This is a genomic window from Ensifer sp. Root1252 (assembly GCF_001425885.1).
GTDB classification, from domain to species: domain Bacteria; phylum Pseudomonadota; class Alphaproteobacteria; order Rhizobiales; family Rhizobiaceae; genus Ensifer; species Ensifer canadensis.
Genome location: NZ_LMDT01000013.1, coordinates 56,082 through 106,969 on the forward strand (window position 1 = coordinate 56,082; position 50,888 = coordinate 106,969).

Annotated in this window: 45 protein-coding genes and 3 pseudogenes (1 of these 48 only partly in view); 23 read left to right on the plus strand and 25 right to left on the minus strand. The window is 63.1% G+C overall.

Annotation, left to right across the window (positions count from 1 at the left end; all coding sequences use genetic code 11):
* The 8 genes from ASD02_RS16990 to ASD02_RS17025 all read right to left on the minus strand — a co-directional run.
* On the minus strand, positions 1-562 hold the 5' portion of the coding sequence (locus tag ASD02_RS16990; protein ID WP_057213146.1) for an RraA family protein. The gene continues 116 nt to the left of window position 1, outside the view; 562 of the gene's 678 nt are visible here — the first part of the coding sequence; the start codon lies at positions 560-562; its stop codon lies beyond the left edge, outside the window.
* A gap of 119 nt (positions 563-681) precedes the next feature.
* Complete coding sequence (locus tag ASD02_RS16995) at positions 682-1,710, minus strand: hydroxyacid dehydrogenase (RefSeq protein ID WP_057220917.1); 1,029 nt, start codon at positions 1,708-1,710, stop codon at positions 682-684.
* Between the two features lie 41 nt (positions 1,711-1,751).
* Complete coding sequence (locus tag ASD02_RS17000) at positions 1,752-2,600, minus strand: CoA ester lyase (protein ID WP_063978398.1); 849 nt, start codon at positions 2,598-2,600, stop codon at positions 1,752-1,754.
* The gene (locus tag ASD02_RS17005) at positions 2,597-3,811 is read right to left on the minus strand and encodes a CoA transferase (RefSeq protein ID WP_025429507.1); all 1,215 of its coding nucleotides are present in this window, start codon (positions 3,809-3,811) and stop codon (positions 2,597-2,599) included. Before ASD02_RS17005 ends, ASD02_RS17000 begins: the two co-directional genes overlap by 4 nt.
* 22 nt (positions 3,812-3,833) lie before the next feature.
* Positions 3,834-4,913, minus strand: coding sequence for an ABC transporter ATP-binding protein (locus tag ASD02_RS17010; RefSeq protein WP_057213150.1), 1,080 nt, complete (start codon positions 4,911-4,913; stop codon positions 3,834-3,836).
* Positions 4,906-6,624 (minus strand): iron ABC transporter permease, encoded by a 1,719-nt coding sequence (locus tag ASD02_RS17015; protein WP_057213152.1) that lies wholly within the window; start codon positions 6,622-6,624, stop codon positions 4,906-4,908. Before ASD02_RS17015 ends, ASD02_RS17010 begins: the two co-directional genes overlap by 8 nt.
* 127 nt (positions 6,625-6,751) lie before the next feature.
* Complete coding sequence (locus ASD02_RS17020) at positions 6,752-7,864, minus strand: extracellular solute-binding protein (RefSeq protein ID WP_057207611.1); 1,113 nt, start codon at positions 7,862-7,864, stop codon at positions 6,752-6,754.
* A complete protein-coding gene (locus ASD02_RS17025) occupies positions 7,864-8,628 on the minus strand; it encodes an IclR family transcriptional regulator C-terminal domain-containing protein (protein WP_057207610.1) in 765 nt (254 codons plus the stop codon). Before ASD02_RS17025 ends, ASD02_RS17020 begins: the two co-directional genes overlap by 1 nt.
* 354 nt (positions 8,629-8,982) lie before the next feature.
* On the opposite strand from ASD02_RS17025, the gene ASD02_RS17030 reads away from it, so the two are divergent.
* The gene (locus ASD02_RS17030) at positions 8,983-9,168 is read left to right on the plus strand and encodes a hypothetical protein (protein WP_025429502.1); all 186 of its coding nucleotides are present in this window, start codon (positions 8,983-8,985) and stop codon (positions 9,166-9,168) included.
* A gap of 376 nt (positions 9,169-9,544) precedes the next feature.
* On the opposite strand, the gene ASD02_RS17035 is transcribed toward ASD02_RS17030, so the two are convergent.
* From ASD02_RS17035 to mtnK, 5 genes are read right to left on the minus strand one after another with little or no spacing between them, the layout of a single operon-like run.
* Positions 9,545-10,663: a RuBisCO large subunit C-terminal-like domain-containing protein gene (locus ASD02_RS17035; protein WP_057213154.1), complete on the minus strand. Its 1,119-nt coding sequence runs from the start codon at positions 10,661-10,663 to the stop codon at positions 9,545-9,547.
* Complete coding sequence (locus tag ASD02_RS17040) at positions 10,663-11,664, minus strand: transketolase C-terminal domain-containing protein (RefSeq protein ID WP_057207607.1); 1,002 nt, start codon at positions 11,662-11,664, stop codon at positions 10,663-10,665. Before ASD02_RS17040 ends, ASD02_RS17035 begins: the two co-directional genes overlap by 1 nt.
* A 2-nt stretch (positions 11,665-11,666) precedes the next feature.
* Complete coding sequence (locus ASD02_RS17045; protein WP_057213155.1) at positions 11,667-12,602, minus strand: 1-deoxy-D-xylulose-5-phosphate synthase N-terminal domain-containing protein; 936 nt, start codon at positions 12,600-12,602, stop codon at positions 11,667-11,669.
* A gap of 3 nt (positions 12,603-12,605) precedes the next feature.
* A complete protein-coding gene (mtnA, locus tag ASD02_RS17050; protein ID WP_057213157.1) occupies positions 12,606-13,700 on the minus strand; it encodes an S-methyl-5-thioribose-1-phosphate isomerase in 1,095 nt (364 codons plus the stop codon).
* Entirely contained in the window at positions 13,697-14,968 is a 1,272-nt protein-coding gene (gene mtnK / locus ASD02_RS17055) for an S-methyl-5-thioribose kinase (protein WP_057213159.1), read from the minus strand. Before mtnK ends, mtnA begins: the two co-directional genes overlap by 4 nt.
* Positions 14,969-15,113: 145 nt before the next feature.
* Here mtnK and ASD02_RS17060 point away from each other — a divergent pair, with 145 nt between their 5' ends.
* Genes ASD02_RS17060 through ASD02_RS17070 form a run of 3 tightly spaced genes read left to right on the plus strand, consistent with a single transcriptional unit; the run spans position 15,114 to position 18,790 of the window.
* Complete coding sequence (locus ASD02_RS17060; protein WP_057213161.1) at positions 15,114-16,637, plus strand: sugar ABC transporter ATP-binding protein; 1,524 nt, start codon at positions 15,114-15,116, stop codon at positions 16,635-16,637.
* The gene (locus tag ASD02_RS17065; RefSeq protein WP_107028122.1) at positions 16,627-17,694 is read left to right on the plus strand and encodes an ABC transporter permease; all 1,068 of its coding nucleotides are present in this window, start codon (positions 16,627-16,629) and stop codon (positions 17,692-17,694) included. Before ASD02_RS17060 ends, ASD02_RS17065 begins: the two co-directional genes overlap by 11 nt.
* 52 nt (positions 17,695-17,746) lie before the next feature.
* On the plus strand, positions 17,747-18,790 hold the full coding sequence (locus ASD02_RS17070; protein WP_057213162.1) for a substrate-binding domain-containing protein: 1,044 nt from the start codon (positions 17,747-17,749) through the stop codon (positions 18,788-18,790).
* A gap of 82 nt (positions 18,791-18,872) precedes the next feature.
* Here ASD02_RS17070 and ASD02_RS17075 read toward each other — a convergent pair whose 3' ends face one another.
* The 6 genes from ASD02_RS17075 to ASD02_RS17095 form a co-directional block, all read right to left on the minus strand.
* Positions 18,873-19,853: a sugar-binding transcriptional regulator gene (locus ASD02_RS17075; protein ID WP_057220918.1), complete on the minus strand. Its 981-nt coding sequence runs from the start codon at positions 19,851-19,853 to the stop codon at positions 18,873-18,875.
* Positions 19,854-19,945: 92 nt separating this feature from the next.
* Positions 19,946-20,221 carry a LysR substrate-binding domain-containing protein gene (locus ASD02_RS17080; protein ID WP_057220919.1) on the minus strand — a complete coding sequence of 92 codons (276 nt, stop codon included), beginning with the start codon at positions 20,219-20,221 and terminating at the stop codon, positions 19,946-19,948.
* Between the two features lie 284 nt (positions 20,222-20,505).
* On the minus strand, positions 20,506-21,732 hold the full coding sequence (locus ASD02_RS17085; protein WP_057220920.1) for an alanine racemase: 1,227 nt from the start codon (positions 21,730-21,732) through the stop codon (positions 20,506-20,508).
* Positions 21,733-21,773: 41 nt separating this feature from the next.
* Complete coding sequence (locus tag ASD02_RS37105; RefSeq protein WP_082555556.1) at positions 21,774-22,730, minus strand: ATP-binding cassette domain-containing protein; 957 nt, start codon at positions 22,728-22,730, stop codon at positions 21,774-21,776.
* Positions 22,727-23,653 (minus strand): ABC transporter ATP-binding protein, encoded by a 927-nt coding sequence (locus tag ASD02_RS37110; RefSeq protein ID WP_082523601.1) that lies wholly within the window; start codon positions 23,651-23,653, stop codon positions 22,727-22,729. The genes ASD02_RS37105 and ASD02_RS37110 overlap by 4 nt, the downstream gene beginning before the upstream one ends.
* 267 nt (positions 23,654-23,920) lie before the next feature.
* On the minus strand, positions 23,921-24,874 hold the full coding sequence (locus ASD02_RS17095; protein WP_025429490.1) for a LysR family transcriptional regulator: 954 nt from the start codon (positions 24,872-24,874) through the stop codon (positions 23,921-23,923).
* Between the two features lie 123 nt (positions 24,875-24,997).
* Here ASD02_RS17095 and ASD02_RS17100 point away from each other — a divergent pair, with 123 nt between their 5' ends.
* The 6 genes from ASD02_RS17100 to ASD02_RS17125 all read left to right on the plus strand — a co-directional run bounded on the left by ASD02_RS17100 (position 24,998) and on the right by ASD02_RS17125 (position 32,593).
* Positions 24,998-26,926, plus strand: coding sequence for an ABC transporter substrate-binding protein (locus tag ASD02_RS17100; protein ID WP_057207598.1), 1,929 nt, complete (start codon positions 24,998-25,000; stop codon positions 26,924-26,926).
* Between the two features lie 131 nt (positions 26,927-27,057).
* Positions 27,058-28,095: an ABC transporter permease gene (locus ASD02_RS17105; RefSeq protein WP_244494232.1), complete on the plus strand. Its 1,038-nt coding sequence runs from the start codon at positions 27,058-27,060 to the stop codon at positions 28,093-28,095.
* On the plus strand, positions 28,092-28,964 hold the full coding sequence (locus ASD02_RS17110; protein ID WP_025429487.1) for an ABC transporter permease: 873 nt from the start codon (positions 28,092-28,094) through the stop codon (positions 28,962-28,964). Before ASD02_RS17105 ends, ASD02_RS17110 begins: the two co-directional genes overlap by 4 nt.
* Before the next feature lie 34 nt (positions 28,965-28,998).
* On the plus strand, positions 28,999-30,675 hold the full coding sequence (locus tag ASD02_RS17115) for a serine hydrolase domain-containing protein (RefSeq protein WP_057220921.1): 1,677 nt from the start codon (positions 28,999-29,001) through the stop codon (positions 30,673-30,675).
* Entirely contained in the window at positions 30,672-31,778 is a 1,107-nt protein-coding gene (locus ASD02_RS17120) for a pyridoxal phosphate-dependent aminotransferase family protein (protein ID WP_244494233.1), read from the plus strand. Before ASD02_RS17115 ends, ASD02_RS17120 begins: the two co-directional genes overlap by 4 nt.
* Positions 31,779-31,795: 17 nt before the next feature.
* A complete protein-coding gene (locus tag ASD02_RS17125; protein ID WP_057213172.1) occupies positions 31,796-32,593 on the plus strand; it encodes a M55 family metallopeptidase in 798 nt (265 codons plus the stop codon).
* A gap of 124 nt (positions 32,594-32,717) precedes the next feature.
* Here the strand turns inward: ASD02_RS17125 and ASD02_RS17130 are convergent, their stop codons facing one another.
* From ASD02_RS17130 to ASD02_RS17150, 5 genes are all read right to left on the minus strand, one after another.
* On the minus strand, positions 32,718-33,155 hold the full coding sequence (locus ASD02_RS17130) for a DUF1801 domain-containing protein (protein WP_057213174.1): 438 nt from the start codon (positions 33,153-33,155) through the stop codon (positions 32,718-32,720).
* A complete protein-coding gene (locus tag ASD02_RS17135; protein WP_057213176.1) occupies positions 33,152-34,012 on the minus strand; it encodes an AraC family transcriptional regulator in 861 nt (286 codons plus the stop codon). The genes ASD02_RS17130 and ASD02_RS17135 overlap by 4 nt, the downstream gene beginning before the upstream one ends.
* 169 nt (positions 34,013-34,181) lie before the next feature.
* Entirely contained in the window at positions 34,182-34,886 is a 705-nt protein-coding gene (locus tag ASD02_RS17140; RefSeq protein WP_057213178.1) for a DUF899 family protein, read from the minus strand.
* A gap of 155 nt (positions 34,887-35,041) precedes the next feature.
* Positions 35,042-35,797 (minus strand): alpha/beta hydrolase, encoded by a 756-nt coding sequence (locus ASD02_RS17145; protein WP_057213180.1) that lies wholly within the window; start codon positions 35,795-35,797, stop codon positions 35,042-35,044.
* A gap of 58 nt (positions 35,798-35,855) precedes the next feature.
* On the minus strand, positions 35,856-37,631 hold the full coding sequence (locus ASD02_RS17150) for a cytochrome c biogenesis protein DipZ (protein ID WP_057213182.1): 1,776 nt from the start codon (positions 37,629-37,631) through the stop codon (positions 35,856-35,858).
* A 356-nt stretch (positions 37,632-37,987) separates the two neighbouring features.
* On the opposite strand from ASD02_RS17150, the gene ASD02_RS17155 reads away from it, so the two are divergent.
* The 5 genes from ASD02_RS17155 to ASD02_RS39215 all read left to right on the plus strand — a co-directional run bounded on the left by ASD02_RS17155 (position 37,988) and on the right by ASD02_RS39215 (position 42,149).
* Complete coding sequence (locus tag ASD02_RS17155) at positions 37,988-39,040, plus strand: alpha/beta hydrolase (RefSeq protein WP_057213184.1); 1,053 nt, start codon at positions 37,988-37,990, stop codon at positions 39,038-39,040.
* A gap of 119 nt (positions 39,041-39,159) precedes the next feature.
* Complete coding sequence (locus ASD02_RS17160) at positions 39,160-39,900, plus strand: response regulator (protein WP_057207589.1); 741 nt, start codon at positions 39,160-39,162, stop codon at positions 39,898-39,900.
* The gene (locus ASD02_RS17165) at positions 39,897-41,219 is read left to right on the plus strand and encodes a HAMP domain-containing sensor histidine kinase (protein ID WP_057213186.1); all 1,323 of its coding nucleotides are present in this window, start codon (positions 39,897-39,899) and stop codon (positions 41,217-41,219) included. The genes ASD02_RS17160 and ASD02_RS17165 overlap by 4 nt, the downstream gene beginning before the upstream one ends.
* 272 nt (positions 41,220-41,491) lie before the next feature.
* Positions 41,492-41,908 (plus strand): organic hydroperoxide resistance protein, encoded by a 417-nt coding sequence (locus tag ASD02_RS17170; RefSeq protein ID WP_057213188.1) that lies wholly within the window; start codon positions 41,492-41,494, stop codon positions 41,906-41,908.
* Between the two features lie 82 nt (positions 41,909-41,990).
* Positions 41,991-42,149, plus strand: coding sequence for a hypothetical protein (locus ASD02_RS39215; protein WP_164474920.1), 159 nt, complete (start codon positions 41,991-41,993; stop codon positions 42,147-42,149).
* 71 nt (positions 42,150-42,220) lie between these two features.
* On the opposite strand, the gene ASD02_RS17175 is transcribed toward ASD02_RS39215, so the two are convergent.
* Positions 42,221-43,603 carry a nucleobase:cation symporter-2 family protein gene (locus ASD02_RS17175; protein WP_057220922.1) on the minus strand — a complete coding sequence of 461 codons (1,383 nt, stop codon included), beginning with the start codon at positions 43,601-43,603 and terminating at the stop codon, positions 42,221-42,223.
* A 371-nt stretch (positions 43,604-43,974) separates the two neighbouring features.
* On the opposite strand from ASD02_RS17175, the gene ASD02_RS17180 reads away from it, so the two are divergent.
* From ASD02_RS17180 to ASD02_RS17210, 8 genes and pseudogenes are all read left to right on the plus strand, one after another.
* Positions 43,975-44,343, plus strand: coding sequence for a hypothetical protein (locus ASD02_RS17180; protein WP_057213192.1), 369 nt, complete (start codon positions 43,975-43,977; stop codon positions 44,341-44,343).
* Positions 44,344-44,804: 461 nt separating this feature from the next.
* Positions 44,805-46,328, plus strand: a complete 1,524-nt coding sequence (locus tag ASD02_RS17185; RefSeq protein WP_057213194.1) for a sugar ABC transporter ATP-binding protein — start codon at positions 44,805-44,807, stop codon at positions 46,326-46,328.
* Positions 46,329-46,343: 15 nt separating this feature from the next.
* Positions 46,344-47,348 carry an ABC transporter permease gene (locus tag ASD02_RS17190; protein WP_057213217.1) on the plus strand — a complete coding sequence of 335 codons (1,005 nt, stop codon included), beginning with the start codon at positions 46,344-46,346 and terminating at the stop codon, positions 47,346-47,348.
* A gap of 73 nt (positions 47,349-47,421) precedes the next feature.
* A complete protein-coding gene (locus ASD02_RS17195) occupies positions 47,422-48,381 on the plus strand; it encodes a substrate-binding domain-containing protein (protein ID WP_025429470.1) in 960 nt (319 codons plus the stop codon).
* Positions 48,382-48,526: 145 nt separating this feature from the next.
* Positions 48,527-48,707: pseudogene (locus ASD02_RS17200) on the plus strand (sugar phosphate isomerase/epimerase); the annotation flags it as partial.
* Between the two features lie 60 nt (positions 48,708-48,767).
* Positions 48,768-49,543 (plus strand): sugar phosphate isomerase/epimerase (locus tag ASD02_RS17205; protein ID WP_162255909.1); only part of this gene is annotated, 776 nt, incomplete at its 3' end.
* A 1-nt stretch (position 49,544) separates the two neighbouring features.
* Positions 49,545-49,920: pseudogene (locus ASD02_RS39795) on the plus strand (sugar phosphate isomerase/epimerase); the annotation flags it as partial.
* Between the two features lie 501 nt (positions 49,921-50,421).
* A pseudogene (locus tag ASD02_RS17210) lies at positions 50,422-50,888 on the plus strand (Gfo/Idh/MocA family oxidoreductase); the annotation flags it as partial.

Below are 50,888 nucleotides of genomic sequence, written 5' to 3' on the forward strand. Positions count from 1 at the left end.
TTGCCTTGAGGACCGCTTCGGCATCCGCCTTCGGCACGCAGACGATACCATCGATGTCGCCGAGCATCAGGTCCCCCGGATTGATGACCATTCCGGCGATGGAAATCTGGAAGCCGATCTCGCCCGGTCCCGTACGATAAGGGCCGCGATGGGTGACGCCAAGCGCATAGAGCGGCAAGGGCTGGGCGCGGATGGCTTCGGCGTCGCGGATCGCGCCGTTGAGGACGAAGCCGGCGACGCCCCGCTTGACCGCATGCGCCAGCATCAGTTCACCCATCAGCGCATTGGTCGTGTCGCCGCCGGCATCGACGACGATCACGTCGCCCGGTGCCGCCATGTCGATCGCCTTGTGCAGCATCAGGTTGTCGCCCGGGCAGGTCTTGACCGTCAGCGCCGGGCCGGCGAGCATGCCGCCGCTATGCATCGGGCGTAGCCGATCACCGCCGGCGACAAGCCGCGACATGCTGTCGGACACGTTGGCGACGGGCAGGACGCGGAAGGCCTCGACATAGGAAGCGTCGATACGCTTCATGCTGTTCTTTACTCTGAAACCGATGGGCATGTGGTCTTCCTTCTGGAACTCTCGAGCGTTTCCGGTTTAGGCGGGTCGTAGAAACACTCTATCTCGTTGTTTTCATGCATTTCCCGGCGGAAATCCGCCTCGCGTTTCCCGGGAAAGCTTCAGGCGGTCGCCTTGCGCAGGCCGAGGCTCTGCGGAGCCGCAAGGCTGAAGGCATCAGGCGCTTGGCCGTTGAGGACGCTGATGATGTGGCGCGCGGCAATTTCGGCCATCGCTTTCGATGAGCCGTGGGTGACGCCACCGATGTGGGGCGTCGCCAGCACCAGCGGCGAGGCCCAGAGCGGGTTGTCGGCAGCCGGCGGTTCGGCTGCGAAGCTGTCGAGCGCGGCACCCGCTATACGCCTGTCGCGCAGGGCGACGGCGAGCGCCGCCTCGTCGATGATGCCGCCGCGGGCGGTGTTGACGATGAAGGACGTCGGCTTCATCAGCGCCAGGCGACGGGCATCGATCAGGTGGCGAGTCTCCGCCGTCAAAGGGCAATGCAGGCTGACGATGTCGGCGCGGGCGACAAGCTCGTCGACGTCGTCGATGGCGGTTATGTTCCCCTGAGCGAGTGTCGCTGCGGCATGCGGATCGTAGACGATAACGTCCATGCCGAGTGCGTGCGCCATGGCCGCTGTCTCGCGGCCGATCGAGCCATAGCCGATGAGGCCCATGAGGGTGCCGGCGATGTCGCGCCCCATGAAGGTCGGTTTCGGCCATTGGCCGCCTTTGACCGCCGCGGTCAGCGGTGCGATCTCCTTGATCAGCGCCAGCGAAAGCGCGATCGTGTGTTCGGCGACTGCGCGCGCGTTCGAGCCCATCGAGCGCAACACGGGTATGCCGCGATCGGCGGCGGCCTGGATATCGACATTGTCGACGCCGACGCCATGTTTGACGATGACCTTCAGCTTCGGCGACGCGGCAATGACAGCCTTGTTGATCTGGCCCTGCCGCACCATGATCGCGTCGACGCCGAGATCGGCGGCGCGTGCGGCGACGACTTCCGAGGCGTCATAGGGTGGAGAAAAGAAGACATCGCAGTCATGGGCGTTGAGCAGCGCGACGGCGCTCTCGGCAATCCTGTTGTGGGTTACAAGGACGCGCCATTTGCGGCTTGTATGGTTCTCGGCAGCTGGAAAGTCGGACACTCTGTTCTCCAGGATAGATGCGGGGTCGCCGGGCGGTTGGATCAGCCCGCGGTGCGCGCCAGCAATCCGCGGGCGCGCGTGACGATCGGCAGGTCGACGAATTTGCCCTCGAAGGTGAAGGCACCGATCCCGGCCTGCGCGGCGGCATCAGCAGCGGCAATCAGGCGGCGGGCGCGGTCGAGCTCTTCCGCGGAAGGCGAGAAGCCGTCATTCAGCAGCGAGATCACGCTCGGGTGAATGCAGGTGGCGCCGTCGAAACCGAAGTCCTTGGCTTCCCTTATGGCTGCAGCCAATCCCTCCTTGTCGGCATAGTCGGCCGTGCTGCGCAGCAGCCCGAAGGAGAGGACGCCAGCGGCCTTCGCGGCGTAGTGGATCATCAGCTTCGGTATGCGCAAAACCTCAGGCGTCGGCTGGGCGCCCATGGATGTCGCAAGGTCCTCGCCACCAGCCGACAAGGCGAAGACCCGCGGGCCTGTGGCGATCGACGTGGCGTTGAGCAATCCCGCGGGATCTTCGATCAGCGGCGCAAACCGCATCGGCGGCCGGTTCGCGGCCGATTCCAGCGGCTCCAGGTGCCGATCGAGTTGATGCAGGACTTGAGGCGAAGACACCTTGGGAATGTAGAGCGCCAGTGCGCCGGCCTCGCAGGCCGCACTGGCGTCGGCCAGCATCGTCGTTTCGTCATGGGTGTTGATCCGCACGATCACCGCAGCGCCGCGCTGGCCAACCATCGGCACGGTTCGAGCAAGAGCGACCCTTGCCGCGTCCTTCTCGTTGGCGGCGACCGCGTCCTCGAGGTCGATGATAATGGCATCGGCGCCGCGTTCGTGGGCCTTTTCCAGAAAGCGGGGCGAACTGCCGGGAACATAAAGTAGCGAGCGCAGCATCATTCGGTTCTTCCCCCCATGATCAGGTCGATTTCGTCGGTCGACAGGCCGACTTCGTTGAGGACGTCGCGGGTGTTTTCGCCAAGCGCCGGTGCCGGGTTGCGCCAGACGCCGGGGGTCGCCGACATCCGCGGCAGGATGTTGTGCATGGGCAGCGACCCGTGCTCACGATCCTCCACTTCGGTAAAAACCTCGCGCTCGATGAAATGCGCGTCGCTGAAGGCATCGGCGATGTTGTAGACCGGCCCGACCGTTGCACCGGCCCGGCGCATGACGTCGAGTGCGTCGTCGCGCTCCCTCGTCGCAAACCAGGCACTGACGGCCTCGTCGACCAGCGGCCGGTTGCGGACCCGGTCGGTATTGGTGGCAAAGCGCGGATCGGTGATCATTTCGGGACGGCCGATGATCTCGAAGATACGTTTGGCAACCGCCTGGGTGGAGCCGGACAGCGCGACGTATTTGCCGTCGGCGCATCGATAGACGTTGCGTGGCGATGTCGTGTTGGAGCCACTGCCGACCCGTTCCTTGATCTTGCCGGTCGTCTTGTAGATCGCGGCCTCCGGTCCGAGCACCGAGAACATCGGCTCCAGCAGCGACAGGTCGATGACCTGCCCGCGCGCCGTGCCGCGCTGGCGCGCCAGCAGCGCCATGCTGACAGCCGAAGATCCGTAGATGCCGGCGATCATGTCGGCGAGTGCCAACGGCGGCAGTACCGGTTCCCGATCGGGAAAGCCGGTGCGGGCGGCAAATCCGCTCATCGCTTCCACCAGCGTGCCGAACCCCGGCAGGGTGGCGTAAGGACCGGTCTGACCGAAACCGGAAATGCGCACGACGATCAGGTCGGGATTGCGGGCAAGCAGCGTCTCCGGCGCCATGCCCATCTCCTCGAGCGTGCCCGGGCGGAAGTTCTCGATGAACACATCCGCCGTGTCGAGCAGCTTGAGCATGGCACCCATCGCAGCCGGTTCGCGAAGGTTGAGCATGACCGAGCGCTTGTTGCGGCCATAGGTCTTCCAATAGAGCGAGCTTCCGCCGTCGCGCCAGTCGCGCAAGGGGTCGCCGACCGGCGGCTCCACCTTGATGACGTCGGCACCGAAATCGCCGAGCTGCAGCGACAGCATGTTGCCCGCGACCAGCCGCGACAGATCGACGACGCGAATGCCGTCAAGCGGGCCTTTGGCGGCGGCGTCGAAGCTTTTGGGTTCCTTGGTCATGAGGTGCTCCGCGTTTAAGGGCTCAGGCCTGCGGCCGGGATTGCGCGGCAAACAGCGTCGAGGCTTCCGGCGGCACATAGACGAAGACATGCTTGTCGGCGACCTCGCGCGCGGTCTGGACGCGGAAGGTGCTGCCGGCGCCTGTCAGCTCGTACTGATAGACGGAGCCGAGATAGGAGCCGCCCTGAACGGTTGCCTGTACGACGTTTTCACCGGCGCTGCCGACGATCTGCAGCCGCTCCGGACGCACGGCAATCACGACTTTTTCGTCAGCACCGTTCCGGCCGGTGTTCGCCTTGATCATCGTTCCGTCTTCGAGGCGAACATTGGCGATGCCGGCGGCGCGATCGACCACGGTACCTGTCAGGAAGTTCGAGGAGCCGATGAAGTCGGCGACGAAGGCATCGGCCGGCGTCTCGTAGATTTCCTTCGGGGTGCCGAGTTGGCGGATACGCCCCGTGTCCATCACCGCGATGCGGTCGGAAACCGCAAGCGCTTCCGCCTGATCGTGGGTCACGTAGACGGTCGTGACGCCGAGACGTTCCTGAAGCTCGCGCAACCAGACACGGGCGCGCTCGCGCAGCTTCGCATCGAGGTTGGACAGCGGTTCGTCAAGCAAAAGCAGGCCCGGTCGATAGACGAGTGCGCGCGCGAGCGCCACGCGCTGCTGCTGGCCGCCGGAAAGCTCGAAGGGGTAACGCTCGGCGAATTTGGCCATCTCGACCAGTTCAAGCGCTTCCTTTATGCGCTTGAACTGGTCGGCGCGGCCGATCTTGCGCAGTTTCAGCGGGAAGGCGAGGTTTTCCGCCACCGACATATGCGGCCAAAGCGCGTAGCTTTGAAAGACGAGCCCGATGTTGCGCTGTTCCGGCGGCACCACCGTTTTGGTCTTGCCGTCGAAGAGCACGCGATTGCCCATGCGGATTGCGCCCGATGTCGCGTGGTTCAGTCCGGAAATTGCAAAAAGCGTCGTCGACTTGCCGCAGCCGGAGGGGCCGAGCAGCGTCAGGAACTCGCCCTTCGGAATGGTCAGCGAGACTTCGCTGACGGCCTTGTAGGAGCCGTAGTTGATGGAGAGGTTGTCGAGGATGAGATCAGCCATAGATCTTGGCTCCCAGCAGACGGCGCGCCATGAAGACGAACAAGGCCGTGATGATGACTTGGATGGTGGCAAGGGCGGAGACGGGTCCGTTGTCGCCCTGGGCATAGAGCTGCAGCATGGTCGAGCCGATGATTTCGGAGCCCGGCTGATAGAGGAAGACCGCCGTCACATACTCCTTGAAGAAGTGGATGAAGAGCAGCGCGAAGCTGGAAAACAGCGCCGGCTTCAACAGCGGCAGGACGATGCGCGTCACCGTCGTCCACCAGTCGGCGCCGGAAATGCGCGAGGCGCGGTCAAGCTCCTCACCGATCTGCGACAGCGCCGGTGCGATCGCACCGAAGCCGATCGGAATGTAGCGCACGACAAAGGCGGCGATCAGGATCCAGATCGTGCCGCGGATCATGTCGAGGCCCGGGACCCAGACCACGGCATAGAAGAAGCCGAGGCCGGCGATGATGCCGGGCAGCGAGCGCGGGAACAGCGCGACATATTCCAGCGCGCGGCGGAAGCGGAATTCGGAACGCTTGGCGACAAGCGCGATGAGCACGACGCAGGCGGTGCCGATGATGCCGCCGAGGAAGGAGATGACGACGGAATTGAGGATCGCCCTGACATATCCTGGCTGATTGAAGATCAGCTCGAAGTTGGCAAGGGTCAGTAGCTTCCAGAACGGGACCAGCGGCGTCAGGAAGCTGACGCTGGCGCGCATGAAGATGCCCGCAAAGACGGCGACGATGGTGAAGAGCACATAGGCCGCGACGGCGGCGAATGCGACCCAGCGCCAGTGTCCGAGGTCGACGAGCGAGGGGCGGGAGGCCTTGCCGCGCACGGTGACGAAGCGACCGCTGTCCTTCATCAACTGGCCCTGGAGCCAGACGAGCAGACCGACGATCACAAGCAACATGACCGCGCCGGCGCCGACGATGCCGTAGTCGGATTGCACCGCGGCGTTGATGCCCTGGTCATAGAGGAAGGTCGTGACGGTATGAATGCCGCTCGGGCCGCCGAAAACCAACGGGATTGCCAGCATCTCGATGCCGATGACGAAGTTCAGAACAGCGGAATAGACCATGGCCGGCCGCATCATCGGTACGGTGATGCTGATTAGCGCTCGCATCGGGCTGGCGCCGGCCGAGCGGGCAGCATCTTCCAGCTGGGCATCGGCCTTGGTGACGGCGCCGATGCACATGAGATAGGCGAGCGGCGCCTGGCTCAAGCCCGCAACGATGCTCATGCCGGTCAGGCTGTAGAGGTTCCACGGGCTGAGTCCGGTGCTCGCCTTGAAGGCGAGGGTGATATAGCCCGACGGTCCGTACATGGTGAACCAGCCGAAGGCCATGACGAGGTTGCTGACGAAAAGCGGCCAGATCAGGATCTCGCCGATCCATTTGCGTCCAGGCAGATTGGTGCGGCCGACGATGACGGCCATAACCGAGCCGAACAGCTGGGCAACGACCATCGTGACGACGGCGAAGAACAGCGTGTTGAGCACGATCTTGCCCATGCCCGCCTCGGTGAACAGGCGAACGAAGTTGCCGGCGGTGACGACGGCGTCGGGCTTGTAGAGCGGCCGGTCGAGAAAGGCCTGGAGAATAATGGGCGCAATCGGCCCGATCACCAGGATCGTGGTCAAGATGCTTACGGCCCAGAAGGTGATGGTCGACCGGTCACGCGTGGCGCTCGGTGCCGACCCTGCTGTGAGCTCGGTCATGGCAATAGTCCTCGAAAGCCGTCCGCGAACGCGAAAGACGGTCGTCAGGCTTCGTAGAGTTGAAAATGAGGGCAGAGGAACCGCCGGCCGACCGTATCGCGGCCGACGGTTGCTGAGTCGAGGCCCGTTAGTTGCCGGCCATCGCGGCGGTCCACTTGGTGGCAAAGCCCGCAGCGTCATCGATGATCGCCTTGTCGAAGCCGACGGCGATCAGGTTTTCCATGCCTACCTTGGCAGCGATCGCCTGATAGGTGTAGCGAACCTCGGCTTCTTCGACGTCCTCGCGATAAGGCGTCAGTCCGCCCTTGCCGACCTGCGTCTGGCCCTTCTGGCTGAGCAGATAGTCGACGAACAGTTTTGCCGAGTTCGGGTTGGCCGCCTCGCTCGGGATGCCGAGGCCGCGAAGCATGACCGGCGTTCCGTCATCGGGGAAGGCAAAGCCGAGGATCTCGCCGCCGGGCTGCTCCAGGCGGGGGAAGATGGTGATGCCGGAGACGGCGATGCCGACGAGATATTCGCCGGTGGCGATCTTCTCGTTCATCGGGCCGCCTGAGACTTCACCGCGGATCATCGGGCCGATTTCGCGCAAGCCCTTCCAGCCGTCGTCGCCCTTGACCTGCAGCGTCTTCCACCAGGCAGCAAGCCCAAAGGAGTTGCGGGCGGCGTCATAGGTGGTGATCTTGCCGTCGAACGTCGCCTTGTCGGCGGCTGCCGCCTTGACGAGCGAGGCGAAACCGGTCGGGCGCTGGCCCTCCGGCAGCAGCGCGGCATTGTAGGTGATGACGAGCGGGTCCGCCGACATCACGTAGATGCCGGGATAGGGATTGGCGAAGCCCGGCAGGCGTTCGGTTTCCGGGCTGGCATAATCGAGCATGCGGCTCTCGCTGCCATAACGTGCCCAGCGGTCGTTTGCGCCGGAGACCAGGATGTCGGCGGTGCGCGCACCGCTGCCAGCTTCCGCTTCCCAACGGGTGTGCACGGTGCCGGAGCCGAGGTCGAGCGTCTCGATCTTGATCCAGGGATAGAGTTCGTTGAAGCCCTTGATGACAGGCTGCCAGTTGTTGTCGGCCATGTTGGAGTAGACGACGAGGCCAGCTTCCTTGCGCGAGGCTTCGACGATCTGGCCGTAATCGGCCGGATAGTACTCAGGCAGCTTCGGCTCCTGGGCAAAGGCGCTGGTCGAGACCATCGCCGATGCGGCCAGCAGCCAACCGGCGAGCTCTCTCTTCAAATAGGACATCAATTCCTCCCGTGGGTTTTCCCATTTTTGAAAATGCGTCGCGAGAGCTCCTCACTTGCGCGACGCGCGGCTTCGACCGTCGCCTCGGTGACGCGATCGAGATTGTTGGCGATCCGCTCGCGTGGACCGGAAATATTGACGACGGCTACGATGCGGCCATCAGGATCGCGAATGGGCGCCGCGACGCCGGCGGCACCCTCGACCCGGCCGTAGAGGTTGGCGACATAGCCTTCTCGGCGGCCGGCGCTCACGCGCTCGGCGATGGCATGCGGATCGTCTTCGGTCGGGACGGATCGGCCGAGATAGGTTTCGAGCTCCTGGTCCGTCAGGCCGGACAGTAGCATCAGTCCGCTTGCGACGTAGTGGGCGACACGCTGTGTGGCGATATCGCGGTCATAGCGGATCTCGCGAATGGGCAGGATCTTGTTGAGATAGCGGACCTGCCGGTCGTCCGTCAGCACGGCGATGAAGCCGGTCTCCTCGATCGCCGCCACCGTTTCGCGAAGGATCGGCTCAGCCACCCGCAGGATCGTGCCCCAGCCGCTGTTTGCCTCCGACGGCTCACCCGGGAGCCGGATCAACAGGTAGCGTCCGTCGGTCTGGCGGGTGACGTACCGGGCTTCAACTAGGGTGCGCAGCAGAAGCAGCGTGCTGCTCTTCGGCAGGGCAAGGGCCTGGACGACCTCGGCGAGCGAGACGGCTTCGCTGCGCGACGCCAGCCACTCGATCAGGTCCAAAATTCTTTCCGCGCCCCGGCCGCTCATCGCGATTTTTTCCTTGTTCAATATGTTGAACATGTGCTATATAGTGAACTTACCGAGCGTGGCCGCCCTTGTCAAGGTGCGGCCAGTGCTTTCGTTTCCTGTGCCCCTTGCCGTTCGCCAAAGAGTGCCAGCAGGCAAAGGATAAGTGCCGGTTCCTCGACACGATTGGGGAGTTGGGAGGTTCCGGTTCATCCGGTCGAACCCGAAACGTCATTTCAGACCGCAACAAATCTTGAATCGTCTGATCAAACGCTCGCCTCCATTGGCGGGCACGCTCCCGTCGTGTCCGGTCTCAGATCGCGCCTCGTCAAGGTGCATGAACGACCTGGGCAGTGTTCGACTGAGGAGTGAACTATGCGTAAGCCAAAGCTTAATTCCACGGCCCATCCCGTAATCGAGCCCGGCTACAAGCCGGTGGCGCTGCCGGCGGTGCGTGCCGCTCACCTGATGCTGAAAAGCAGGAACGATGCCGACGTGCGTCACGCCCAGAGGAAGGCGACCATGCGCATCGTCAACCAGTTCGATCGCGACACCGACTGACGAACAGGCGCCCGCTTCGCACGGACGTTTCCCGAAGGCGGGATGCGCATCGTCGCAGGAGCGGTAAGTTATCCGGCGATATCTGAGCGTGGGGGCCGACGGCCGTCGAGCGACGGCAGTCGCTCAGTTCGCGGATACGGGCGAAACCACCTGCCAGTTTCCAAACAGCGTCAAGCCAGCGGCCTTGGCAAGAGCCACGGAGGATCATTGTCGAGCTGGCATCTGCGGGGGGATGGACACCCGGAAAGCGCTTTGCGCCGCGTAGGGCGGGCCGTCCTTGCCGCGTCTTTGCTGCGACGGCGATCAAACCTGCCGGGCGCACCATCGCGCCCGGCAGAGCCTTGGGAGGCTATCTCGTAGCTGAACCGTCGTACGCTTAGCGTGCAACCGCTTCGACGATCCGGCGGCTGGCCGAAACGATGTCCGTGTCCTGAAGCAGCGCGCCGCCGATCAGATACATTACGTCGTTTCCGTAGGCCTCGCGCATCTCCGGCACACGGCTAAGATTCATGCCGCCACCTGGCGCCGGCACGATCGCCTTCGGGCCGCCCATGTCGTCGGCGCAGGCCTTGGCGATCGACTGGCACTCCTCGCGGGTAAAGCCGAAACGGCCGCCGAAATTCGGATAGATCGCCGCATCGGCACCCATCAGCCGCTGCAAGGCGCCGTAGAAGCACCGATGGGAAAAGCCGGTATCCGGCGAGACGACGTTGGCGCCCGAAAATGCGGGGTGTGAAACGATCGGCAACGTGAAATCCGGGTCGGACGCCAGCGTGTGAATGACGTGATAGCCGGCCAGCGCCGGGGATATCATGACCGCGCCGGCGCCGGCCTCTTCCGCCATCTTCGCCCGCTCGAACAGCTCTTTTGACGACGCTGTAATGTTCGGCACGAAACTGGCTCGCCCGCCGCCCTTCGCATTGGCTTCGCCGACGGCGTCGACGCAAGCTGCCAAGCGTGCGGCAAATGGTGACGTCCTTTGATCGACCAATCCGTGGTCGTCCTTGACGAAATGCATGCCGCCGAGCGCGAAGTCGTGCGCGCGGCGCGCCAGTTCGGACGTAGACAATCCGACCGGCTTGATGGCCGACATCAACAGCGGTTGCGCGCCGATGCCGGCTTTTTGCCGCAGCCCGGCAATGCCATGTCGCGGACCATGGCAGAGAGCAAGGATGCCCTTGGACAGGCCGATGCCCTCGACCTTCAATCCCGGTTTGATCGAACTGTTGCCGAAGACGATGTTGAGGAATTGTAGGAAGTCGCCGCCGACATCGTCCTCGCTATAGGAAATGGTGGCGAGGTAGCCGGGGCGCCCGACCGGGTCCTGCGCGAGGGCTTCGAGCTTGCCGAGGATTTCATCCTCGACATAACCTTTGGGCACGACATCGCGCGGGATTTCGACCGTCTGTTCCAGGGCGATATCCAGCGCCCGTGCGCGCGCCTCGGCTTCATCTGCGGCCCTGACGTAATAGCTGACGGTAAACCGGGGCGCCATCAGAGCGCCTCCGCCTTCTGTGCCGAATGCACGTGGTCGAGACGAACCTCGGTCAGTTCGTCCTCGCCGATTTCGAGCGATCTGCCGGTAAGCTCCTCGATTGCCGACACCAGCGCGCCGGCATCAAGGCCGTACTTCTTCATCAGGTAAGGCTTCGAGGCGCCATGGGCAAAAGTGTCCTTCAGACCGAGGCGCTTCAGACGGACGCCAAGCCCCTCTTCGGCGAGGATCTCGGCCACCAACGATCCGAGCCCGCCGACGATGGTGTGGTTCTCGAGCGTGACGATGCCCTTCTTGCCGCGCGCAGCCTTGATCAACCCGTCGCGGTCGAACGGCTTGAGCGTCGAGGCGTGCAGGTGATGCAGCCCGATCCCGCGGGCTTCGATCGGCCGTGTCGCCCGCAGGGCCTCTTCGGTGCAGACGCCCGAGCTGACGACGAGGATGTCGTCGCCTTCCGAGAGCGTGCGCAGTTTGTTGAAGGCGAACGGCGTAGAAAAAAGCCGTGGAACTTCGCCGCGAAGGACGCGGACATAGACCGGGCCGTCGATCGCATCGGCAACCTCGAGCACGGTCTCGACCTCGGTCGCGTCGCCGGTCTCGAAGATCGTCATGTTCGGCACGGCGCGCATGACGGCGATGTCTTCGATGGCCTGGTGGGTGATACCGCCCGGCGTGGTGATGCCCGGCAGGAAGCCCATCAGCCGGACCTTGCGATTGGAATAGGCGATCGAATTGATCAACTGATCGTACGGGCGGCGGTAGAGAAAGACCGAGAAGGTGTGGATGAACGGCCGATAACCCTGCATGGCAAGCCCGCCGGCGAAGGAGAGCATGTTCTGCTCAGCCATCCCCAGCGACAGGAACTGCTCCGGATGCCGATCACGGAAACCGTCGACCTCGCAGGAAGAGGTGAGGTCAGCCGAAAGGCAAAGCACTTCCGGGCGCGCTGTCGCGAAAGCCTCGAATGCTCTCGCATAAGGGCGGTTGACGATTTCGACCATGGTCAGGCCCCTTCCATTTCGTTCGGGCTCACGCCCAGTTCGACAGCCAGTGCCGCCTGCATCTCAAGCCGCTCCTCGGCGCTCTTGAAGCGCACGTAATGAAGGCGGGGGAAGCGTTTCTGCAAGAAGTTCATTCCCTGGAACGGCGACGTATTGGCGAGGGTGATCAGCGGCTTGCCGGGTTCTGCGCTGTTGGCAGCAATGCGCATGGCCTGCAGATCGTGACCGTCGATCGAGCGGCAGGTTGCCCCGAAGGCTTCGACCCGACCGGCGAGGTCGCTCAGATCGAGAACCGAGGACATGGCGCCGTCGCATTGCTGGCGGTTGACGTCGACGATGACGCGGATGTTGTCGACCCCGTGATGGGCCATGGCGGCAAGGCACTCCCAGGTTTGTCCCTCCTGGAATTCCCCGTCGGACATGTAGACCCAGACCTTGCCTGGTTCGTTGCGCTTCTTGCGAGCGAAGGCGACGCCGGAGGCCATGGAAAGCCCCTGTGCCAGCGAGCCGGTCGTAACCTCCATGCCCGGGCTGTGTTCGGCGCCGATCATCTCGACCGAGCTTCCGTCCTTGTTGAAATGGTCGAGCGCGCTATCGTCCATACGGCCGACTTCGATGAGCGCGCTATAAATCACCAGCGCATAGTGCGCCGGCGAGATGAAGAAGCGGTCGTACTCGGGTGCTGCCGGGCCGTGATAGCCCGCGCCGGTGAAGGCCTCCGGGTTATCGGCAGAGGGCACGCCGCGAAACGGCAGCGGTACTTTGGGCAAGGTCGGCTCGCCGAGCGTCAGGATCTCGTTGTAGAGCAAGGCAAGGCTTTCGGCGGCCGAGCAGGCCTGGCTCAGATAGCCGCCGTTGTTCTTCATCGTGTGGAAGAAGACGCGGCGGCGAATGCCGAGCGCGATTTCTTCGGTGGTCTTCTGGTTTGTAAGGCTCATCGGTCAGCTCCTTTCCGGAAACAGCGCTTTGAGGCCTTCGGGCGAGGGCACGGCGACGCCGCGCTCGGTGATGAGGCCAGTGATGAGCCGGGCCGGCGTCACGTCGAAGGCCGGGTTTGCCGAAGGGCTGCCTTCTGGCGAAACGCGAACCGAGATGATCGAACCGTCGGGGCCGCGGCCCTGGACGAAGCTCACCTCGTCGCCGGTGCGCTCCTCGATCGGAATCTCCTTCACGCCGTCCTTGACCGTCCAGTCGATGGTCGGCGAAGGCAGCGCGACATAGAAGGGGACGTCGTTGTCGCTGGCGGCAAGCGCCTTCAGATAGGTGCCGATCTTGTTGCAGACATCGCCATTGGCGGTGGTGCGGTCGGTGCCGACGATCACCATGTCGACTTCGCCGTGCTGCATCAGGTGGCCGCCGGCATTGTCGACGATCAGCGTGTGCGGGACACCATGGCCGTTCAATTCCCAGGCTGTCAGCTGCGCACCCTGGTTTCGCGGCCGGGTCTCGTCGACATAGACGTGGACGGGGATGCCCGCCTCCGTCGCCATATAGATCGGCGCGGTCGCCGTTCCGTAGTCGACCGTTGCGAGCCAGCCGGCATTGCAGTGGGTGAGGATGTTGACCGGCTCGCCCGACTTCTTGGTTGCGGCGATCTCGCGGATGATCTTGAGGCCGTTGGCGCCGATCGCACGATTGAGTTCAACATCCTCCTCGGCGATTTCGGCGGCGCGCTGGTAGGCGGCCACGGCACGCTCTTCCACCGGCAGCGGACGGAGGAACTGGCGCATGGCGTCGAGCGCCCAGCGCAGGTTGATCGCCGTCGGCCGGGTCTCGTTGAGTTCCTCCCAGACCGCGTCGAGATGGCGGTCGGACGGGTCGTCGGCCACTGCGATGGCGATGCCGTAGGCGGCGGTGACGCCGATCAGCGGTGCGCCGCGCACCCACATGTCGCGGATGGCAACGGCGACGTCGGCGACGGTTTTCAACGTCACGATCCGGAACTCGTGCGGCAGCCAGCGCTGGTCGATGATGTCGACCGAACGGCCGTCGGCGTTGAGCCAGATCGTATGGTAGTGCTTTTCTCCGACTTTCACGAAAGTGTCTCCTGCTGAAGCCGTTCCGCAGTGGCGCGAATATCCCAGAGGCTCGCAATGCGATCCCGGTTGACGGCAAGATGGCGCCCGAGCTTCAGCGCCTTGCTTTCGCATTTGGCGCGGCGGCTGAGGTCGGCGATGGTTTCGAAATCGGCATTGTGGGCAAGGCCGAGGATGCGGCGCAGGATCTCCACCCCGGCAAAGCCGAGCATTTCGCGGTAGATCTCATCAAGAACGATGGTCAGCGCCTGTTCGGCGCCGAACGGGTCGGCGCGGTCTTCGAAAAGGCTCGCCTGATAGAGGATACCCTTGCGCTCGCTGCGCCAGAGCGCGGTAAACTCGTCGCAGAAGGTTTGCCAGATCGTCTCTGCCGTATCCAGCAGGTAGGCGCGCATCTGATCGCGTTCGCCGGCAGCGCTCTCGTGGCCACCTTGAGAGAAGTAGCTCATCCAGAAATTCGCCAAGAGCATGCCGACATCGAAGCTGATCGGTCCGTAGAAGGCGAATTCCGGATCGATGACGCGCGTCTCGTCGTCGGTGACCATGACCGAACCCGTATGTAGATCGCCGTGGCAGAGGGTTTCGGCCTTGGCGGAGAAGATGTGTTTCAGCCGCTGGGCCTCGACCTTCAGGTCGCGGTCGCGACGCAATTCCTCGACCAGGCTGTCGAGGTGCGGGGTGGTGTGGCGGTTCATTTCCGCCTCGAAGTAGGGATCGGAAAAGACCAGGTTTTCGGTGATGTCGCAGAGTTCGACATTGTCCGCGAAAAGGGCGAGATCGGCCTTCTTGTCGCGCGTCGGCATCGAAAGATCCGAGCCGCGGAAAAGCGTGCGGGCCGCGAAAAGGCCGAGATCGCGACCGATCTTCGGCAGCTTACGCCCCTCGATCAGCGCACGCCGCAGGATCACGTGCGGCGCCAGATATTCCATAATGATCATCGCCTGCTCGGCGTCGAAGAACAGGATTTCCGGCACCATGCCCGGGTCGCGCGCCGCCTGGCGGGTAAGGGCGTGGTATTCGAAGAACGAGCGCTTCAACGGCAAGGGCCAGCGCTCACCGACGAGCCTGACATAGGGGAGCGCCTGCTTGACGATAGCTGCACCCATCTCGCCCGTGACGATGAAGACGAGATTGAGGTTGCCGTCGCCGACCTCCTTGACCTGCCAGCGGCGATGATCGCCGCCGATCCTGTCACATAGCGCAGCATTGCCGCTCAGCCTTAATGGCAGCGTTTCGGCGCTGAGCGCCTCGAAAACGTGCTTGTCCATATGGTCCTCCCTATGGGCATGGCCGGCCTCGGCCGCTCCTCGCCATGCTGTCATGGGCCATAGCTAAATCGGCATTCTGTCAAATGTCAATCGCCTTGACATTTGATGGATAGCCATCCTAACCTGACTTCATTGGGAGGAGAGCATGAGCGAACAAGCAGTGTTTCGCGTCGAGGGCGTGCGCAAATCCTTCGGGCCGATACCGGTTCTGAAGGGCGTCGATCTCGAATTGCGCAAGGGTGCCGTGACGGTGCTGATGGGCGCCAACGGCGCTGGAAAGTCGACACTGGTGCGCATCCTCTGCGGCGTCTACGTCGGAGACGCCGGAGCCATGCAGCTGGATGATCTCCCTTTTTCGCCGACAACACCGGCGGAGGCGATCCGTGCTGGTGTGGTGACGGTTCACCAGAACATCAATGATGGCGTCGTTGCCGACCTCGACGTCGCGACCAACCTCACGCTCGACCGGCTGAACGGCCGCGGTGCGCGCCTGTTCTTCAACCCGCGCCGGGTAAGGCGCGAGGCAGCCGTCGTTGCCGCCCGCATGGGCCTCGCCATAAATCTTTCCGCTGATATCAACGATCTGACGCTCGCCGACCGGCAGATGGTGGCGATCGCCCGCGCCATGGCGCACGAGCCGCAGGTGCTGATCCTCGACGAGCCGACGTCGTCGCTCTCGAGTGCCGAGGCCGATCGGCTGTTCGAGCTTCTCGACCGGCTGAAAGCCCGTGGGGTCGCGATCCTTTATATCTCGCACCGGATGTCCGACATCCGCAGGCTCGCCGACAGCATCGTCACCCTGCGCGACGGGCGCATAACCGGCCGCTTCGAAGGCGCGGATCTGGACTATGAGGGTGCCGTCAATGCGATGCTCGGACAGAAAGTCTCGGCAGGCGACGTGACCGTGCGCGAAGGGCTCGGTTGCGTCTTTTCTGCCCAGGGACTGAAACTTACCGACACGTCGCGTCCGTTCGATCTCAAACTGGGCGATGGAGAAATCGTCGCGGTCACGGGCCTCGTAGGCGTCGGCAAGACGGCGCTGGCCGAGACGCTCTTCGGAGCCCGCCCGCCCGCCGCCGGCCAGATGACGCTCGACGGCGCTTCCTATCGCCCGCAATCGACCGGCCAGGCGATTGCCAAGGGCGTGTTTCTGGTGGCGAAGGATCGATCCGACAGCGGCATCGTTCCCGATTTCAACATCTACGAGAATATCAGCCTGCCGTTCCTCAAGCGGCTGTCGCGCTTCGGCATAGCGAACCGCCGGTCCGAACGGGCGAAATCGCGGGCGCAGATCGCCGCCCTCGGCGTCGTCTGCCGCAGCGAGCGCGACGAAATGCAGACGCTTTCCGGCGGCAATCAGCAGAAGGTGATGGTCGGGCGGTGGCTTTCCGAGCCGTCGCGTCTCCTGATCCTCGACGAGCCTTTCCAGGGCGTCGACATCGCCGCACGCCGCGATATCGGCGCCAAACTGCGCGCCTCGGCGGCGGGTCGCGCCACTATCGTCTTCCTGACCGAACTCGACGAAGCTTTCGAGGTCGCCGACCGCATTCTGGTGATGTCGGAACACACTGTGGTCGGCGAGCATCGCAACGCTTCGGTCGACGTCGAGCGCCTGCTGCAGGAGATCGCCGGTCAACATCATCAGCAGGGACAGCCCCATGAGCAGTGAACAGATGAAACCCGCGGTGCCCGCCGCTTCCGCGTTGCCGGTGCTGCCGCCCACGGCCACGGTTGGCCTGCGCGATATCGCCATCAAATACGGTTTCCTTGTCCTTCTGGGCGGACTGGTCGTCTACTTCTCGCTGGTGACGAACGGGTTTTCCTCGCCGCAGAGCGCCGTCTTCATCCTGCAATCCGTGTCGATCACCGGCATCCTGGCGCTCGGCGTCACGGCCACGCTCGTTGTTGGCGGTTTCGACCTGTCGATCGGCTCGGTCGCGACCACGTCAATGATGGCGTCATCCTATGTGATGGTGGTGATGGGCGGAGATGCGCTGACGGCGACGCTCGTCTGCCTGGCGATCGGCGTTCTCGTCGGGCTGATCAACGGTATCATCATCGTCTACATGCGCGTGCCGGACCTGCTCGCGACGCTCGGCATGATGTTCCTGCTGCTCGGCCTGCAGCGCATACCGACCGAGGGCCGTTCGATCGCCGCCGGCATGACGCTTCCCGATGGCTCGGTGGCAACAGGCACTTTCAGCCCTGCCTTCCTGGCGCTTGGCCGCCATCGCTTCGATCTCATCCTGCCGAACCTCGTGCCGGTTGCCGTCGTGGTGCTGATCGTGCTGGCGGTACTGATCTGGTTCTTCCTCGAATACACCCGCTTTGGGCGCATGATGTATGCGGTCGGCTCCAACGAGCGCGCCGCCGGCCTGGCTGGCGCTCCGGTCAACGCCTATAAGATCTCGGCCTATGTCATTTCAGGCGTCTTCGCGTCGATCGGCGGCATTCTGCTCGCCGCGCGTCTCGGCCGCGGCGACATCGCCTCGGGCAACAATCTGCTGCTCGATGCGGTTGCCGCAGCGCTGATCGGTTTTGCCGTGCTCGGCGCGGCCAAGCCCAATGCGTTCGGCACAGCGATCGGCGCGCTCTTCGTCGGCATCCTGCTCCAGGGCCTGACGATGATGAATGCACCCTACTACACGCAGGATTTCATCAAGGGCGCGGTTCTCGTCATCGCGCTGATCTTCACCTTTGCGCTCTCGAAAAGAGGCAAACGCTGACGGGAAAGCCCCGCCCGCGGACAACAAACGTTCACCAGTGGAGGAGACTGAAATGAACTTTACACGCAGAGCAATGGGCAAGCTGGCGCTTGGTCTTGCCGGAACCGTGGCATTTGCCACCGCATCCTTTGCCGCCGACATGCCGAAGCCGTTCGACAAGCCGGGCGACGTCAAGATCGCGCTCGTGCGCTATCTGTCGACTGGCGACTTCTTCCAGTCCTACCTTGCCGGCGTGGAGGCGCAGGCAAAGGCTCTCGGCGTACAGCTTCAGGTTCTCGACAGCCGCCAGGACGCAGCGCTTCAGGCCGACATGGTCGACCAGGCGATCGCGCTCGGCGTGCAGGGGATCATCATCCAGCACGGCCTGACGGAATCGATGAAGGAAGCTGCCCAGCGCGCCGTCGATGCCGGCATCAAGGTCGTGGCCTTCGACGTGAACGTCGAAAACGAGAAAATTCCGCAGGTCGAACAGTCCGACCGCGATCTTGCCCGCCTTGCTCTGGAGCAGGCGATCAAGGACAATGGCGAGAGCTTCAAGGCGGGCTACGTCTATGTCGCCGGCATCGCTCCGCTCGACCGTCGCGACGAGACCTGGAAGGAATTCAAGGGCAAGTATTCCGGGATCAACGAGGTCTCGCAGTTCGGCACGATGGACAACCCGATCGCCAACTCGGTTGCCAACCAGGCGCGCTCGGTCATCTCCGCCAATCCCGATATCACCGTGATGTTCGCGCCCTATGACGAGTTCGCCAAGGGCGTCAAGATTGCGGTCGACGAAGCCGGTCTTTCGTCCAACGTGAAGATCTATTCCGCCGATATCTCGACCTCCGATATCGCGGCAATGCGCGAGCCGGATTCCGCCTGGGCTGCGACTGCCGCCACCAACCCGGCCGTGGTCGGGCAAGTCTCGGTTCGCACACTCGCCATGCTGCTTGCCGGCGAGGATCCGGGCCGCAGCGTCATCGTGCCCCCGACGTTGATCACCCAGAAGGACCTGAACGATCAGGACATCAAGAACATGGAAGAACTCGGCACCAAGCTGCCGCAGTTCGCCCACGCGGATGTCGCCATGCCGGCTTGGATGCCGAAGCCCTGATCACGCGGTTTGGTGATGAAAGTGGGGCGGTCGAAAGACCGCCCCGTTTGCGTACTGCCAGCCCTACGCATCACAACGCGCTTTAAGTCGTCGTTGCGCCTACCTTGCCGAGACCGTCCCGGCTCCAGCGCTCCATGACGCGGCGCGCCATTGATGTCGTGACCACCAGATGCGAGGCGAAGCCGCCCTTCAGCGCCGCCATCAGCGGTTCGAACTTGCTCTCTTCCTGGACGACCAGCATGCGCTTCTCGATGGCGCGGATGGACGAGAGATCGGCGGAGATGCAGCGCCGATTGTGGGCGCAGTTCACCCATTGGCCGTCACCATCGATCAGCTGTCCGGCGATGACACCGACAGCGCCTTCCTCGCCCATGCGGTGCATCTCGCTGGCGCTGAGCGCGCCGCACTTGACGAGGTGGCTGTCGTCCTCGATGCCGCCGACGGAATAGAGCGCCAGATGACAGTCGGCGATCGTCGACAGCTGCTCGCGGATCACCGGCTCGCCGCGAAGCTCCTCGGCCAGCCGCTCGGACGACAGCACGAGCGGCGCGTAGAAATTGATGCCTTCGGCATTGAGCCGGCGGGCGATCTCCGTCGTGCACTGGTCCGGCCGATAGGAATAGGGCGCGCCGAGATTGCCGCAGAGCTGGACCACAGTGACGCCACGCAGGTCGGCGAAGGGCATCACGTCGGCGATATGATAGACCGTTCGCCCCCAGGCGACGCCGACGCGATCGCCCTTCTTGATCAGTTCGAGAAAGACGGATGCAGCCAGCACCGGCATCTCAGCCGTCGGGTCCATGGCCTGCCGGTCCTCCGGCACGATCCAGGCCGCCGTGACCCCGGTTGCATCCTCGAGCTCGCGCGCCAGCACGTCGTCGGTGAAAAGCTCGGTCGAAGTGGTGATGTTGACGATCCCGGTCTCGCGTGCTCGCCTGAGATAGGTCGCGACAGAGGCGCGGGAGATCCCCAGTTTCTGCGCAACTTCGTCCTGCCGTAACCCATGGCTATAGTAGAGCCACGCGGCTTTGTGCATGATCTGATCGGTGTTGCGGATAGGCATGGGGATCCTTCAGTTGTCGATTGCTGACATTATTCATCGGTCGTGACATAAGTCAAATTGCCATTCAGGCAAAGTTGGAGGCGGGCGTTGCCTCAGGCGTTGGAGCCGCGAAAGTGTCGCGCTTGCGCCTCTTCCATCAGCCAGTCGACGAAATGCGCAATTGCCGGCCGTTCGATCGCCGCAGGCAACGTCACGATATAATAGGCGAATTCGCTCGGCCATGGTCGATCGAGAGCGACGGCTAGGCGGCCGTCGGCGATTTCTTCCCGCGCATAGATACCGCGGACAAGTGCAACGCCCTGACCAATGACAGCAGTTCGGTCCAGACGGAACGGAAGACCGTCTGCCGTTGGTAACGAACGGTTCACCGGCCGGGGTCGCTTGAGAGCGGGGCTGATCCTTAGGGGTAAAGGTGGCGTGCCGGCGGGCAGGTTTTGCCGGCTGAAGGCGAAGGCCCGCCTTCAGTTCTACAGCGCCACGCGTCTTAATAGACGCGCAAAGGTCGCCGTAGCACTTTGAATTGCTGCATGTTTTTATCCTTAGATCGGATAGGACTTAAGGAAACATGCAGTGGGCTCCGGTTGGGCCACACGGCCATCGCGTAGCACGGGCGGCGATGTCGTTGTGACGCATCCGTGCGTCACACGCCCGATCAGGTCTGGCAGCAGCGGGCATCGACCGGCAGTGTCGTCGCCCCGCCATCGGCGTGATGCAGCGTGAAATGATCGAAGTTGGCGATCGATGCGCAGGAGTGGTTGGGAAAGACCCGCACACGGCTTCCGAGGGTCAAGGGGCGTCCCGAGAAGGGAACGAAGCCATGTTCTTCAGACAGCCGCTCGAGCGTCCAGACACCTGTTTCGCCATCGCCTTCGGCGCTGACGACGGTGCCGAAGCCGGCGCCGCCCATGCCGTGGGCGCCGCGATCGGAGCTCATCGACTTGGAGCCGGCGTCGATGATGAAGTGCGTGTCATTGGAGGCAACGACGCGCGCAACCACCGAGAGCGCCAGGTCGTCGGCCGTGCAGATGCCGAGCCGTAGCGCGGTTCCGTCGAGGAACACGTAATTGCCGGGCCGGACGCAGTCGACCTCCTGGGACAGAGGCGCGCCGACACAGGTCGGCGTTGCGCCGACGGAAATGCAGTCGACGGCGATGCCGCGGTCCCGAAGCCGGCCGGCGAGACCGGCAAGGTCTGCGGCCTCATCGCGGGCGACCTTGGCCAGGCCCTGCGGGCCAGTGGCCGCGTAGGAATGGCCGGCGTGCGAAAGCAGGCCGGCAAAGTGCAGGCCGTCGGAAGCGGCGATCTGGGCGCACAATTTGAGCGCAGCCGGATCGTTCGGCTTGAGGCCGACGCGGCCGAGGCCGACATCGACCTTGAGGAAGACGCCGATTTCGACACCGTGACTTGTGGCGGCCGCCGACAACGCTTCGACGCCCGTCGCGCTTGCCGCAATCGTGCGCAGCTGCGTGCCGCGCGCCTTGACCACGGGCAGCAAACGGTCGAGCGACTGCGGCTTGACGATGGGATAGGCAAGGATGATCGACGGTATCCCGGCTTCCGCAAAGACCAGCGCCTCGCTTGGCTTGGACGCGGTGATGCCGCGGGCGCCAAGTGCCAGCTGCCGTCGCGCGACATAAAGGCTCTTGTGCGTTTTCACGTGCGGAAACATCGAGACGCCGGCTTGATCGGCACGCTGCTGCATGGCCTCAATGTTGCGGGCAAGGCGCAATTCGTCGACTTCGATATAGGGCGTCGGTCGCTCTGCGGCCGCAGGGCGCAGGAAGCCGTTGGCTTTCGGTTGCGCCGGGGCGCTGTCGATGTCTGCGGTCACGTTGCCGGTAGCGTTCGCAGCCGCCAGCATCACTTCGGAAGTGTTCATCTCGGAATGCTCTGATCTGAAGAGGGGATTGGTTGTCGTCGTCAGCCCGTTGCGACCTGTCGCACGAAATGGCTGGATGAGACCTGTTGCATCGGCAGTTCGCGCGGCACGAAGTCCGGCGGGCGCACGGCGCTTGGGATCTCGTCGGACATCGGCTGGCGGCCTTCCGGGCGGCGTGTCGGGTCGGCGATCGGAACGGTCGACAGGAGCTTGCGGGTATAGGGATGCTGCGGATTGCCGAAGACCGAACGGCGGTCGCCGATCTCGACGATTTCGCCGAGATACATCACCGCGACACGGTGGGCGATGCGCTCGACCACGGCCATGTCGTGGCTGATGAACAGGAGGGCGATCTGCATCTCGCGCTGCAAGTCCATCAGGAGGTTGATGACCTGCGCCTGGATCGTCACGTCGAGCGAGGCGACGGCTTCGTCGGCGACGATCAGGCGCGGGTTGAGCGCAAGCGCGCGGGCGATGCAGATGCGCTGGCGCTGGCCGCCGGAAAACGCGTGCGGATAGCGCTCGAGATGCTCAGGCGACAGCTCTACTTTGGAGAGAAGCTCGGCGGCGCGGGCGCGCATGACCGCGGTCGAGCCCAGCTTGTGAACGCGCATAGGGTCCATCAGCGACTGCTCGATCGTCATGCGCGGGTTGAGCGACGAGAACGGATCCTGGAAGACCATCTGGGCGTCGCGTCGAAACCGCGCGAGCATAGTGCGCGGCGCGCCGATCAACTCGGTTCCGTCGAACCGGATCGAGCCCGAACGCGGTCGGTCGAGCTGCATGATCGAACGGGCAACCGTCGACTTGCCACAGCCGGATTCACCGACCAGCGCCAGGGTCTCTCCCGGAAAGATGTCGAAGGAGACGTTCTCCACCGCGTGCACCCGACCCGAGACATGGCCGAACAATCCGGCCTTCAAATCGAAGCGCGTCACCAGGTTGCGCACCTCGACGAGCGGCTTTCGGGTTTCCTTCATCGGCGCGGACGCGTTCATTCTGTCACCTCGGCAAGCAGACGCTCGGGTTCGAACACAAGCAATGGAAATTTCTCCGGCGCGTCCTTGTCCGCCATGCTGCCGAGGCGGGGCACGGCGGAAATCAGCGCGCGTGTGTAGGCATGTTTCGGCTTGGCGAAGATGTCGTAGACCGAGCCTTCCTCGACGATCTCGCCCTTGAGCATGACGCAGACCCGGTCGGCGACTTCGGCAACCACGCCCATGTCGTGGGTGATGAACAGCACCGACATGCCGATCTCGCGCTGCAAGGCGCGAACCAGATCGAGGATCTGCGCCTGGATGGTCACGTCGAGCGCGGTTGTCGGCTCGTCGAGGATCATCAGCGAGGGGCGGCAGGCAAGGGCTATGGCGATCATGACGCGCTGGCGCATACCGCCGGAAAGCTGGTGGGGATACTGGTCGAGCCGGCGCTCGGCATCGGGCACACGGACCAGCTTCAGGGTATTGAGCGCGATCTGGCGCGCCTGTTCCGGCGTCTTATCCTGATGATGGATCACCGCCTCGGCGATCTGATCGCCAACAGTGAAGACCGGGTTCAGGCTCGACATCGGATCCTGGAAGACGATCGAGATTTCCGCGCCGCGCAGCGCCTCGACCCGCTTTTCCGAGAGCTTGGCGAGGTCGGCGACCTTGCCGTCCTTCAAACGCATCAACACCCGTCCGCCGGTGATGGCTGCGCCGTCATATTCGGTCAGCCGCATGATTGTCATCGCCGTGACCGATTTGCCCGATCCGGATTCTCCGACCAGCGCGACGGTCTCGCCGCGCGCGATGCTGAAGGAGACGCCACGCACCGCGCGCAGCTGCGCCCGGGTGCCGGCAGCGAAGGAAACTTCGAGGTCTTCCACGGAAAGGATGACATCCTCGGGCAGCTCAGGCTTTGCGGATTTGGACAGGATCATCAGCACATGCACCCGATTTCGAAGGGACGTTGCGCTTTCAGGTCTCGCAACGAGGTCGCATCCTGTCAATACGGAAGGGAGGTGCGATCAGCCCTGTCCGCCGGGTCGCTGGAGCAGACATCGGCCTCGCTCCCAATCCGCTGCCGCCGCAAAATCCAGTGAAATCAATGTGTCACGATTGTGGCAGGCAAAACTATGTGCTTTGCGCATTGTATCGCCTGTCTTCGCATATCGCGCCGGTCGTGCGATTTCGGGCGGATTGACGCCTCAGGCCGCGTCGGTCGTTGCCTCGAAGCCGCTCTTGTACTGGGGCAGTGCGGCACATTGCTTGAGATGCTGCCATAGCGCATCGCTGTCATGGCTACCGGGGCCGGCGCGCCTGAAGATCCGGATCTCCATTTCCAGCGACATCTGCTGGCCGCCGATCTGGGCCAGGCGTCCCTGCCGCATGGCCTCGGCGACGCAAATCTGCGGCAGCCAGGCGACGCCCCGCCCGGCAACGGCCATGTGCTTCAAGCCATCGGCAAGGCCGGACTGGTAGACGGTGCTGAGGTTGAGCGGGCGGCGCCAGCGCGATTGGATCAGCGTTGCCAGCTTGCCGATATAACCGTCGCTCCAGGAATAGGCGAGATAGGGGATCTCGGTGGTTTCGGGCACGTCGATGTCGAACAGCGGCCGGCCGTTGTCGTCGGTTCCCGATACGAGAATGAGCCGGTCCTTGCCGATCTGCAGGGATTCGAACGGGCCGCCCTCCAGCACCGGAGGGCCGTCGGGATGGACATAGGTGATGGCGAAATCGCACTGGCCGGAGCACAGGTGATCGATGCTTTCGAGGAAGTCGGCCGCATGCATGCTGGTGCGAAGCGGCATGCGCGAGATCAGCGGCGAGCCGATCCACTTTGGAAAGAAATACATCGCCAGCGTATGCAGCGAGGTGAAGGTGAGCATGGCCGAGCTTTCGCCGGCGACATTGCGGCAGTCGGTGCGCAGGCGGTACGCTTCGCGGACGAGCCGTTGGCAGCCGGGCAGGAACATCGTGCCGGCCCGGGTCAGTTGCACGGGGTAAGTGCTGCGGTCGATCAGGTCGGCGCCAATCCAGTTCTCCAGCGATTTGATGCGTCGGCTGAAGGCCGGTTGGGAAATATTGCGCGCGGTCGCCGCCGTCGAGAAATTCCGCGTCGCGGCGATTTCCAGAAAATCTTCAAGCCATTGCAGTTCCATGCCGGCCCTCATGCGTGTTTTGCATAGTCTATCCTAACTACACATTGGACAGACCTGCAAGCGCTCTTCTAGCCTCCCTTATAACGAGAAGAAAACTTCCGCCTCCACCAAATGGGAACAACGATGAAACGCACCTTAGCCCTAGCCCTCAGCCTGGGGCTCGGCATCGCGGCTGCGCCCGCTATGGCCGAGACCAAGAACCCCGGCACTTTCGTCTTCATGTGGACCGACGACATCCAGTCGTTCGATCCGGCCTATATCGCCAACACGCCAAGCTCCTACGGCGCGCTCAACATCTACAGCCGGCTGTTGAACTTCAACGGCTCGAAGATCTCCGAGTTCGTGCCGTCGCTTTCGACCGAGGTGCCGTCGCTTGAAAACGGCCTCATCAAGCAGGGCGACGACGGCTCGGTGAGCTATACCTTCCCGATCCGCAAGGGCGTTTTCGCCCACAAGGTCGGCGTCAAGGGCGCCGACGGCAAGGTCACCTGGGAATATTACGACAAGCTGACCGACGCCCAGAAGGCGACGATCGAGCCGGGCTACGGCCAGATCACGCCCGAGGACGTGCGCTATTCGCTGCTGCGCGCCATTCTTCAGGGTCAGTCGTGGATGTCGAACGCGATCACCGAGGTGATCACCGCCGGCAAATATACCGACATCGCCAAGTGGGTAGAGACCGAAGGCGAGGTCAAGTCCATCAACGACGCCAGCCCCGAGATCCTGCGCAAGGTCTATGACCAGCTCGCCTCGCAGATTATCGTCGATGGCGACAATCTCACGCTGAAGCTGCCGAAGTCGTTTCCGGCCACCCTTGGCGTGATCGCGCTGCCGTTCGGTACCTCGGTTCTCGACAAGGAATGGGTTGCCTCGGTCGGCGGCTGGGATGGCTCGGGCGATACCTGGAAGGCCCACTATCGTCCGGAACTCGGCGCCAATCCGCTGTTTGCCGAGGAGAACGGCACAGGGCCATTCATGCTCGAGGAATGGGACCGCACCGACCGGCGCATCACTCTGAAGCGCTTCGACAATTATTTCATGGGGCCGGCCAAGCTCGAGCGGGTGGTCATGCGCACCGTTCCGGAATGGACGACGCGACGCCTGCAGCTTCTGTCCGGCGACGCCGATTTTGTCACCGCGCCGGTCGAGTTCATCGACGAACTCAGCAAGACCGAGGGCGTCAAGGTCATCGACGGCCTGCAGAAGGTGTTTTCGCGCGGCGTCTTCTTCGCCTGGCCGCTCGACGACAACGACAACCCGGCCATCGGCAGCGGCAAGCTCGACGGTGCCGGCATTCCGCCGGACTTCTTCGCCGACATCGATGTGCGCAAGGGCTTCAACTACGCCCAGAACTACGATGCGCTCCTGAACCAGGTGCTGCTCGGAAAGACCGTGCAGTCGCGCGGGCCGACCGTGCGCGGCATCATGGGCTATCGCCCGGATTCGCCTGTTTACAGCTACGATCCCGCCAAGGCCGAGGAACACTTCAAGAAGGCGTTCGGCGGCAAGCTCTGGGAGACCGGCTTTGCGTTTACGGCCTATGTCACCGAAGGCAACCCGCAGCTGACCGCCGCACTTTCGGCGCTGCAGCAGGGCCTGTCGCGCATCAACCCGAAGTTCAAGATGCAGATCCAGGCGCTGCCATGGGCATCCGTTTCGGACAAGCTCAACAACCGCGAAAAGCCGGCCGCACCCTTGACGGTGATGGGCTGGGGGCCCGACTATTCCGACCCGGGCGGTCCGCTCGGTGCCGCCAGCTACTATCTCTCGCCCACGGGTCTCGTCGGCGGCATGGTTGGCCAGGGTTATCGCGACCTGATGGCGGAGAAGTTCAAGCCGTTGCTCGATGAGGCCTGGGCCTCGGTCGATCCCGCCGTGCGCGAGCCGATCTACGCCAAGCTGCAGGAAATGTCGTACGAATACGCCACCACCCAGTTCCTGTGGGAGGACTTCGGCTACGTCGTCACCCGCAGCAACATCGATGGTTATGTCGACAACATGATCCTCTACGGTGCCTGGGACTTCTATCCGGTCACCAAGGCCAACGACTGATTGGCTACTGCGCCGCGCGTCTTATTAGACGCGCAAAGGTCGCTGTAGCACTTTGAATTGCTGCATGTCGGGCGGCATCCCCGCCCGACATGCCTTTGTTTCATTTTCCCTGAAATCGGAACGTGTGAACCGTGCTGAACTATGCACTCAGACGACTGATGATGTTGCCGATCGTCCTCTTCGCTCTGTCGTTGATGATCTTTGCGCTGCAGATGTCGCTTTCGCCGACGCAGAGACTGGCGGCCTATGCGCCGTCGCCTGATTATCTCAAGGGTGGTCAGGAAAGCATCCGCAGGATGATCGAACAGTACGGGCTTAACGATCCCTTCTACATTCAGTACGGCCGCTGGATCGGCGGCATCCTGACCGGCAATCTCGGCTGGTCGGAGACGGCCCGCCAGCCGGTTTCGACCGCGCTGATGTCGCTGTTTCCAGCGACCCTGGAACTGGTGGTGCTGGCCTTTGTTCCGTGCCTGCTGCTCGCCGTCTTTTTGGGGTCGCGCGCGGGCATCTATCTCAATCGTTGGCCGGATCACCTCATCCGCATCTTCACCATTCTCGGCTGGTCGTTCCCGGTTTACGTCTTCGGCCTTTTGATGCTGTTGATCTTCTATTCGGCGCTCGACTGGTTTCCACCGGGCCGGCTCAGCCAGTGGGCCCAGACCGTGGTCAGCTCCAGCGACTTCGTGCGCTACACCGGCGCCAACACCGTCGATGCGCTGCTGAACGGCAATCTGGCGATCTTCGGCGATGCGCTTCGCCATCTGGCAGCGCCGGTGATCACGCTGACCTATGTCAACGTTGCCAGCATGACCCGGGTGATGCGCACCTCGATGCTGGAGACGCTGCGCCAGGACTATGTGCGCACCGCCCGCGCCAAGGGTCTGCCGCGCCGTGTCGTCGAACTGCGTCATGCCCGGCGCAACGCGCTTCTGCCGGTTGCGACCATCGCCGGCATGGAGCTGGCCGTGATGATGGGCGGTGTCGTCATCACCGAGACGATCTTCGACTATGCCGGCCTCGGCCAGTTCGCAGCCAAGACCGCCGCCAATCTGGATTTCCCGGCGGTTCTCGGTTTCGGCCTCTATTTCGCGGTCGTTCTGGTGCTGATGAACCTGATCGTCGACCTTATCTATCCGCTGCTCGATCCGAGGGTGAAGACGCAATGAAGGTTCTTCGTTACCTCGCAAGAAATCCGGTGTCCCTCTTTGGCGTCGTGGTGCTTCTGGCCTTCGTGCTGATCGCCGTCTTCGCGCCGGTTCTGGCGCCGCCGCAGAGCTTCCAGCTTTCACCCTACGACACGCCGCGTGCCGGCTTCCTGGCGACGCCGCAACCGCCTTCGCCGGAAGCCGTTTTCGGCACCACGCAAGGCCAGTACGACATCTTCTACGGTGTCGTCTGGGGGACGCGCACGGCGTTCAAGATCGGTCTCGGGGTCGTGGCGATCTCCGTGCTGATCGGCACGGTGGTCGGCGCGGTCGCCGCCTATTATGGCGGGCTTGCCGAAGAAATCCTGATGCGCATCGTCGACGTCTTCATGGCGGTGCCGTTCCTGATCGCGGCCATGGTGCTGACGGCGCTGCTTGGCAAGGGCATCGTGCCGATCACCATTGCCCTGACGACGTTCGGGTGGATGAGCTATGCCCGTATCGTGCGCAGCGAGATCCTGAGGATCCGCGAGATGGACTATATCCATGCGGCACGCAGCTACGGCGCCAGCGATCTCAGGCTGATCGTGCTGCATATCCTGCCCAACGCCATGTTCCCGGTGCTGGTGCTGGCGACGATGGCGACTGGTTCGATGGTGCTGTCCGCCTCGGCGCTCAGCTTCCTCGGGGTCGGCACCGAAGAAGGCTATGCCGACTGGGGCCAGTTCATCGCCTACTCGCGCAACTGGATCGTCGGCCAGCCCGGCAACCCTTTCCAGTTCTGGTACACGCTGGCCTTTCCGGGCGCTGCCGTCTTCCTTTTCGTGCTGTCGTGGAACCTTGTCGGCGATGCGTTGCGCGACATGCTGGACCCTCGCCATTCCCATTGAGACCCATTCCTATCGAGACCCAAGGAGCGTACCGATGCCCTCTCTGTCTGCCGCCTCGATCGAGCTTTTCGAGGATCTGATCCGTTACGAGGTCGAGGACAAGGCGATCCCGTCGATCTCCTATGCCCTTGTCGACCGTGACGGCGTGCTCGCCGAAGGCCATGTCCAGCGTCATGACCGGCATTTCGACATGGGCAGGGACACCTGCTTCCGCATCGGCTCCATCACCAAGACCTTCACCTCACTGGCGATCATGCAATTGGTCGAGAAGGGGCTTGTCGATATCGATGTCGACGTGTCGACCTATCTCCCCGGCTTCAAGCCGATAAACCCGTTCGCCGGCGCCGAAGGCGGGCCCTACGGCTCGGTCATCAGCCTGCGCAAGCTGATGACCCATACGGCCGGCCTTGTACGCGAGCCGAAGAGCGGGCACTATCTCGATGCCACCCGTCCGCCGCTCGAAGACACGGTCAACGAGCTGGCAAGCTCGACCTTAAAGCAGGACCCGAGCCTCGGGGTGATGCATTACTCCAACGCCGGCATCGCCGTCGTCGGCCGGGTGATCGAGACGGTCAGCGGCCAGAGCTACTCCGATTATGTCGCCGCCAACATCCTAAAGCCGCTCGGCATGGACAGCTCCTCGTGCGGCATGGCACCCGGCATTCGTGAAAGGCTTGCACCAGCTAACATGTGGACGCTCGACGGCGACACGCCGGCGCCGGTGTTCAGCCTCGGCGGATCGCCGGCCGGCAATATCTTCTCCACCACCGGCGACATGGCGCGTTACGCCCAGTGCCTGCTGCGCGGCGGGTTCGACGTGCAAGGCAATTCCATCATCTCGCCGGCGGCGCTGCGCGAAATGTGGACGCCGTTCGGCAAGCGCCCGGCCGGTCACGACAAGACGCTTGCCGGCTACGGCCTGTGCTTCGGGTCCGGTGATGTCGACGGCTGGACCTCTGTCGGCCATGGCGGCGCCGTCTATGGCTATGCTTCGCAAATGATGCTGCTGCCGGCCGCCGGCGTCGGTGTGCTGATCTTCGCGACGCTTGACTTCTCCAACCAGATCGCCTCGCGGCTGGGCGTCGACGGCGTGCGCATCGTCCTTGCCGAACGCAGGATGGGCAAGATGCCGGAGCGCGTGCAGCGCCCGCCTGCAATCTCCGAGGCGCAGTTCAAGACGCTGCCGGGCTATTACCGCGACGACGCCACGCAGGAGATCGTCGAGGTCAAGTCCAAGGACGGCAAGATCTACCTGATGGGCGAGGGCGTGCCACACCAGATTCGTCCGGTCGCCGGCAACGACTTCGTCATAGACGGCCGCATCTACGGGCGCGGCGCTGATTATGCCCATATGAACCTCTCCTTCCCGGAAGCCGGCAAGCTCCTCTGGAAGGATGCGAACTGGACGCGCATCGAGGCACCTCTCGACGAGACCGTGCCCGACGCGATCAAGCCGCATCTCGGCGAATACGGGCCGGATTTCAACATCACATACCTGACCTACAGCCACGGCGGGCTGAAGTGCCTGATCGAGTATTTCTGCACGCACACGTGCGAGCCGGTCGAGGAAGGGCGCTTCCGCATGCACGGCCGGCTCTACGAGGACGAGATCCTCGAACTCGACGCCGTCGATGACAACGGCAAGCGCGGCATCCGCGTCGGCCCGATGTTCCTGGAACGGCGCAGCCCGTCCCAGGCGGAAGCGGCGTGATCCGGACCATGGTTGCTCCGATCAAGATGGAATCGCCGCTCGGCGCCCGTATGTTCATCGGCGGGCGCGAGGTCGACTATTACTGCGGCACGTCCTACTTCTGCCTGCACGGCCACCCCGGAGTGATCGAGGCGGCCTGCGACGCCACCCGGCAGTACGGCATGGGGCCGGGAACGCTCGCCCACATGCAGGTCTATGCCGACCTGCAGGAGCGGCTGCGCGACTGGTTCGGCACCGAGGAGGTCGTCTACATGATCTCCGGCTACACCAGTCCGATGGTGCTGCTGCAGGGGCTACGCGACGATTTCGACGTCATCCTCATCGACTCGGCCACCCATTACAGCACCCGTGACGCGATCCCGACGCTCGGCAAGCCGATCCACGAGTTTCGCCATGCCGACCCGGAAGATCTCGCAGCGCAACTGTCGCTGCATGTGAAGGCAGGCGAGCGGCCGGCTGTTCTGACGGACGGCGTTTTCCCGTCGTCAGGCAAGCTTGCACCGCTTGCCGACTATCGCCATGTGATGGCTCCCTACGAGGGCGCGCTGCTCTGCATCGACGATTCCCACGGCGTCGGCGTTCTCGGCGAAACCGGGCGTGGCTCGCTGCAGCATGCCGGGCTCGAGGGCGAGGGCAATTTTCTGGCCGGCACCATGAGCAAGGCATTCGGCGCACTCGGCGGCGTCGTTCCGGGCGACGCAGCGCTTGCCGAAAAGATTGCCCGCAACGCAATGATCATGCGCGGCGCCTCGCCGGCGCCGCCCGGTCTTGCGGCGGCGGCCGCCGCATCGCTCCGGGTCCTGCAAACGACGCCGGAAAAGCGCGCGAACCTCACCCGCAACATCAAGCATGTGCGCAGCGGCCTGCGAGCGCTGGGCTTCGAGGTCGCCGACACGCCGGTGCCGATCGTCACCGTCAAGGGCGTGACCGATCTCGAGCAGCTTCGCGACCGTCTCGCCGAACGCGACATCATCGTCCGGGTCCAGCAGGCGGGCGGCTATTCCGACGCACCCGACGTGCCGACCCTGCGGCTCGCGGTGTTTTCCGAACATTCCCCAGCTCAGATCGATCGGCTGCTGCAGTCGATGGCCGAGCTTCTTTGAAACATGAGGGAGCGATCATGAAGGTTTTCATCAGCGCAGATATCGAGGGCACGGCGGGGATCACCGCCTGGGACGAGGCCAAGAAGGGGCATCCGGAATACGAGGAATTCCGCGAATACATGACCGACGAGCTGGTGGCGGCCTGCGAAGGGGCGAAGGCGGCCGGTGCCAAGGAGGTGGTAGTCAAGGATGCGCATTCGACCGCGCGCAATCTGATCCTGTCGAAGCTGCCGGCCTATGTCAGCATCGTCAGGGGCTGGAGCGGTCATCCAGATCTGATGATGTTCGGCATCGACAAGAGTTTTTCGGCAGCCCTCTACACTGGCTATCACAACAAGGCCGGCACCGACACCAATCCGCTCGCCCATACGCTGACCGGCACGGTGTCGCGGCTTTTGATCAATGGCGACGTGGCGTCAGAATTCACGCTGAACGCATTTTGCGCCGCACGCTACGGCGTTCCGTCGGCGTTTCTCTCCGGCGACGCCGGCATGTGCGCTGAGGCCAGGGCGATTGTTTCCGGCATCGGCACCGTTGCCACCAGCGAAGGTTTCGGCCCGGCGACCAGATCGCTGACGCCAAAGGCCTCGGTTGCCGCCATTCGCGAGGGCGTGGAGAAAGCGCTGTCGGGTGATCTCGAGGGCTGCCTGCCGAAGCTCGCCGACCGCTTCGAGCTTGTTGTCGAATACACGACCCCGATCGAGGCCTATCGCGGCAGCTGGTATCCCGGTGTTGAACATGTCGCCGCCCGCACGCTGCGCTTCGAGGCCAAGGACTTCTTCGAAATCCAGCGCGCCATCCGCTTTATCGTGTGAGCGAGGCGATTTGCAGTGGGCCAGACGTTGCGTCGCGGCTCGCCGAGCCTCCGCCGGCAAGGGCGTCGGGACCTCGTTCACGATTATCGGCGGCTGCCAGCCAACTGAAGCACTCGCGGGCTCGTCAGCTCGTCAATGTCGTGGGCAAGATCGTCGCGCGTCGGTGATAGGTCAATGCTGCCCGCAGGCACAGCGCCAGCGGTCCTTTCGGCAAATCCCCTGTGGTGGGGATGAGGAGGGCGCGATTGCCCTCGAAGGTGAAATCATCGGCAAAGTGAATGCGGAAGGTTTCGACGAGCGTCGTCCTGCAGTTGAAGAATACGGCACATCGTTCCGGCGCCGATTCGGCGACGCCGAGACGGATGGTCGTTCCGCTTTTGCTTGCCTGCGTAAGATAGGCCGGCTCTCCCCATTTCAGCGTTTCCGTCAGCGGCCCCACGCCTTCGGTCTCGGCTGCAACCATATAGATGAGGTCGCGAACCTGCAGAAGGCGCGCTCGTATCGCTGCGGCGTGTTGCGCAAGCACCTCGGCGACGGCGGATGGAACGGGTGGGGTCGTCATGGCGTGCTTTTCAGCGGCAGATGAATGTCGGTTCGCAATTCGCTCTGGGGCACCAGGCGCGGATCGTTGAGATAGTCTTCGAAGACCGGCGCATCGTCGGGCTCATGCCCGGATCCGGGCAGCCACACGCCGAGGAACCAGCGATAGGCACCGCGCATTGCCGCATAGGGACCGGTGTAACTCAGTCTAGCGTAGGGGCCTCCACGCAGGACCGTTTCGGTCAACGGCAGGTCGAAGGTGATTGGACCGGCAATCGGCATGCTGGCGCGAGAGCGCAAGTCCTGCTCAGACCCGAGGTCGGGGTCGTCGAAGAATACCCCGATCATCTCCGGTCGGTCCGGCAATGCCCCACGGGCCGCGAGTTCGGTAAAGAGCCGCGCCATCGCACGGTCGATTTCCATGTAGGAGCCCCGGTGGGCGATCGACGCACACCGTCGCTCGGGCAGGGTGACGACGCTCACCGGGAATCCGTTCGTGTCGCCTGCGGCATTGGCCGCCCTGAAGGCGTCGTGCGGACCATTTTCCCGATAGGCGGCGGGCGTCATGCCAAAAGCATCCTTGAAAGCCCGCCCAAATGTGTCGACCGAGGCATACCCAGCGCGATCGGCGACGATCCTGACCTCAAGATCGGAATTGGCCAGCCGGTCGGCAGCGCGCTGCAGCCGGAGTCTGCGAATGGTCGACGCTATGGTCTCGCCGCGCATGGCCGAGTAGATCCGGCTCCAGTGATAGGAGGAGAGGCAGGCGACGTCGGCCAGTTCGTCGAAGGAAATGTCCTCTTCCAGATGAGCATAGACATGGTCGATGACCCTGTTCATCCGTGCGTTGTAGCTCGCCTGTGTCAGTGCCTTGCGCATCGCTGTCCTCACGGCTCTCCAAACCACGAGAAGATTTGCACGAAGTGGACCGGCAAATCTTGCGGATTTGAAGATCTTGCCGACGCAACCGCCACTATTTGTCGCCCAAATGCTTCCCGCCAGCTTCGCGGCCCGTCCACGACATCCATTGCCGCCGTGACGATGATCGTCAGTAGCTGAGCTTCGGATACCAGTCCGTGCCGCGGCCCTCCGGCGTCAGATCCAGGATCGACCAGAGCGAGGCGATGTCCGGCGCCTCTCTCGGATCTTGGCCGGGGTCGGCCATCTCCGTCGTCATCTCGCTTGCCCAGAAGAGCCTGACGGCGTTGCCTTCACGTTTGAAGACGCCAAGCGCCGGATTTTCGCTTCCGTCCGCATTGATGAGGCCGAGATCCCGAGCATAGTCGTCGCCGACCGTCTGGACGAAATCGAGGTCTCGCCAGCCACGCTCCTGGGCAAACGCCAGCTGACGCTCGACGGAGCTGCGGCCGAAGATCTTCAGCGCCACCCGCTGCTTGATATCGGCGGCGTTGCCGTTCACCGCGCCGAGCCAGTTCGTGCACATCGGGCAGGGGCGCGCGCGCTGCGGCCCGTACATCCAGAAATAGGCGACGAGCGTCTGTTTGTCGCCGAAGAGGTCGAGCAGGCCGATGTCGTTGCCGTTGGCATCCTTGAAGCGATAATTCTTTTCAATCACCGGCCCATCCGGCAGCAACCGCCGCTGCTCGACCAGCCGCGTCATCTGCCGCCGGAACTCGATTTCTTCGCGCAGCAAAGCCTGCCGCGCCTTTCTGTACTCAGCCGTTTCGCCGGGAAAGGGCGATTTGCCCTTGGCTGCGAGATCCGGCGCCGGAACGAGTTGATCGAAGCTCATGTCCTTGCCCTCGTTTTATCGATCCCAACTAACGGCTTCGAGCCGTCCAGGTTCCCGAACGAGAGAAGGAATGCTCGGCCGGGCGCTGCAACGCCCGGACCAGCTGCGATAAACGCGGCAGTCAGATGTTTGCACGTCAGTTGCCGTGCATCGACTTACTGGCCGAGCTGTTTGGCTGCCTTTTCGATGACATCAGCAACCATCTCCGGCTGAGAGGCAAAGACGGCATGGCTCGCCTTGATCTCCGTCACCTCGCTGTTTGCCCGCTTGGCCATGTCGCGCTCGAGATCGGGATTGATCGCGCGATCCTGCGTCGCCACGATCGACCAGCTCTTCTTGGTTCGCCAGGCCGGATCGCCGACCTTGGACGAAAACGCCGCCTTGGCGGCAAAGACCTGAGATTTTGCAAGGAATGCCGCTTCGTCCTTCGGAAGGTCAGCAGCGAAATCGGCGGCGAAGGCGCTCGGGTCGAGATAGAGGTATTTTCCGTCCTTGGTCTCCCTGATGTTCATGCCGCCCGCCGGTTTGGAGCTGGCAAGGGCGAGCAGACTTTCGCCCTTGTCGGGCTGGAAGGCGGCGACATAGACGAGGCCTGCGACGTCGCCACGGTTGCCGGCTTCGGTGATGACGATGCCGCCATAGCTGTGCCCGACGAGCAAGGTCGGACCATCCTGCAGATCGAGCACGCGGTCGGTGGCGGCAACGTCATCCGCCAGCGACGTGATGGGCTGTTGAACGATCGTCACGGCATAGCCCCGCTTCTCGAGAATTTCCGTTGCCTGGCGCCAGCCGGAGCCATCGGCCAGTGCGCCGTGAACGATGACGATATTCTTGACCTCGGCTGCCTGGGCCGCAAAGGCAATCGCGCTGGTGAAGAGGGCGAGCGCGAGGGTGGAAAGATGACGGTTCATGGATTTCACTCCTTGTCGGGTTGATGGCGATTGGCAGGTTTGAACATGTCTCGAGGTCTCAGCCGAAGGTGAAGGCGTAGGCCTGAACGCCTGGGTCAAGGAACCGGATGCTGAAGTTGCGCGCCGAGACGTCGCCTGCCTGGCGCACCAGCTGATAAAGCCTTGTTGCCGTGACCGTGCCGTTTCCATTGGCGTCGATATCGGCGCCGTGGTCCTTGCCCGGCGCCTTGCCGTCGATGGTCACCTGAAAGCGGACCGGCTTTCCGGCCGCTCCCGGCCCAAGAACGAGATGCAGGTCGCGGGCGCTGAAACGCGAGGCGATGCCGCCTCCCGGCTCGTCGAGCGTTGCCTGTTCCGGGCCGACGGTCCAGGCGCCGGTGAGGCCCCATTCGTTGAGACCCGGTTCGGCGACCGTGTATTTGCGCGCCGCATCGGCGCTCAGGCTCTCGTTGGAGGCGAAGTTCGAAGCGCGCTGGTATCCGAGATAGGTTTCGCTCGAGCGGATATTGTTGAGGTCGGCGCCGAGTTCAGCGCCCTTGGTCTCGGGCACTACCGGCCTGCTCGCCGCCATGTCGCTACCGGCTTCTCTGAGCAGGTCCTGGATGGCCTTCTCCGTCTGCGGGTAATTGCCCTCGCCGAAATGATGGTAGCGGATCTGCCCCTTGGCATCGATCAGGTAATGGGCCGGCCAGTAGCTGTTCTCGAAGGCGCGCCAGATGCGGTAGTCGTTGTCGATGGCGACGGGATAGCCGATGTTGAAATCGCTGACCGCCTTGCGGACATTGTCGATCTTCTTCTCGAAGGCGAATTCAGGCGCATGCACGCCGATGACGACGAGGCCTTGATCCCGGTATTTTTCCGCCCACGCGCGGACATAGGGGACGGTGCGAATGCAGTTGATACAGGAATAGGTCCAGAAATCGACGAGCACCACCTTCCCCCGCAAGGCTTCCGCGGTGAGCGGCGGCGAGTTCAGCCACTCCACCGCTCCATCAAGCGATGGTGCAGCGCCTTCGACGGGCAGGTCGCTTTGAAAGGGGCGGGTCGTATCGGCCGATGCGACGTCCACGCCCTTGTCGGCAGCCGCGGAGAACGGTCCGCCAGCGGCTTTGGTATCGAGCTTTTCGAGCACGGTCTGTTCCAGGGATGCCGTGCTGGCGTAGGAAAGTTGGGCCAGCAGGCCGGTATCGAGGCCGAGCGCGATTGCCGCAACGCCGGCGAGCACCGCGGCACCCAGGACCTGGCGAACGCGCTCGCTGATCCCCAGCGACCGCTTCATGGCGGCGAAAACCTTTCCGCCGACAAACATGGCTGTGGCAAGCGAGGTGGCCGCACCGGCAGCATAGGCAAGCAGCAGGAATGTCGTCGCAAGATTGGCACCCTGCAGTGCCGCGCCGGTCAGGACCAGACCAAGGATGGGCCCGGCGCAAGGGGCCCAGAGCAGGCCGGTCGCGATGCCGAGAACAAACGACCCGGCCACATCGGGCGTCGCGCGCCCATGGCCGGTGGCCCTCATCAGGCGGTTGCCGAAATCGACGACGGGCTGTGAAAGCGCGCTGGCGATCCGCGGTGACAGCAGGCTTGCGCCAAACGCCGCAAGCAAGGCAATCGCGGCAATGCGGCCATATTCGTTGGCATGGATGGCCCAGCTGCCGCCGATGGCTGCCAGGGTGGCGACAAGCGCAAAGGTGATGGCCATGCCGGCAAGCATCGGCAGCGTGCTTCGGAGGAAGGACTGTTCGGCGCGTGCGAAAACGAAAGGCAGGATAGGCAGGATGCACGGACTGAAGATCGTCAGCGCGCCTCCGAGATAGGCTATGATGAGAAGCGTCATCATCGTTTCCTTTGAACCGATTGATCGGGCTCTGGACGGCGATGTGCCTTGACCAGCAACGGATACGCATCTGGTCTTTGCGACGTATCCCGCATGTGTCCGCTCAGGTATGAAAATGTACCGGGATGTAGGCGTAGCCCGGCCTGCTACAGAGCGATACAAATCGGCTGCCGATGATCAGCCATCAGACACGCGCCGGCGGATCGAGTTGGCTGGTCGCAAGGCGTCTTTGTATCAGACTGTATCCGGGCGGGTCGGCGCTACATTGGTATTCAAGATCGGGCGGGCGCGACACACGCAGGATACAAGCGGCCCGTCTTTCTCCCATTGTGCTTGGGTTCAAAAAGGAGAGGCCGATGTCTGACGAAATCAACCATGAACGCCGCAAGTTTTTCGGGGTGGCTGCCATGACCATTGCTGCGGTCGAGCTTGGCATGGCGGGTGCCGCGATGGCGCAGTCGGGGCAAGCGTCCGCCGCACGGCTGCCTGACATCAAGCCCGGCACACACACCTCCTTTGCCGCACTCAAGCAGATCCGGGCCGGCGTGCTCGAAGTCGGCTACGCGGAGGCAGGTCCCGCCGATGGGCCGGCTGTTCTGCTGCTGCACGGCTGGCCCTATGACATTCATACCTATGTCGACGTCGCGCCCTTGCTTGCTCAAGCCGGCTACCGCGTGATCGTGCCTTACCTGCGCGGTTACGGAACGACGCACTTCCTTTCGCCGGATACGCCGCGCAACGGCCAGCAATCGGCGATCGCTGCGGATATGATCGCCTTGATGGATGCGCTGAGCATCGAAAAGGCGGTGCTTGGCGGTTGCGACTGGGGCGCACGCACGGTCAATATCATGGCAGCACTTTGGCCGGAGCGCTGCAAGGCGATGGTCTCTGTGAGCGGCTATCTCATCGGAAGCCAGGAAATCAACAGGAAGCCATTGTCGCCCAGCGCCGAGCTTGCCTGGTGGTACCAGTTCTATTTCGCCACCGAGCGCGGGCGGCTGGGCTATGAGGAGAATCGGCGCGCCTTTGCCAAGCTGATCTGGCAGACCGCCTCGCCCACCTGGAAATTCGATGATGCGACCTTCGAGCGTTCGGCTGAAGCCTTCGACAATCCCGACCATGTCGCCGTCGTCGTCGACAATTATCGCTGGCGATTGAGCCTGGCGGAAGGCGAACGCAAATACGACGCCTACGAAAAGCGGCTTGCCGCGGGACCGAAGATCTCGGTTCCCACCATCACGCTGGAAGGTGATGCCAACGGCGCGCCACATCCGCAGCCTGCCGCCTATGCCGGCAAATTTTCGGGAAAGTACGAACATCGCACCGTCAGCGGCGGCATCGGGCATAACCTGCCGCAGGAAGCGCCGCAGGCGTTCGCACAAGCGGTTATGGACGTGGATCGTTTTTAGACCGACGATAGTCGGCAACAGGGCGCGCGACCTTGTGGATGCCTGCCTCGCGCAAGCCGCCTTGGGTCTAAAGGCATCAGGCGCTGTGGCCGAGTGCATAGGGGAGTGGGAAGTCGGATATGGAACACGTCGATCACATCCTGATCGTCGACGACGATCGCGAAATTCGCGAGCTGGTGTCGAGCTATCTAAGGAAGAACGGGCTGCGCACGGCCGTTGCCGCGGATGGCCGCCAGATGCGCGCCTTTCTGGAAGCCAACACCGTCGATCTGATCGTGCTCGATGTGATGATGCCCGGCGACGACGGACTGGTCCTCTGCCGGGAGCTGCGCGCCGGCAAGCACAAGGCGACGCCGATCCTGATGCTGACGGCTCGCAGCGATGAGATGGACAGGATCATCGGCCTGGAAATGGGAGCGGACGACTATCTGCCCAAGCCATTTGCTGCGCGCGAGCTCTTGGCACGCATCAAGGCGGTGCTGCGCCGAACCCGAATGCTGCCTCCGAACCTGCAGATCACTGAGGCGGGTCAATTGCTGACCTTCGGCGACTGGCAGCTCGACACGGTCGGCCGCCGCCTTCTCGACAGGCAGGGCACGGAGATCGCCTTGAGTGGTGCCGAATACCGGCTGCTGCGTGTCTTCATCGATCATCCGCAGCGCGTGCTCAACCGTGATCAGCTTCTCAATCTGACCCAGGGGCGCGACGCCGAGCTGTTCGATCGCTCGATCGATCTTCTCGTCAGCCGTCTGCGCCAGCGGCTCGGTGACGATGCGCGTGAGCCGACCTACATCAAGACGCTGCGCAGCGAAGGTTACGTCTTTTCCGTTCCGGTCGAGATCTCGGAGCCCAGGCAATGAGCTTGGGCGTCACATCGACTGTCAGCTGGTATTGGCCGAGCACCTTACGCGCTCGGCTTTTTCTCGTTCTTCTCCTCGGTCTCGCAATCGCCTATGGCCTTTCTTTCAGCGTCCTGTTTCTCGAACGCTATATGTCGGCGAAGGCGGTCATGCTCGGCACGCTGGAAACCGATGTTGCCACATCGATCGCCATTCTCGATCGACTGCCGGCGAGCGAGAGAGCGGGTTGGCTCGATCGTCTCAGCCGCGGCAGCTATCGTTTCGTGCTGGGGCCCGGCCTTCCCGGCGTGCCGGATCTCACCACCCGTGGTGCGGAGATCGCTACCAAGATCGAGGAGGCGGCCGGGCATCGCTTTCCCCTGCACGTGGAGGCGATTCCGGGTGACGACAAAAGATTGCAGGCCCATCTGACGCTCAGCGACGGCGCGCCCCTGACGATAGACGTGACGCCACGGGGCGTCATGCCGATCGCCGAATGGCTTCCCTATGTGCTGGCGACCCAGATGGCACTCCTGCTCCTTTGCGTCTGGTTTGCCGTGCGCCAGGTCATCCGCCCTTTGAGCGACCTTGCCGCTGCCGCCGATGCGCTGGACCCGAACAGGAAGGCCGCGCCGTTGAGCGAAGCCGGCCCACGTGAAGTCGCGCATGCCGCCCGGGCCTTCAATGCCATGCGCGACAGGATCGCCCACTATCTCGAAGAGCGCGTGCAGATCCTTGCCGCCATTTCCCACGATCTCCAGACGCCGATCACGCGCATGCGGCTTCGCGCCGACATGGCGGATGAATCGCCTGAAAGGGATAAGCTGGTGCAGGATCTCCGCGAGATCGAACGACTGGTTCAGGACGGTATTGCTTACGCCCGAAGTGCGCACGGCAATGTCGAGAAGACTTCCCGCATCGACCTCGCATCCTTTATCGACAGCCTGGCCTATGATTATCAGGACACCGGAAAGTCCGTGGCCGTCGTCAGTGCCGTTGACGGGACCATACCCGTCAAGCCGCATGCGTTGCGCCGGATCCTCTCCAACTTCATCGACAACGCGCTGAAATTTGCCGGCGCTGCCGAGATCAGTGTCGAGCGACGGGAAAATGGCGAGGTCGCCATCACGGTGATGGATCGGGGGCCGGGCATTCCGGACGACATGCTCGAGGCTGCGATGCAGCCGTTCTTCAGGCTCGAACAGTCCCGCAATCGGGAGACGGGCGGCACCGGGCTCGGACTTGCGATCGCCCAGCAACTGGCAGGGGCCATCGGCGGCTCGGTGCGGCTCTACAATCGCGCCGGCGGCGGTTTGGCGGCGGAGGTCGTCATCCGCTGATATCGCGGTCAAAGTTCGCCGAAGCGGTTTGTAGCTCTACAGCGCCGCGCGTCTTATCAGACGCGCAAAGGTCGCTGTAGCACTTTGAATTACTGCATGTTTTATCCTCAAATCGAATAGGATTTAAGGAGCCATGCAGTAGGTGTCCGGAGCGACCACCGCTACGCTTTGGTACATTTCCGCCTGTTTCGGAAACATGCCGGATACCTCCGCCGGTCAAATTTCTCTCCGTCAACGCAGTCGCCAGGGGCGACACAATAACGGAGTGTTCCATGACACAGGTCGACAAGGTTCTCTACACCGGCAGGACGCATACCAGCGGCGGTCGCGACGGCGCCGCACGCAGTGATGATGGGCGGCTGGATGTCAAGCTCTCGCCACCGGGAAGCGCCCATGCCGGGACCAATCCCGAGCAACTCTTTGCGGCCGGATGGTCGGCCTGTTTCATCGGCGCCATCGGTAAAGCGGCGGGAAAGCGCGACGTCAAGCTTCCTGGAGATCTCTCCGTGGCTGCCGAGGTTGATCTCGGATCGACCAACGGCGCCTATCTGCTCCAGGCGCGGCTGAAGGTGAACATGCCCGGCATCGAGCGGGAACTGGCGACAGCCCTAGTTGAAGAGGCGCATCAGACCTGCCCCTATTCGAAGGCGACCCGCGGCAACATCAACGTCGAGTTGACGGTCGCCTAAAACGATGAAAGCTCGCCGCGTCGCGGCGAGCTTTCATGGAAATGGAATGGGCGATGCTTGCGCATCGCCATCGGAGGATCCAATGAAGCTGATGATCATCATCGCACTTGGAGCGGCGGTTTTTGCAGCACCGTGTATCTATGATGTGAGCTCGCAAGAACCTTCGCCCTTGATAGGCCTGTTTGCTGCGGCTTCCACGATTGAGGGTGCCACCGTCAATTTCGCGCCGAGCAGGCACTGACCTCTCGAAGGTGACCCCAACCGGCCCCGCTCGTGCGAGCGGGCCCGGTTGGGGTGGCGATCCCCTTGTTGTCAGTCGATGATTTCTTCCTGGCGCTCGGGCAGAAGCCAGTTGAGGAAGACCGCGCAGATGCCGCCGGTTGCCACGCCCGATTCCAGTACGTCCGCGAGCGCCCGGGGCATATGCGTGACGAACTCGGGAACCTGAGAGACGCCGAGCCCGAGGGCAAGCGAGATGGCGATGATCAGAAGCGCGCGGCGGTCCAGATGAACGCCGGCGAGGATGTTGATGCCGGAGGCGGCAACCGCGCCGAACATGACGATGACGGCACCGCCGAGGACCGGTTCCGGCACGGCCTGGATGACGCCGGCAACCGTCGGGAACAGCCCGAGCAGGACCAGCGCGGCGGCGATGTAGATGCCGACGTGACGGCTGGCGACGCCGGTCAATTGGATGATGCCGTTGTTCTGCGCAAACACCGAGCTTGGGAAGGTGTTGAAGATGCCCGCCAGCAGCGAGTTCACGCCGTTGACGAGAACGCCGCCCTTGATCCTCTCCATCCAAAGCGGACCTTCGATCGGCTGGCGCGAGATCTTGCTGGTGGCGGTGATGTCGCCGATCGCCTCAAGCGACGTGACGAGATAGATGACCACCATCGGCGCAAACAGCGACCACGAGAAGTCGACGCCGAAATGAAACGGCACCGGCGCCTGGAACCAGGCTGCCTGATGCACGCCGGCAAAGTCGAGGCGACCCATCCATGCCGCCAGCAGATAACCGGCGGCGAGCGCCAGCATGATGGCGCTACTGCGGACCCAGACGACCGGAATGCGGTTGAGCGCAATGATAAGCCCAAGCACGACGCCTGACAGCAGCAAGTTTTCGCCGTTGGCAAAGGTGCCCTGCGACATCGCGGCAAAGCCTCCGCCCATGCTGATCAGGCCGACCTTGATCAAGGTAAGGCCGATCATCAGGACGACGATGCCGGTGACGAGAGGGGTGATCAGGCGCTTGACGAAGGGCAGCACGCGCGAAAGGCCCATTTCGATGAAGGATCCGGCGATGACGACGCCGAATATGCACGCCATCACGGTTTCGACCGGGGTACCCTGCTTCACCATCAACACGCCGCCGGCAATCAACGGGCCGACGAAGTTGAAGCTTGTTCCCTGAACGATCAGCAGGCCCGCGCCGAGCGGGCCGAAACGGCGACATTGAACGAAGGTTGCGATCCCCGAGATGACCAAGGACATCGACACGATCATGTTCGTGTCGCGAAGAGAGACACCGAGTGCCTGGCAGATCAGCAGGCCTGGCGTGACGATCGGCACGATGATTGCCAGCAAATGCTGCAGCGCTGCAAGAAAGGCGATCGACGGCGAGGGGCGATCGTCGAGGCCGAGCACGAGTTCGGTCGGCCGCGTCGGCGCGGCGGCGGGATTGTGTATGTTCATGTGCGTCGACCCATGGTCAGGGTCCCGAGCAGGTTCGGCGTGCGCGATTTCGAAGTCCGTCGGTCGGCTGAAAGTTTCGACATTGTTCCTCCCTTGTCGATCGCCGAATGTCTCGAAACATTCGGTGCGGCGCCCGCCGTCCTCCAACGTTGGGTGCGCGGCGAAAGCTAGATGAATTCGACGTTTCTCATTCACAAGAAATACGTGAAGCTGTTTCGCTGGTGCTCAGCGCAATCATGCGGCGTGCCGCCGGCCCGCCCTGCAAGACCAAAGTCTGATGCAAGATCTTGCCGTCGACAGATCGCGCCCATTGACCTCAACTATGCTTGAGTTTCTATAAGGCACTCCGTACAGCGCTATGGAGAAACATGATGACCGACCAATTGCTCTTTCGAAATGTCATGAAGATCAAAGCCGGGCATCTGCAGCCCTTCCGTGAAGCGGTGCGGGCAGCGGTCGACTTCGTGGAAGAGAACGCTCCACAATTGATGGTCCGCACGTTCATCGACGAGACAGAAATGCGGGCGGTCAGCTACCAGCTCTACCGAAAATCCGCCGATGTCCTGCGCCACTGGCAGATGTCGGATGCGCATATTCAGAGCGTGTCTGCGCATTGCACCGTCGAAAAATTCGAAGTCTACGGCGATCCGAGCGAGGAGGTGGCGAGAGGCGTGTCCCAGTTCATGGGTGACGGACGTGGCATGATCATGCCACCGCTGAAAGGCTTCTCGCGCTTCTAGGCGCACGCGTATCCGGCCATGCGGCGTGTGTGCCAATCGCCCCCTCTGACAGCGCGCGCGCACTCGGCCATGCCATCATCGGACTGGCTGATGCGTCCTGTAGCTGTCGATCCGCTCGGTCTGAGAAAGTGCGCCAGATGCCGCCCTTTGACTCCACTCGCGAATGTCGCCTGTCCGTCTGTCTGGAGCCCCGTATCGGGTCGGCTGCGGCTGAGCTTCTCTCTTCCTAAAACCGATCGTCCGTGCTGACGCTGCGCTGCCTCGGGGCTCTCTCTTTGGCTTTTGGCCTCGCCGTTCGAAATCAACAGGCTGAAAAACAAATTCTGATTTACGTACCTCAGAAAATGGGTTAGCAGTACTTCCGGAGGAGTTCTTATGACATTGTTTCGTTGCGTTCGTGCCCGAGCACGGGGCGTGGCGGCCGACCCTATGGGGCGTGGCTTGACGATTGCGGTCGCCACATGACGGCTGCGGCATCCCAGAGTGCGCCACCCGTCCTCGAGGCGAGGGGCATTTCCAAGACGTTTGGCATCGTCGAGGTGCTGCGCGACATCGATGTGTCCGTGCGGCCCGGCGAAGTCCACGCCATCATCGGCGAAAACGGTGCCGGCAAATCCACGCTGATGAAGATCCTGGCCGGCAATCATTTGCCGACACGCGGCGAGCTGGCGATCGATGGAAGGCCGGTGAGCTTTTCCGGCCCCGTCGATGCCGAGCAAGCCGGCATCGTCCTTGTCCACCAGGAAATCCTGCTCGCGCCGGATCTGACGGTGGCGCAGAACATCTATCTCGGTCGCGAACTGCGCAAGGGTCTTTCCGTCGACGACCGGGCCATGAACGATGGCGCGGCCAGAGCGATCCGTGATCTCGGTGCCGATATCGACCCGAGGGCCATCGTGCGCCGTCTGTCGATCGCTCAGCGCCAGCTGGTCCAGATCGCGCGGGTGCTGCTGGTGCCGCACCGGGTGGTGATCTTCGACGAGCCGACGGCATCCCTGACGCCGCATGAAACGGACGCACTGCTCAAGGTCATCAAGGATATCCGCGCCAAGGGCGTCGGCGTTCTCTATATTTCGCACCGACTGCCGGAGGTGAAGGAGATCGCCGACCGGGTGACGGTGCTGCGCGACGGCCGGGTCGTGGCCGCCCACGATGCCGCCGAGCTGCAGCCGGCCGACATGGCGCGGCTGATGGTCGGGCGCGATGTCGCAAAACTTTATCCCGAACGCCACGGTGGGCCTGCACGCGACGTCGTGCTCGAGATCGAAGACTTTTCGGTGCCGGGCTTCGCGCGCAACGCCACCTTTCAACTGCGCAAGGGCGAGATCCTCGGCTTTGCCGGTCTTGTCGGCGCCGGCCGAACCGAGTTGATGGAGGGCATTGCCGGGCTTCGTCCGGGCCACGGCAGGATCAGGCATCACGGCCAGGCGGTGAATTTCTCCAACGTTGAGGCGAGCCTCAAGGCTGGATTGGTCTATCTAAGCGAGGACCGAAAGGGCAAGGGCCTGTTGCTGACCAAGGATCTGAGGGTCAACCTGACGCTTGCCTCGCTATCCCGCTTCGTCAAAACCCTGCAGATCGACCGCAAGAAGGAAGCCGACGCGCTCGACGGGGCGATCCGCGAGTTCGACATCCGAACCGGCCGCAAGGATATCCTTGCCGGGCAGCTGTCCGGCGGCAACCAGCAGAAGCTGCTGCTTGCCAAAATGATGATGCTCGATCCGGAGATCGTCATCATCGACGAGCCGACGCGCGGCATCGACATCGGCAACAAGGAGCAGATCTACAAATTCATCGCCAAGCTCGCAGAGGAGGGGCGGTCGATCATCGTCGTCTCTTCTGAAATGCCGGAGTTGATCGGTATTTCCGACCGCATCCTGGTCATGCGGGCGGGCCATATCGTCGGCGAAGTTACGGGAGACAAGATGAACGAAAACGAGATCGTCGTTCTTGCGACAGGCGCCAATACCGGGGAGGCCGCGTAAGCGCGGGACACGATGATGACGAATGTTGCAACCGAAACGCAGAGCGCTCCGCGAACGTCGCGAGATTGGGATATGGCGGCGATCGCGCCCTTTGTCGCGCTGGCACTGCTGCTCATCCTTGGCTATTTCGCCAATCCGAACTTCATTTCTGTCGCCAATCTTTTGAACGTCATCACGCGCAGCGCCTTCATCGCCATCATCGCGCTGGGTGCAACCTATGTGATTTCGTCCGGTGGGCTCGATCTTTCCGTTGGCTCGATGGTCGCCTTCGTCGCCAGCCTAATGATCCTGTTTATCAACAGCGGCGTTATTGCTGATCCCGTGTTGATGCTGATCTGCGCCGCGATCCTGGCGCTGGTGCTGGGTGCGGCGTGCGGGCTCGTCAACGGGCTGATCACCACCGTCGGCCGGATCGAGCCCTTCATCGCCACGCTCGGCACCATGGGCATCTACCGCGGGTTGACGACCTGGCTGTCGCAAGGCGGCGCGATCACGTTGCAGGACCGCGAACTCCAGCAGATCTATCGGCCGGTCTATTTCGGCTCGGTCGCCGGCGTGCCCGTGCCGATCATCGTGATCTTTGTGACCGCAGCGATCGCCGCCTTCGTGCTCTATCGCACCCGTTATGGGCGCCATGTCGTCGCTGTGGGTTCCAACGAGGACGTCGCGCGCTATTCCGGCATCTCGGTCAACCGCGTGAGGACGATCGCCTATGTGATCCAGGGCCTCTGCGTCGCCGTCGCCGTCCTGCTCTACGTGCCGCGTCTCGGCTCCACATCGGCGACCACCGGCATCCTCTGGGAGTTGCAGGCAATCACGGCCGTCGTCGTCGGCGGAACGGCTCTGAGGGGCGGCGTCGGACGTGTCTGGGGCACGGTCTGCGGCGCCTTCATCCTGGAGATCGTCGGCAACATCATGCTGCTTTCGAACTTCGTCAGCGAATATCTGATCGGCGCCATCCAGGGCGCGATCATCATCATCGCCATGCTGGTGCAGCGGTCGCTCATGCGCCGCACCTGAGATTGGCCGGGCCGTTGGGGCGAGCCCGGTTTCATTGCAATCGAGGCCCCGTGGAACTCTTGGGAGGGAGACTATGCGTAGGACAATTATCGGTTTGACCGTCGCCGCCGTGGCGGCATTTGCAGGCGCCGCACCCGGCGCCTTTGCGCAGGACAAGAAGGTGACCATCGGCGTATCGATCCCGGCGGCCGACCATGGCTGGACGGCCGGTGTCGTCTTCCACGCCGAACGTGTCGCCAAGTTGCTGATGCAGGAACATCCGGGCCTCAACGTCATCGTCAAGACATCGCCCGACGCAGCCACCCAGGCAAATGCCGTGCAGGACCTTGCGGTTCAGGGGCTGGACGCGCTGGTCATCCTGCCGTCGGATCCGGATCCGCTCGTCAACGCCATCCAGCAGGTCAAGGATTCCGGCGCCTTTGTCGCGCTCGTCGACCGCGCCCCGTCGGTCAACGACAGCTCGATCCGCGATCTCTATGTCGCCGGCAACAACCCGGCGCTCGGCCAGGTCGCGGGCGAATATATCAAGAAGACGACGCCGGATGCCGAAGTCGTCGTTATCCGCGGTCTGCCGATCCCGATCGACCAGCAGCGCCAGGATGGTTTCGACAAGGGCATTGCCGGTTCCAACGTCAAGGTTCTCGACCGCCAGTACGGCAACTGGAACCGCGACGACGCCTTCCGCGTCATGCAGGACTACCTGACCAAATACCCGAAGATCGACGTGGTCTGGTGCCAGGACGACGACATGGCAGTCGGCGTACTCGAAGCCATCGGCCAGGCAAAGCGCACGGATATCCAGTACATCGTTGCCGGCGCCGGCTCGAAGGACATGATCAAGAAGGTCATGGACGGCGACAAGATGGTCCCGGTCGACGTGCTCTATCCGCCGGCGATGGTCGCAACCGCAATGCAGCTCACGGCTGCCAAGTTCTACGACCAGGTCCCGGTCAGCGGCGAATACATCCTCGACGCCACGCTGGTGACCAAGGACAATGCCGAGCAGTTCTACTTCCCGGATTCTCCGTTCTGATAAGCCAGGCGCGCCCGTCGGTCGGGCGCGCCTTTTTCCTTTCGCACCCATTTTTCAGGTCCCAATCGCGCTTGGCCAACCCTGTGTCCGGCGCCTCTTCAGCGTGACATCGATCCGGTCACGGCAGCTTAGACGAGGAAAAATCATGAAAACGATCAAGGGCCCCGGTCTGTTTCTTGCGCAGTTTGCCGGGGATGCGGCGCCGTTCAACTCGTTTGCGGCGATCACCAAGTGGGCTGCCGATTGCGGCTACAAGGGCGTGCAGGTGCCGACCTGGGATACCAGGCTGATCGATTTGCAGCAGGCGGCGACGTCAAAGGCCTATTNTCTTCTGTCAGAATTCAGCTTCGTAGTTTGGAAGTAGGCAGCTTAGACGAGGAAAAATCATGAAAACGATCAAGGGCCCCGGTCTGTTTCTTGCGCAGTTTGCCGGGGATGCGGCGCCGTTCAACTCGTTTGCGGCGATCACCAAGTGGGCTGCCGATTGCGGCTACAAGGGCGTGCAGGTGCCGACCTGGGATACCAGGCTGATCGATTTGCAGCAGGCGGCRACGTCAAAGGCCTATTGCGACGAGCTTGCCGGCATTGCCCGCGACAACGGCGTCGAGATCACCGAGCTGTCGACCCATCTGCAGGGCCAACTGGTTGCCACCCATCCGGCCTATGACGAGGTGTTYGACGGTTTTGCCGTGCCGGAMGTGCGCGGCAATCCTGGGGCACGGCAGCAATGGGCGGTCGAGCAGGTGAAGCTGGCGCTGACGGCGTCGAAGAACCTYGGGCTTAATGCGATGGCGAGCTTTTCCGGCGCGCTTGCCTGGCCGTTCGTCTATCCCTGGCCGCAGCGSCCGGCCGGCCTGGTCGAGACCGCCTTCGACGAACTGGCGCGGCGCTGGAAACCGATCCTCGAYCATGCCGAGGATTGCGGCGTCGAYATCTGCTACGAGATCCATCCGGGCGAGGACCTGCACGACGGCATCACCTTCGAGATGTTTCTGGAGCGCACCGGCAACCATGCCCGCGCCAACATGCTCTACGACCCCTCGCACTATGTGCTGCARTGCCTCGACTATCTCGACAACATCGACATCTACAAGGATCGCATCCGGATGTTCCACGTCAAGGATGCCGAGTTCAACCCGACCGGCAGGCAGGGCGTCTATGGNCGACTATCTCGACAACATCGACATCTACAAGGATCGCATCCGGATGTTCCACGTCAAGGATGCCGAGTTCAACCCGACCGGCAGGCAGGGCGTCTATGGTGGCTACCAGGGCTGGGTCAACCGGGCCGGGCGTTTCCGCTCGCTCGGCGACGGCCAGGTCGATTTCGGTGCGGTGTTTTCCAAGATGGCGGCCAATGATTTTTCCGGCTGGGCGGTGGTCGAATGGGAGTGCTGCCTGAAGCATCCCGAAGACGGCGCGCGCGAAGGCGCCGAGTTCGTCAGGCACCACATCATCCGGGTGACCGAAAAGGCCTTCGACGACTTTGCCGACAGCGGTACCGACGAGGCCGCCAACCGGCGTTTGCTGGGGATCTGAGGCACGGTATAGAGCCAACGGTGGCGCCTGCCTGGCGATGGCCGCAGTGCGCGCCCGGCCGTAGCCCCCTCACCCTAACCCTCTCCCGCAAGCGGGGAGAGGGGACGTGCCACACGGTGCTGCCGAGCGAGAGGAAACGCCGTCGCGATCGCCCTTCTGCCCCCGCCCGGCGGGGAGAAGGTGCCGGCAGGCGGATGAGGGGCAGCCGCACGACGATGACAACGAGACGATAGAGCAGGTTCAGAACAGGGAGACAAAACGATGGCNGGCGGGGAGAAGGTGCCGGCAGGCGGATGAGGGGCAGCCGCACGACGATGACAACGAGACGATAGAGCAGGTTCAGAACAGGGAGACAAAACGATGGCAATCGAGGGAACGAGCGAGAAGCGCGAGCGGCGGATCCGGCTCGGCATGGTCGGCGGCGGCTCTGGCGCCTTCATCGGCGCGGTGCACCGCATCGCCGCCCGGCTCGACGATCACTACGAGCTGGTGGCCGGCGCNCGGCTCGGCATGGTCGGCGGCGGCTCTGGCGCCTTCATCGGCGCGGTGCACCGCATCGCCGCCCGGCTCGACGATCACTACGAGCTGGTGGCCGGCGCCCTGTCGTCGACACCGGACAAGGCCGAAAGCTCCGGCCGCGAACTCGGGCTTGATCCGTCACGGGTCTATTCCGACTTCAAGCAGATGGCGATCCGCGAGGCCAAGCTGAAGGACGGCATCGAGGCGGTGGCGATCGTCACCCCCAACCATGTGCACTATGCCGCCGCCAAGGAATTCCTGAAGCGCGGTATCCATGTGATCTGCGACAAGCCGCTGACCTCGACGCTTTCGGATGCGAAGAAGCTGAAGAAGGCGGCCGACGACAGCGAGGCGCTGTTCGTGCTCACCCACAACTACACCGGCTATCCGATGGTGCGCCAGGCGCGCGCGATGGTCGAAAATGGCGACATCGGCGCTATCAGGCTGGT

Bases quoted from the DNA above. Each gene is read 5' to 3' on its own strand.
- ASD02_RS17000 (WP_063978398.1), bottom strand. From the start codon at position 2,600: ATGATGCTGCGCTCGCTACTTTATGTTCCCGGCAGTTCGCCCCGCTTT.
- ASD02_RS17005 (WP_025429507.1), bottom strand. From the start codon at position 3,811: ATGACCAAGGAACCCAAAAGCTTCGACGCCGCCGCCAAAGGCCCGCTT.
- ASD02_RS17010 (WP_057213150.1), bottom strand. From the start codon at position 4,913: ATGGCTGATCTCATCCTCGACAACCTCTCCATCAACTACGGCTCCTAC.
- ASD02_RS17015 (WP_057213152.1), bottom strand. From the start codon at position 6,624: ATGACCGAGCTCACAGCAGGGTCGGCACCGAGCGCCACGCGTGACCGG.
- ASD02_RS17020 (WP_057207611.1), bottom strand. From the start codon at position 7,864: ATGTCCTATTTGAAGAGAGAGCTCGCCGGTTGGCTGCTGGCCGCATCG.
- ASD02_RS17025 (WP_057207610.1), bottom strand. From the start codon at position 8,628: ATGAGCGGCCGGGGCGCGGAAAGAATTTTGGACCTGATCGAGTGGCTG.
- ASD02_RS17030 (WP_025429502.1), top strand. From the start codon at position 8,983: ATGCGTAAGCCAAAGCTTAATTCCACGGCCCATCCCGTAATCGAGCCC.
- ASD02_RS17035 (WP_057213154.1), bottom strand. From the start codon at position 10,663: ATGGCGCCCCGGTTTACCGTCAGCTATTACGTCAGGGCCGCAGATGAA.
- ASD02_RS17040 (WP_057207607.1), bottom strand. From the start codon at position 11,664: ATGGTCGAAATCGTCAACCGCCCTTATGCGAGAGCATTCGAGGCTTTC.
- ASD02_RS17045 (WP_057213155.1), bottom strand. From the start codon at position 12,602: ATGAGCCTTACAAACCAGAAGACCACCGAAGAAATCGCGCTCGGCATT.
- mtnK (WP_057213159.1), bottom strand. From the start codon at position 14,968: ATGGACAAGCACGTTTTCGAGGCGCTCAGCGCCGAAACGCTGCCATTA.
- ASD02_RS17060 (WP_057213161.1), top strand. From the start codon at position 15,114: ATGAGCGAACAAGCAGTGTTTCGCGTCGAGGGCGTGCGCAAATCCTTC.
- ASD02_RS17065 (WP_107028122.1), top strand. From the start codon at position 16,627: ATGAGCAGTGAACAGATGAAACCCGCGGTGCCCGCCGCTTCCGCGTTG.
- ASD02_RS17070 (WP_057213162.1), top strand. From the start codon at position 17,747: ATGAACTTTACACGCAGAGCAATGGGCAAGCTGGCGCTTGGTCTTGCC.
- ASD02_RS17075 (WP_057220918.1), bottom strand. From the start codon at position 19,853: ATGCCTATCCGCAACACCGATCAGATCATGCACAAAGCCGCGTGGCTC.
- ASD02_RS17085 (WP_057220920.1), bottom strand. From the start codon at position 21,732: ATGAACACTTCCGAAGTGATGCTGGCGGCTGCGAACGCTACCGGCAAC.
- ASD02_RS37105 (WP_082555556.1), bottom strand. From the start codon at position 22,730: ATGAACGCGTCCGCGCCGATGAAGGAAACCCGAAAGCCGCTCGTCGAG.
- ASD02_RS37110 (WP_082523601.1), bottom strand. From the start codon at position 23,653: ATGATCCTGTCCAAATCCGCAAAGCCTGAGCTGCCCGAGGATGTCATC.
- ASD02_RS17095 (WP_025429490.1), bottom strand. From the start codon at position 24,874: ATGGAACTGCAATGGCTTGAAGATTTTCTGGAAATCGCCGCGACGCGG.
- ASD02_RS17100 (WP_057207598.1), top strand. From the start codon at position 24,998: ATGAAACGCACCTTAGCCCTAGCCCTCAGCCTGGGGCTCGGCATCGCG.
- ASD02_RS17110 (WP_025429487.1), top strand. From the start codon at position 28,092: ATGAAGGTTCTTCGTTACCTCGCAAGAAATCCGGTGTCCCTCTTTGGC.
- ASD02_RS17115 (WP_057220921.1), top strand. From the start codon at position 28,999: ATGCCCTCTCTGTCTGCCGCCTCGATCGAGCTTTTCGAGGATCTGATC.
- ASD02_RS17125 (WP_057213172.1), top strand. From the start codon at position 31,796: ATGAAGGTTTTCATCAGCGCAGATATCGAGGGCACGGCGGGGATCACC.
- ASD02_RS17130 (WP_057213174.1), bottom strand. From the start codon at position 33,155: ATGACGACCCCACCCGTTCCATCCGCCGTCGCCGAGGTGCTTGCGCAA.
- ASD02_RS17135 (WP_057213176.1), bottom strand. From the start codon at position 34,012: ATGCGCAAGGCACTGACACAGGCGAGCTACAACGCACGGATGAACAGG.
- ASD02_RS17140 (WP_057213178.1), bottom strand. From the start codon at position 34,886: ATGAGCTTCGATCAACTCGTTCCGGCGCCGGATCTCGCAGCCAAGGGC.
- ASD02_RS17145 (WP_057213180.1), bottom strand. From the start codon at position 35,797: ATGAACCGTCATCTTTCCACCCTCGCGCTCGCCCTCTTCACCAGCGCG.
- ASD02_RS17150 (WP_057213182.1), bottom strand. From the start codon at position 37,631: ATGACGCTTCTCATCATAGCCTATCTCGGAGGCGCGCTGACGATCTTC.
- ASD02_RS17155 (WP_057213184.1), top strand. From the start codon at position 37,988: ATGTCTGACGAAATCAACCATGAACGCCGCAAGTTTTTCGGGGTGGCT.
- ASD02_RS17160 (WP_057207589.1), top strand. From the start codon at position 39,160: ATGGAACACGTCGATCACATCCTGATCGTCGACGACGATCGCGAAATT.
- ASD02_RS17165 (WP_057213186.1), top strand. From the start codon at position 39,897: ATGAGCTTGGGCGTCACATCGACTGTCAGCTGGTATTGGCCGAGCACC.
- ASD02_RS17170 (WP_057213188.1), top strand. From the start codon at position 41,492: ATGACACAGGTCGACAAGGTTCTCTACACCGGCAGGACGCATACCAGC.
- ASD02_RS39215 (WP_164474920.1), top strand. From the start codon at position 41,991: ATGAAGCTGATGATCATCATCGCACTTGGAGCGGCGGTTTTTGCAGCA.
- ASD02_RS17175 (WP_057220922.1), bottom strand. From the start codon at position 43,603: ATGAACATACACAATCCCGCCGCCGCGCCGACGCGGCCGACCGAACTC.
- ASD02_RS17180 (WP_057213192.1), top strand. From the start codon at position 43,975: ATGACCGACCAATTGCTCTTTCGAAATGTCATGAAGATCAAAGCCGGG.
- ASD02_RS17185 (WP_057213194.1), top strand. From the start codon at position 44,805: ATGACGGCTGCGGCATCCCAGAGTGCGCCACCCGTCCTCGAGGCGAGG.
- ASD02_RS17190 (WP_057213217.1), top strand. From the start codon at position 46,344: ATGACGAATGTTGCAACCGAAACGCAGAGCGCTCCGCGAACGTCGCGA.
- ASD02_RS17195 (WP_025429470.1), top strand. From the start codon at position 47,422: ATGCGTAGGACAATTATCGGTTTGACCGTCGCCGCCGTGGCGGCATTT.